Source organism: Ruminococcus sp. AM43-6 (assembly GCF_003461785.1).
GTDB classification, from domain to species: domain Bacteria; phylum Bacillota; class Clostridia; order Oscillospirales; family Ruminococcaceae; genus Hominimerdicola; species Hominimerdicola aceti.
The window spans coordinates 1-57,671 of the sequence record NZ_QTXU01000016.1 but is presented as its reverse complement, the minus strand read 5'-3'; the positions used below and the strand labels follow the sequence as shown (position 1 = coordinate 57,671).

The following is a 57,671-nucleotide window of genomic DNA, read 5'->3' as shown; positions in this document are numbered from 1 at the left end:
TTCCCAAAGCCTATTTTTCAAAGGTGCTGACATTACGCCTGAGAAGTACATAAATTCGCTGCTGGGCAGGATATCCTTTGCATTGCAGATAGACCCTGCGGATGTGAAAATGCATGAGTATTTCAAGGCGGCGAAAAAACTCAAGAGTGAGGTGTGCGGGGGAAAGTAGGGCAATGAAGTTCCAGATAAAACAAAAAGCTCGGAAACAGCGTATTTACACTGTCTCCGAGCTTTTTGCTTTGGTGACCCGTACGGGAATTGAATTAATCCGCACACCTGATGCGGTCTTTAGTAAAATGCGAAAAAGCCCGATTTTGCGGCGTTTTAGAGCAATGCAATTGTAGTGATTTTAAGCCGATTTCGGTGATTTTTAGCACAAATAAGTGGCAAACAAGTGGTTGAAAGTGGCGCATTTCTACCAGGAAGAGTACCGTATGCGTAATGACAGCAGGCTGTCATTTTTTATTAATACTGCTTTTTTGTGAGATCAGAAACCAATTGTTTTCCATCCTCTTCCTCTTCTTTAAATAATTCCATAGCAATAGCTTCACGATCACACTTTAATTTATCAAGTATAAAACTATGTCATAATTCAAAACTTTTAATCACATCATCCCATGTGAATGCATAAACTTCATATGTCGTTTGGATGCGGTGCAGATTTATTCGGCAGATTGTACTAAATTTTCGCAGGTATACTAGCGTATGTCAAGGGAATTTTGGACAATATGACGGATAAAGATTTGCCGCAGACAAGCCAACAGAATTTAGAGATGACCACATATTAAGGAATCACTGAATAAATCACAGTACTATGTTATAAGTTTTAAGTATATCGTCCTTTTTAGCATAAAATGCTTCGATAATACTATGATCCGGTGAAAATATCTCATTATTGCAACATTCTGAATAAACATATTCTTCTTTCATAATCTTGCTCTGTGTTTCATCAAGACACAGCCAGCTTATCTGATAACCGTTTATCCTGTAAACAGTTTTTTCTTTAAAATCAAGAGTCTGCGCAATGATGAGATATTTCTTCCCTGGTACCATAAAATTCATGCCGCCAAAATCTAGCGAGAATAGTTTTTCAGAAGGTGTCTCTATCTCCATGTCCTCAGCATTCATTAACCGCTCTTTGAACTCAGCCTCTGTTTCGTAGTGAAAGCCGCCTTTGATTTCAACATCAATGCTGTCTGTTTTGATATTACCCTTTATGACCTTATCCACATCAAGGGTGCAGAAGGTACTGCCCTTTGAAAAGGAAAAGCTGTCCTGTGGAGTTCCTACAAATATGGCTGTTCCGTAAAGCCCAATGCCGTAGTCTGCATTCTCACTGTCAAACTGAGAAAAGCGATCATACAGTTCCTCTGTATCATGGATCACAGCAATATAGTCACAATTGCTGTTATGTATCTTCTCGATAGTGTCCATGCGGGTTATTCCTACGTCCTCTGACAAGCCCTTTGCATGTAAGCAAAGCAGAAGAGTGACTGCGATCAAAGCCGCCTGTAAGGTCAAAAATACTTTCATATCATTCCTCCCGGACAGCGCCATTGTCAACTCTGAATATCTTATCGCTCAGAAGGGCGATATCCTCCTTGTTGTGACTTGCAACACAGACTATTGCCCCTCGCTTTGCCTGTGCAGAGATCAGCTTTCTGATTTCGTCAACACCGCTGTCATCAAGACCATTTGTAGGTTCATCGAGGAGCAGCACATCGGGTTCCTCCATAATAGCCTGTGCAATAAGTATCCTCTGCCGCATACCGAGGGAATATTTTCTGATTGGGCGCTTATCGTCGGGATCAAGCCCTACCTCCGAGATAGTCTCACGAATTTTGTCTTTGCTTATCTTCTTTTTTATCCCTGCCAGCAGCTTCAGATTTTTATATCCCGACAAGTCCGGAAATAGTCCTGCATTTTCAATAGCAATACCCACACTGGGCAGAGCGTCAATGTCCTTGTGCAGCACCTTGCCGTCTATCTCAATGCTGCCGCTTGTAAGATGTATAAGTCCCGATATTGCACGGAAAAGCATGGTCTTTCCGCTGCCGTTTCGCCCTACAAATCCGTAGATATTTCCGCCCTCCAGTGTAAGAGACACATTGTCGATCACTGTGCTGTTTTTGAATTTTTTAACTGCATTTTTAACTGTTATCGTTGACATTTCTATCTCCTCACACTAATATCTCTTTGTTGTTAAGGCTAACATCAGATCTGTTCACATAGGTGCAGAATATGACACACACCGCAAATAAGATCACTCCCATTACTATTACTGACGTTACAATGCTCCGCCTGTTTTCTGACATATTAAAAATGACAGCCAAAGGGTTTATGTTTTTTATGAGGGTATTCTCAAAGCCGTACCTTGCAGATATAACAAAGGCATAATGTGCTGCCGCTCCGACAGATAATCCGATAGTACTGCCGAACAATGCCGAGAAAAGATTTGTGGTGGTAATAAGTATCCAAATGTACAGTATCATCATCATGGTTATCCCAACTATTTTTCCTATATCCCCGGGCTGATTTGCAACGCCCATTTTGGCAGTCATTAACCATATCACAACCACGTTGACAAGGACTATAACAGCGCTCTGCAAATATATACGAGCCGAGTTTTTGACGAACCATTTTGTTCTCTTGTTCTCTCGGATAAAAACATAAATATCGCTGACGTTCAGGTTATCAGACATGGTATGTCCGAACATAAAAAGATAGACAACAGCCACAGTCAATGTGTACAGCATAAAGGGCAGGCTTGCATCACGAAGTGCTGTAAAACCGAAAGCGTTTCCGATAAACAAAAGATCAAAACTCTCATCGTATTCTCCCAGACTGCGCTCTGCGAGAATGTTGAAAAAATTACGACCGTTGAATATCAGTGACAATGGGACAATAGATGCGATCATTAGAAGCATTTTCTTCATTCTCTCACTCCCTAGATATAGTCTTTTCTGCCACAGAAAAGCAGCAGAGCCGAACTCACGACTATCACCGCACCCATAGCAATGAAAAACGCTAAATAGTTCACTCCACTCCTGCCGTCACAGTAATAGTAAGTAACATATTTGAATGGATCGAGTGCGGTATATTTTTTATCTATATCATCATTCATGCTGTAGTTTTCAAGGAACTGCATTATGTTTATGATAAGAAATCCGACCCCGAAGGTCAGCACTTTGTTCCTTCTGCAAAACACCGAACAGGCAAGAGCAAGCACCCCGAACACTCCCGACATCAGAGAAAACATAAAAGCATGAAGCATACTGTACAGAAAGGGCGAAGCCGCCAGCAGTTCTCCAAAGGGAGCATTGGGGTAATCTGTGGCACGCATAACGCCGAAGCCGTTAAAACGCCAGTTCGGGTTGAATAGATTTGCTCCCATGGAATTATCGAAGATGAGATAATTAAGACAGCTGTTTATCATCAGCGGAACGAAAAATATCAGAAATGAGCCGATAAATGCAGCTGTGATCTTTGATATGATGTACCTTTGTTTACCGCAGTAGGCGCACAACAGAGTATCCGTGTTGGCTGCCTTGTCGGTAAGTATCGAAAAAGAAAAGGGCAGAGCACACAGAAATGGGAACAGCAGCTCAAGATAGCTGAGCAGTCCTGAGGGTACACAGAGGATAAATGCTTCAAAGGAGGTTATGACCGACGATGGGTCGTTCCCGGGAAAGCCGTCTCCTTCCATTCGTAGGGCGGTAACACCGTATGAACTGAAAACAACCTCTAAGAGACATATCATCATCATTGCCGAAAAGCCGAACATAAAGCCCTTTTTGTTAAGCATTATTTTTGTTTGGGTAAGTATACTTTTGATCATATATTTGCCTCCGTAGGTTTATATTAATACATAGAGGAGAAGATTCACTTCTCCTCCGATGTATTATCCTTACATAAACCTGAATTCACCAGACACCTTGCATTTGCAGCCTGAAGTCTTGTTCTTAACATATCCATAATAGGTTTTATTACCTCTGCACATGGATGAATCAAACGAATATAACTGGTTAGTGTTATATACATCAACATAATCGGAATAGCCCCCCGTCTTAACCTTAAATCGGGGTGTTCCTTTGCTATAGCCGCTTACGCTTGAAATTGATGTTGCCCATACACCATACGCATAGTCAATTGAATAGCCTGATGTAGTTGTAATAGGGTTATAGTCGTCAGAATGTGCAAGTTCATTGCTGAACGAAGCTGTACCATAAGCGTTTACACCTATAGCCGACATCGATGCCATCATCATAACAGCAGCACCCATAGCTGCAATTCTCTTAACGATCTTTTTCATATTAAACGTCCTTTCTCAATATAAGTGTAATTTTCTTTAAGTTTTGTTGCAGAGTATTTTAATTTCATCATATCACACAATTATTGCAATGAATAATTGTGCAAAATAAATATTCACATCTTCATTGGATTCACCAAACCTTTCTATTTTTATTACACCAGTTATGTATCAGAAAATCAATGTTCCGCTGTTGACTTCCAGATACTCGTATTTACTTCCGCTGTAAACATATACATGAGCTTCAGTACGATATTTTCTTCCTGATACCGCCGATGAATATGTATCGCTGACGTATGCGCTGCGTCCGTTCACTGCTTTTGTAACAACATCAACATTACTCCAAGCACCGTTTGAATATTCCTGTAGATACAGATAAATGCTTATCTTTGTTGCTGTGGATTTGCCCTTAGCATCACATTTATAAGCTATATTTGAGCCTGAACGATATACACTTGTACTAACATTGTCTGTGTACAGATACATTAATTCTATACCCGGTTCTACATAATCGATTACGCTATTCGCCGAAACACTCATACTAAGCGAACACATCATAATGCATATAGCCATTATCGCAGAAATCATTTTCTTCATAAAAAATGTGCACTCCTTTCCTCAAAATTTTGTTCCCTTTATATACTGAGATACAAGTTTGAGTAAATTTGTACACACTTTTCGTAAAAAATATTTTATTTTGTAGGATTAACCGAATTTGCCATTTCAATTATGTCATTTTTGCACAAATCTCCGTTTATGGAATATACATAATCTCCATCATTCCAAACAATGATAGATGAGTTGTCATCATAGGATAAAAACGCTTCACAGCCTGATACGGTAACATATTCTGTTTTCCTATTTTCAGTATCAATATTATGGGTTGCCGTTAATGGACTTTGAGAATAAAAAATGATTTTATTTTTGAAACGATAATCAATGCCTAAATGTGCGATATCCTCAATTCTGCTTTCTTCTACAAATCCTTTTGGAATAAACGTCGGCTCATAATAGATAAATTCATCGTTCATATCATCTGCGGGAATAGCTCCTTGAACAGCATGCACATCAGCGTTATTTTCATTTTGCGAGACAAACAAACCTACGAACCATTCTCTTAACTGTGGAACAGCGGCAACTGTAATTGTACCCATCATTAAACCTGCCGCTATAATAAAAATAGTCTTCCTCAGAGTTGTTTTTATCAACGGATAATATGGTCTGCTTCTGTCCTTTATGAGCCTGTTTACTTTCTTTTTGTAAGTCTCTGAAAATTTATATTCAACATCTGCGATAGATTCCATTTCTCCTGCACACGGCAGTATGATAGTTTGTTCGATAGCTCTATACAATGCTGTATTTTCATTCACTAATATCACCTCGTAATTTTTCAAACAAAATCTGTTCACCCTTTCTCAGATATTTATATACAGCGTTCCGTGAAACTCCCATAAGTTTGGCGGTTTCATCGGCATTGTGTCCGTAATAATAAAAATATGTAATTGCAACTCTGTATTTTTCTTCCAGTTCGCTGATTGCCTTAGATAAATCGGCAACATTATAATCGTTAAATTCATCGGCGGAAGGAATATCTCTCATTTCTTCATGAATGTCATTGTAGAAATGCTTTTTTTCTTTGTTATAAAGTCTATAAGAAGCGTTTCTAATAGTTATAATCAAGTAAGCTTCCATTTTGTACACGGGTAAATTGTGAATTTTATGAAAATTATCGGCTATTCTATAAAATGTTTCCCATACAGCTTCTTCCGCTAATTCATGTGATCTTAAAATCTTAAACGACTCGGTATATAGCTTTTTTTCAAACTTTTTTACTAGTTGTTCAAAACTTTTTTTATCTTCATCATCGTTTATCAATGTCAGACAAACTGTTAACATAAAATCTCCCCTTTGACTTCATTTGTTAGTATATAACAAGTATATCACTAAAAGTTAAATATTTCAAGCGTAAAGATACAGAAAACTCAGACTTAGCCACATGTAAATTCTTCAGCCAATCGGAATACTCATAACGGGTAATATCCTTGCCCTGCTTGCAGGTGCGTCTATCGTCAGCCTGACCCGATCGGCACAAAGAGTCTTAAATGTATAATTATTATAAAAATGCAGGCATTTTGGCATGAATGGTAAACATTGAACTTCCAATGGTAAAAACAACTCATTTCGTCATATTATCAACCGCCCACCAAGCCTTCTGATATGCCACGCTATCATGCAGACCAGGCTGGAGGTGAGTAATGAAACGGTCTATGCACAGACAGGCGGTGTGGCTCTACCCGGAAGTAAAAGAACTGCTGACCACTCATATGACGGCAGCAAACGCACTAAATCGTAGCAGTGGTTTTTCATCATGATTTGCGACGGAAATATACAGCGTGAGAGTTGATGTCAGTCTGATTGACGTTAGCTTTTGAGTGGGTCGTGTTTCACGTCCTACCCATAAAAATAGCGTTCTGAATTTCTGTTGTAAACTAACGCACTAAATCGGGGCGGCGGTTTCGGGAGTCATCATTTGGGTGACCCCTTGAAGCTGGTGTAACAGCAAAAAAGGAGTGAACGAAACGTTCACCCCTGCGTAAAGACAGACTTACCATTTTGGGAAATCGGTCGTATGATAACTTGCTTGGATTATTCAAAGGTCGGGAAATGCGATTTTTGAAATGTGTGTCAGGCTGATTAAATTGAAAAACAGAAGTTATATCAGACGTACTAATTTACATTGTTCAATTCCATTGCTCCAGAAATCCGATATTTCAAGCTTTCTTATCTGACAAATTATAGCGGAATTCATAGCGCCGTGCCCGACAATAAGTATATCTTTACCTGATTTAATTGTTGGAGTTACAACCTCTGAAATAAAGCTACTGGTACGTGCGAACAATTCGTCAAAAGTCTCGCTTCCACCAACAGATTCAGTGTATGATGCAGGTTCCTTAAAAAGTACGTTTATCGGGCAGTCAGGTATCTGAAAGATATTCGCAAGTCCCTCATAGCAACCAAATGACATCTCGACAAGTCTATCATCTGTTATTATCGGAACATTTCTATCCCTCAAAACAATCTCTGCCGTTTCTTTTGCCCGAATAAGTGGTGATGTGTAGCAAACATCAAAATGCACATCAAGATATTCAGTGTGTGCAGCTTCAGCCATTTTGCGTCCTTCATCATTTAACGGTATATCGGTTCTGCCTTGCAATTTATGTTGTTGATTCCATTCTGTTTTTCCATGACGCATAATATATAACATAATATTTATAATGTCCCCCTTGTCAAGACACAAATGAAAAAAATTATCGTGACAGCGAAAACTTTGTATAGCCATCCAAAAAACGTAAGCAAAATTTATGCAGCATTGCATACAGACTTGGCTTGGTAAACCTGCACAGGCAACTTGTAGCCAAGCGCCTGATGGGGTCTTTCGTTGTTGTAATCCTTGATGTAACTACCAATCTGCTGGCGCAGCTCTCTGGGATTGCTGTATTCATTGATATAAATCAACTCCGTTTTCAAGCTGCGAAACCAGCGTTCAATTACCACATTATCCACCCATCTAGCTTTTCCGTCCATACTCTGGCGGATATTTTTCGCTTTCAGAAATTCAATATAGTCATTGCTTGTAAACTGGCTGCCCTGATCAGAATTGATAATTTCAGGATTGCCGTATTGTTCCATGGCATTTGTGACTGCTGCTAAAACCGGTGCAGTATCCAGCGTATCAGACAATTCATAGCCCACGATAAAACGGCTGTACCAATCAATAATCGCTGTCAGATACATATGGCTACGCCCCATTTTGATATAGGTGATGTCAATTGACCATACCTGATTTGGTCGGTCAATTTTTAGATTTTTCAGCAGATACGGAAATTTTAAACTGTTCTTTGATATTGTCAATAAAACTTGACACATTTTTTGAAAATCACGCAGCGACTCGCAACTCCTCATAATACCTCCTGCGTTTAACTGCCGAAGGCAATCCACCATTTGCGGAACATATCTGATGTAGTATAATAAAACTTGACACAACCAAGCCAAAGGAAATATAATAAAAAAAAGAAAGGTTGTGTTTAGAATGGGAACAGGAAAACAGTACAGTGAGGAATACAAAAAAGAAGCGGTGAAGCTTGCAAAAGAGATAGGAAATAAGGCGGCAGCCGAGGAACTTGGCATACCCAAAGGAACTATCGGGACATGGGTAAGCAAAGCCAAAGCCGGTGAAATAGACACAGGTGCCGGCACACGTACACCCGAAGAATCTCTTAGCCTTGCGCAGCAGCTGAAGGAAGCAAACAAGCGGATAAAAGAGCTTGAAAAGAAAAATCGGCAGCTGGAGGAACTGAATGAATTTCTGGAGGAGGCGTCCGCTTTTTTCGCAGCGAGCCGTCAGAAGCCGGGAAAGAGCAAAGACTGAAATATATCGCAATCCGCACCGATGACGGCAGAGTTAATGGAAAAATCAGCTTTTATTGCATGGCTCTTGAAGTCAGCAGACAGGCATTTTATGACTATCTTGACCGCAAGAATAATCCGTGGAAATATGAGCAGCTTTCAGTGGAAATGCAGAAAATACATAATGAGGATGAATGTAACGATTGTTATGGCAGGAAACGTATGTATATGGCGTTAAAGCTGAAAAAGGAAGCCGGGGAAATTAACATATCAATTCCCAGTGAAGCTACTGTCCGCAAGGTTATGGAGCAGATAGGACTGATTCATAAACCGCGCAGAAAGCCTAATGGTATCACAAAGGCAGACCGTGAAGCAATGAAGTCAGATGACCTTCTGCACCGTAATTTTAAGGCAGATAAGCCCGGTGAAAAGTGCATAACCGACATAACGGAGCTCAAAGGCAAGGACAGCAAGCTGTATGTATCGGCGATTTTTGATTGCTACGATGTAACCGTAGTCGGTCTTGCCATGGATACAAATATGAAAGCAGAGCTTTGCATTGAAACGGTAAAGAACGCCATCAGCTCATATCCTGAATTAAAGGGTGCGATACTTCATTCGGACAGGGGCAGTCAATATACAAGTGAAAAATATCGTGAAGCATTGAAATCGGCAAGGTTAGTACAGAGCATGAACAGTGCTGGAGGAAGGTGTCATGATAATGCAAGATGCGAGAGTATGTGGGCAAGGATGAAGGAGGAGCTTTTTTACAGCAGAAACAGGAAACCGGACAACTATACCGCAGCAGAGTTGAAAACGATGATTTGGCGGTATTATATGAGCTATTGGAATAATAGAAGGATATGTTCCGCAAATGGTGGATTGCCTTCGGCAGTTAAACGCAGGAGGTATTATGAGGAATTGCGAGCCGCTGCGTGATTTTCAAAAAATGTGTCAAGTTTTATTGACAATATCAGGAGGTATTATGAGGAGTTGCGAGTCGCTGCGTGATTTTCAAAAAATGTGTCAAGTTTTATTGACAATATCAAAAAAAGGATTTCATGAGCACGTCAAAGATCATTCGTTAAACAAATACCACTTTGACATAGGGGGTGTGTCACTGTGCAACGTTTTAAATTCACAACTTGCCCCTGTGTCAAATTTCTGATATTTGTCGTACCTTACAAATCTTGCGGCAACCTATTGACAACTGTTTCAATTTGAGATACCATAGAATTGGGGAGTAATAAGCTCACAAAGATTTAAAAGTCTTTGTGGGCTTTTTTGTTTGGATAGATATCTCCAGTGGAAGAAAGAGTAAAACATAGAATCTTGAAAAACAAAAAGAAGACATATAATTTGAAAATTATTAATTCAAATCCGGTTGCAAAATAGCTACTTCTCCCCCTATACATATGAGAGCAAACCATACAAGATTTCTGTTCTGATTTTGTGCAGAGATACAAACTTTAAAATAATTGCTGTCAAAATGGTTGTCAAAACCTCAACTTCTTCCCCTATACAAGCGGAAGAGCATAGTTAAAATGGCCGAAGTCATATGAGCAGACTTGTGCAACCCTACAAATTTTTTTTCACGCACGCATAAAAAGCTTCTTTTCGTCGGCTACAGATTGAGAGGCAAAAAGAATCTTGAAAACTAAATCCCACGCAGGAGAGATACCAAGCGGCGAAGTACAGCGAAGATCGTGCGGGAGGAGCAGGAGCGTACCAAGCTTGTAAAAACGTCCTTAGGTCAAACAAGGCTTTCTGACAGGAACTGTACTGTTGTGGGGAAGAAGAAAAAAAGAAAAGGAGGCTTGATAACTTGAAAAAGTTCAACTCAAAGTCCTGCGAAGAAATTATGACAACCGTGTACAAGCCAATAGAGTTTGTTGTAGACGGCTTGCTTGCACAAGGTCTGTATATCTTAGCAGGCGCACCGAAGGTGGGAAAGTCATGGCTGGCACTTGATATGTGCTTGTCGATAGCGAAAGGAGAAAAAGTTTTAGATCAGGAAACTACACAAGGAACTGCGCTCTATCTGTGTTTAGAGGACAGCTATGTACGAATCCAAAATCGTCTCTATGAAATTACAGACGAGCCGACAGAGCGATTGCATTTTGTAATCATGTCAGAATCAATAGGCAGCGGACTTGAAGAGCAGATCAAGAATTTCAAGAAAGAGCATAGCGATTTAAAAGTTGTGTTCATTGATACTCTGCAAATGATTCGTGAGTCAACCGATAACGGTTATGGTTCGGACTACAAAGAGCTATCTATTCTGAAATGTCTTGCGGACAAGCTTGAAATTGCAATCGTAGCTGTTCATCACACACGAAAGTGTTCCGACAGCGATCCATTCAATATGATATCGGGCAGCACAGGTTTGTCGGGCTGCGTTGACGGAAGCATGGTTCTTGTAGAAACAAAGCGTGGCAGCCGAAACGCAAAACTTTACTGTGTAGGACGTGATATTGAAAACCAAGAAATAAATCTTGTGTTTGAAAATAGTCGCTGGAAAGTTGTTGACGAAGTGACGGCTAAAGAAGCGGACTTTTTCTCTTTCGCTGTGCATGATTTCATGTTGGAACGCAATTATTTTAAAGGCTCTGCAACGGAGCTTGCAATCATGCTAAGCAAAATACTTTGTAAAGAAATTTTCGCAAACCATATCAAAAAAGAACTTATGAAGCACGCTTATGAATTGCAAAGTTACGGTGTGACTTTTAAATCCAGACGCAGCAACGGTCAGCGAGTAATTATTCTGAAATATGATAAAAGCAGTGACACCGGTGACGGTAAAAATCTAATGCCCGAAGCTGTTAAATATACTGACCCTGCTGTCACTGAAATGAGTTCGGAAGGTTCCGAAAAGCCTTTAAATACGTTGTTTGAGGGCGATTATGGAAATCAAAAAGATAAAAATTCTGCTGACCCTGTGCGCAAAGCTACTGTCCCTGTTTGTAATTCTACTGACCCTGTCCAAGGTGAAAAGATATGTGAAGTAAGGTGGACAACGCTTGATGAAATTCTGAATGAATCCGCAAGAAAAATCAGAAGCACACTTGCAAGTCAAGGCATTGAAGTTCCGCCATTTAAGAGTTAGCGAATGTGGGGCGATTTGTGCCCTCCTCATTTGCGGTAGGGTAAACATACCACTCGGGGCATCAGAGGGCAACACACGCCGATTTGTGAGCGGTGTACGAGTAGATAACCGAAGAATTCTGAAATCAGTTTGAAAGCACGTCGAAACCGGATATGTCAGTTATGCACAAATCCCCGATTTGCCGTATAACGAAGAAAGTGAAATATTTCATTGCAAGTTAAAGTTTCGGGGTCACAGCCCCCGAAACACTCACAGCGAACGAGCAAAGCTCGCCGCAAAAGTGCCGAAAATACGCAGTTTCAGCAAAATGATTGTGCATAATTTTTATGGGGTCATAAGTTTGAGTTTTGAATGATTCAGGGGTCGCAAGGGCTGAAAAGTGCGTAAAATCGGCGTGATTACAGGCGTTGTCGATGACGTCTAAGAGAATATCAGGAAAGGACTGTTTAAAATGATCGGAAGAAAAATCAAAGGCAGAACAATCGGAAAGACAACAAGGAGGGGGATAACAGAATGGATAACAACACAAAGATCACAATGCTTACAATCAAGGAGGCGGCAGCGCTTGTCGAAGGACTGACAGAGTATAGAGTCCGCCAGATGTGTATCAACAATCAGATCCCACACATCATGGCAGGAAAAAAGTATCTCATCAATCGGGATAAGTTTTTGAGTTATCTCCGTGGCGAAACTGTGTGAGAAATTTTGTTGATTAGGTAGAATTTAATAACGAAGGCGCATTTCTGTTAGACATTTCCGCAGAGATGTAGTATAATGTCGGTTGCAGAAATGCGCCATAGTTTTGAAACGGAGGTTTATATATGGCGACAATAAGACGGCGTCCCAACGGGACTTACGAAATTAAAGTGTCATGCGGTTACGGCGTGGACGGAAAGCAGCGCAACCAGTACAAAAGCTACAAGCCTGAACCGGGTATGACGAAAAGGCAGATAGAAAAGGAGATGCAAAGGCAGGCTATACTGTTCGAAGAAGACTGCAAGCGTGGACAGATAACTGCGGCAGTAAAGTTTGAAACATTTGCTGAGCAGTGGTTTGAGGAATATGCAAAAGTCAATCTTCGCCCTACATCATACGCACGAATGAAACAGCTTACCAAGCGGGTATATCCTGCGATCGGTCACAAGCGGCTTGATAAGATAACTGCTCGTGATATTCAGAAGTTCGTGACAGATATGCTTGTCAACGGCAAGAATATGAACACAGGTAAGCCGCTGTCGAGGAAAACGGCAGTGCATCATCTAAGCTTCATAAGCGACGTATTCAGCTACGCTGTACGTATGGGAATGCTGTGCGACAACCCTTGCAGGCGAGTATTCGTGCCTAAACAGGAGCAGGAGGAAAAGCAGATCTACACGATCGAGCAAGTAAAGATACTTTATGAAAATCTGAAAAGCGAGCCTATGAAATATCAGGTGTACCTGCTTCTTTCGATATACAGCGGTTATCGCCGCAGCGAGATGCTAGGACTTGAGTGGAAGGATATTGACTTTGAGCATGATCTGATACACGTTCGTCGCACCTCGCAGTACACTGCGGAAAAAGGGATATACACCGACACCACCAAGACAAGAAAATCAAAACGTGTATCCAAAATGCCTGCCTCGATAATGAACTTGCTCAGGCAGTTCAAAGCAGAGCAGGATGAAGAAGCAAGGCGGCTTGGGACGAAATGGGAAGATCACGACAGGCTGTTCACCAAATGGAACGGCGCGCCCATGAATCCGCAGACTCCTTTTGAGTGGCTAAAAGGCTACTGCGAGCGAATAGGAATACCGTTTAGAAATATTCATTCTCTACGTCACTTGCACGCCTCACTTCTGATTTTTGAGGGCGTGGATGTTGTAGCGGTATCAGAAGATATGGGTCATAGCGTCGTCGGAACGACTTTGAACTTGTACAGTCATATGTTCCAAGAGGCTAAAGCAAGAAACTGCGATGCGATAAGCAATGCGCTGAGCTTCACAAACGAGGCAAACACAGAGGAAGAAAAGCCTGCCAAGGATAGCTATGAAGATATATATGTAAATGAGGACGAGCAAGAGGAAGAACAACTCGTACAAGTTTTTGGGACATAAAAATCACCCGCAAGACAGCGTCCTGCGAGTGACACAATAACATATCTTTAAACAGTAATTTTCAAAACAAGTGGCAGATAAGTGGTTGAGAACAATTTCTGAATAAATAAAAACTCGGAAACAACGTATTTACGCTGTTTCCGAGCATATGGTTTGGTGACCCGTACGGGAATTGAACCCATGATTCCGCCGTGAAAGGGCGGCGTCTTAACCTCTTGACCAACGGGCCGATTTTTCGCTATGAGAAATGTGGTAGCGGTAACTGGATTTGAACCGGTGACACCCTGGGTATGAACCAAGTGCTCTAGCCAACTGAGCTATACCGCCATATGCGTTTCTCATAGCGACTTGATTATTATACACTATTTATGCCCCGTTGTCAACCTTTTTTGCACAAAAAGTTTGGACTTTTTTGATTTTTGCCTTTTTGCACAGTATTATGCTTTCACTAAAAAGCAAATGCGTCATTTTGCATAATTTTCGTGTGCAGCTACAATATAGGAAGTGTATAATAAGAATATTTTACATGAATTTTGCTTAAAACTCTTTAACAATTTGCCGTTTTGTGATATAATATATTAAATAAGTATAGATGTTTTGATATCATAATAAAAGGAGTATGGCACAATGAAAAATGTGTTTATGAATAGAGAGCTGTCATGGCTGAAATTTAATGAAAGAGTCCTTGAGGAGGCTGAGCGTGAGTGCGTGCCACTCTGTGAAAGACTTTCTTTTGCTTCTATCTATCAGAGCAATCTGGACGAGTTCTTTATGGTTCGTGTAGGCTCGCTTACTGACCAGATGGAGGTCGATCCAGACAGCAGGGAAAATAAAACAAATATGACCGCTAAGGAACAGCTCAAAGCCGTTATCGCTAGAGTGGGCGAGCTTAACGAGCGTAAAAATAAGATCTACGCTGACCTTATGAAGAAAATAGCCGAGCAGGGCGTTGCTCTTGTTGATTTTTCCAAGCTTACAGCGGAGGAAAATTCTCAGTTGGAACAGTATTTTATTAATCAGATAGCTCCGCTCCTGTCGCCTATGGTGGTGGGCAAAAGACAGCCTTTCCCTTTCCTGAAAAATAAGGATATATATGCCGCAGTTGTCCTTGAAAGCAAAAATTCCAAGGAGAAGCTGGGTGTTATCTCCTGCGGAAGCGAGGTCTTCCCACGCCTTATAAAGGTCGGTTCAACAGGCAAGTATATGCTTTCTGAAGAGCTTATCCTCCACTATGTACCTAAAATTTTCAAGGGATATACTGTGAAGTCAAAGTCACTTATAAGAGTTACAAGGAATGCTGACATCGACGCTGACGCACTTTACGACGAAGATCTTGATTACCGTGAGTTCATGGCTGACCTTATCAAGAAAAGAAAGCGTCTTGCACCTGTCAGACTGGAGCTTTCAAGACAGCTTGATAACAATATCGTTGATCTGCTCTGCAAACAGCTTGAAGTGAATAAAAAATCTGTTTTCAGAAACAGCACTCCTCTTGATCTGTCATTCCTGTTCCAGATACAGGATATACTCAGACAGAAAACTGAGCTTTTCTATAAAAAGAGAGTTCCGCAGAGGTTTACTGCCTTTGACGATAACAAGCCGATCCTGCCGCAGATAAAAAAGAAAGACAGACTGCTTTCTTATCCTTTTGATAGCATAAAGCCTTTTATCAATATGCTTCGTGAGGCGGCTGACGATAAAAATGTTGTGTCTATAAAAATGACATTGTATCGTGTGGCAAAGCACAGTGAGGTGGTCGAAGCTCTTTGTGAAGCCGCAGAGAACGGCAAGGACGTTCTTGTGCTGGTGGAGCTTAAAGCGAGATTTGATGAGGAGAACAATATCGAGTGGTCACGCCGACTTGAAAAGGCTGGCTGTACTGTTATCTATGGTCTGGAGGGCTATAAGGTACATTCAAAGCTTTGCCTTATCACAAAGCGTTCAGGCACAAAGACCGAGTATTATACTCAGATAGGCACTGGAAACTACAACGAGAAAACTTCAAGACTTTATACCGACCTGTCTGTTATGACCTGCGATAAGGACATAGCAAAGGACGCTATAGACGTGTTCAATGCTCTTGCTTCTGACGATACTGTAAAGAGCGTTGACAAGCTTCTTGTTGCGCCGAATTGTCTGCAAAACAAGGTGCTTGATATGATAGACGGGCAGATAGCCATAGCACAATCAGGGGGAGAGGGCTATATTGGCGTGAAGATAAATTCTCTCACTGATAAGAAGATAATCGACAGATTTATCGAAGCTTCAAGAGCAGGCGTTAAGATAGACCTTGTGGTAAGAGGCATATGCTGTCTTATCCCAGGCGTTGAGGGCGAAACCGACAACATCAGGATAATAAGCATTGTAGGACGTTTTCTTGAACATTCCCGTATCTATATGTTTGGCAAGGGCGAGGAAAGGAAGATATATATTGCTTCCGCAGATTTTATGACAAGAAATACTCTCAGACGTGTTGAGGTCGCTGCACCTATTCTTGACGAGGATATCAAGGCTCAGATAAGCATGATGTTCGACAAAATGCTTGCAGATAATTGTCAGGCAAGAGAGCTTGATTCTGACGGGGAATATACCCTTGTTTCAGACGGCAAAGAGCCACTTAATTCTCAGGAACTTTTCTATGACCTTGCCTATGAAAGAGCTTCAAAGGCGGAGGTCGAGGATAAATGACAATATTTGCCCTGAAGGGTTCACTTGAAGAAATAACACCGGCACAGCTAAGCGAGCAAACTTGCTCGGCTGTGTTTATTACCGACTCTGCTCACGCAGAGGAAACCCTCAGAACGGCGAACATAACCTACGAGGGCGTGATATCCCTGCGTGACGTTGTGTTCTGTAAGATAGAATCACAGCCTTTCTGTCTGGCAGGCACGCTTTCTATCCCCAAGCTTCTTGACATAAGGGGAAGCCGACACAGGATACAGTTTTTTATCGACAACAAAAACATGGTGATAATAGACGATGAGGAGTTCTCGCTCAGGTTAGTCCAACGCATACAGAGAAGCAGGCATAATCAGGGAGAGAGCAGGGAGCATTTTATCTACAATTTTTTCAGCGAATTTATGCTCCGTGACACCGAGCTTCTTGCGGAACATGAGCAAAAGCTTATGGAGCTTGAGGAAAACGTAAACGATGGCAAGACGGACGATTTTCTTGAAACCATAACGCCTATCAGAAAAGAGCTTCTTATTTTGAGAAGCTACTATGATGAAATAATGGATCTGGGCAGAGAGCTTGAAGAGGACGAGAACGGCTTCTTTGAGAAAAAGCAGAAAAAATATTTCGGCACTATCTCAGACCGTGCCGACAGGCTCATGGGCAGAACTGTACATCTTCTTGAATATGCAACGCAGGTGCGAGACGCTTATCAGTCCCATGTCAATGCTCAGCAGAACAAGAATATGGAGTTTCTTACGGTCATATCCACTATATTTTTCCCTCTGACCCTTATCACGGGCTGGTATGGCATGAACTTTCAGAATATGCCCGAACTTAAAGAGGGGTATCCGGGTGTTATAGCCCTTAGTATAATAGTAGTGATAGTGTGTATAATCTTTTTCAAACGAAAGAAAATGCTTTAAGGCGGACTTTGTTCCGCCTTTTTTTCGTGCTAAAGGTCAGAAATGGCGGTAAATTCATATTTCACCTCTTGAATTTGGATAATAATTGTGCTATAATAACTTTATATTTGCGAAAAGAGGTGACTTGTCTGAATAAAGAATTACTGCTATTGCTGTTGAAGCTGGCAGCAGGCTGTGTCGTAATAATGACCTTTATCATCATTGCCTGCCTTATCACTCCAAAAATAGCACGATTTATTGAAAAACGTCACCCTGAGCTTGCCGAAAAGGACGATCCCGAAAGGGTGGACGGTGAGAATACAGGGAACGATCCTGAGAACTATAAGGTACAGGGCATATTTGATAAGTCCCATATTGACGGCTGGGATCCCAACTATAAGATATATAACGAGGATATCTATGCTCTTAATTTTAAAAAGAAAAAGAAGAATGTCAGCAGTGAAGCTGTTAAAAAAGACGACGGCAACAAGAATAATGACAATGCCTGAATGATATAAGAAAGAGGTTTTATAAATGGCTAAGGATAAGAAAATGGTTGATGCGATAACCTCCATGGACGAGGATTTCGCGAAGTGGTATACTGATATATGTATGAAGGCTGAGCTTGTTTCATACACAAGCGTAAAGGGCTGTATGGTAATAAGACCTTACGGCTACGCAATATGGGAGAATATCCAACATATACTTGACACAAAGTTCAAGGAGCTTGGTCATGAAAATGTTTGTATGCCTATGTTTATCCCTGAGAGCCTGCTTCAGAAGGAGAAAGACCACGTTGAGGGCTTTGCTCCTGAGGTAGCTTGGGTAACATACGGCGGAAGTGAAAAGCTTGAAGACAGACTTTGCGTAAGACCAACGTCTGAAACGCTTTTCTGCGAGCATTATGCTAATATAGTTCATTCCTACAGAGATCTTCCCAAGCTTTACAATCAGTGGGTATCTGTTGTACGTTGGGAAAAAACAACAAGACCATTTCTTCGTTCAAGAGAGTTCCTGTGGCAGGAGGGTCATACTATCCACGAGACACCTGAGGAGGCTATCGAGGAGACAGAGAGAATGCTCAACGTATACGCTGATTTCTGCGAGCAGCAGCTTGCTATGCCGGTCGTAAAGGGCAGAAAGACAGAGAGCGACAAGTTCGCAGGTGCAGAAGCAACGTACGCTATTGAGGCTCTTATGCACGACGGCAAGGCTTTGCAGGCAGGCACTTCGCATTACTTTGGCGATGGCTTTGCAAAGGCTTTCGATATCACTTATACTGGAAGAGATAATAAGCTTGCACACCCATTCCAGACATCATGGGGCGTTACGACAAGGCTTATCGGTGCAGTTATAATGACACACGGCGACGATAACGGACTTGTTCTGCCACCTGCTGTTGCACCTGTTCAGGTAGTTATCGTACCTATAGCACAGCACAAAGAGGGCGTTCTTGACAAGGCTAACGAGCTTTACAACACGCTTAAAAATGCAGGCATAAGAGTTAAGCTTGACGATTCAGAGCAGTCACCTGGCTGGAAGTTTGCACAGTATGAGATGAAGGGCGTTCCTGTAAGACTTGAAATTGGACCAAAGGATATTGAGAACGATCAGTGTGTGCTTGTTACAAGACACAACAGGGAAAAGGTATTTTGCAAGCTTGGTGAGCTTGTTGAAACAGTAAATGAAAGACTTCAGGCTGTTCATGATGGTCTTTATGCGAAGGCACTTGAAAACAGAGAAAGACGCACCTATGTTTGCAAGACACTTGATGAGATAACGAAGGCTCTTGAGGAAAAGGGCGACGGCTTTGTTAAGGCAATGTGGTGCGGCGACGAAGCTTGCGAGGATAAGGTAAAGGAACTCACAGGAGTAGGTTCAAGATGTATCCCGTTCGAGCAGGAAGAGATAGCAGATACCTGCGTATGCTGTGGAAAGCCTGCGAAGCATATGGTGCTTTGGGGCAAGGCTTATTAATAGGCTTTTTGGATAAAAAAATATCGGGTGGCTGTCAATTTGTTATTGGCAGTCACCCGTTTTTTTGTTTGTGATTTTTAGCTGTTTGCTTGGACAAGACTCTTTATTATCGGTATGATAAGGCAGAGCATATATATTATAGTGGCAGGGTTTGTAAAGACGTATCTGCGGCATTCTTTCGGTGTAAGCACGTTTTCGCTGTCATCAATGATAAGCTTTTTAAGGCTTGTGAAAAGAACCATAAAGCCCACCAGACCTATGACTATCTCAGCAACGCTCATGAAGGTTTCATAGTGTTCAAGTCCTATCGCATCAGATATGGACGAGAAGTTTGCGAGCAGATTGTTTAGACAGTGTATTATAACTGTTGGCAGTATCGAGCCGCACTTTGCGGCGATAATAGCGTAAACAAGTCCTGTGCCGAATGCCGAAGCCGCCTGAGGGATATTTCCGTGCATAAGTCCGAATGCAAGTGCCGAGAAAAGCACCGCCGCACCCCTTCCGTATTGGCTTAGAGCCGTGAGGATCGCTCCACGGTAGATAAATTCCTCCACGATAGGGGCTATTATCACAACGTATGAGAACTGCACTATTACTGCAATGGCAGAGGGCTGATGAATGGAAAAATCGCTTGTGGGAACTGTCACTCCGTTTTGACCAAGTATACCCGTGAGGATAGATGTGAGCTGTGACAGCAGAATGTTTATCACAAAGCAGGCTGAAAACCATTTTAACCCTTTTACTGCCGTGCCTTTTTTAGGCTTTATGAAGCTTGATTCTCGTTTTCGGAAAAGTATAGCAAAAACTATCCCAAAAACAAGCACGCTCATAAGAGTGATAAACAAATTTGCCGTCATGGAAAAAGTAGTTGAGCTTATAAAAGCGGTCTGCTTTTTCAGATAGCTGAGAACTTCCGAGTAGCTAAGAGTGAATTTCCCTGAGTGATAAGTGTATGCAACGTAAAAGAATAACACTGCGAATATCCTGTTTAGCAGGTTGTATAAAATGAGCAGAAGTGAAATTTTCACGCAATCTATAGTAAGAAGTTTCTTTTCCTGCTGTTTTTCAGGGGTCAGCAGAGAAACAGACTTTTTGGTAGTCAAATATTATTCCTCCCTTGTTCGGTCTTATCTATATATTATAGCACACAACATGGTGCTTTTGCAAATGGTATTTTGTCAGGTTTGTGATGAAATGTTATGGATTTGTAAATAAATAAGAGAAATTTTGTGATAACTATTGCATTTTATCAACCTTGTTGTATAATATAATTAGCACTCAAATAGATAGAGTGCTAATTATATGGAACAGTATTCAAAGAAAGTAAAATATTATTAAGGAAAGGTCGAGATTTTATGCAGACAAAAGAATTTAAGGCAGAATCAAAAAGACTGCTCGATATGATGATCAATTCGATCTACACTCATAAGGAGATTTTTCTCAGAGAGATAATCTCAAATGCAAGCGACGCTATTGATAAGCTGTATTTCAAGTCCCTGACAGACACTTCTGTGGGAATGAAAAAGAGCGACTTCGCTATCAATATCGCTATCGACAAGGAAAACAGAACGCTTACAGTTTCTGATAACGGCATCGGTATGACCGAGGAGGATCTTGAAAACAACCTTGGTACTATCGCAAACTCAGGCTCGTTCGCTTTCAAGAAAGACAATGACCTTGGGGACGATGTTGATATCATCGGTCAGTTCGGTGTAGGCTTCTATTCTACTTTTATGGTAGCAAAGGAAGTTACCGTTGTAACAAAGGCTTTTGGCAGCGATCAGGCTTACAAGTGGACATCTGACGGCGTTGAGGGCTACACAATAGAAGAGTGTGACAAGCCTGACGGCGTCGGCACAACTATCACACTGAAACTCAAGGACGATACTGATGACGAGAAGTATTCAACATATCTTGATCAGTATCAGATACAGTCACTTGTAAAGAAATATTCTGACTACATCAGATTCCCTATCAGAATGGAAGTCGAGCATACTCATTATAATGAGGAGGGTAAAGAGCCTGAGGTACACAAGGCTATCGAAACTCTTAACAGCATGACCCCTATCTGGAAGAAGAACAAGAGTGAGCTTAAGGACGAGGATTACAACAACTTCTATATGGAGAAGTTCGGCGACTATGAGCCACCTATTGCACATATCCATTCAAAGAACGAGGGCGTTGCAACATATGACGCACTGCTTTATATACCTGCCCGTGCGCCTTTTGACTATTACTCAAAGGACTATGAAAAGGGACTCCAGCTTTATTCAAGCGGTGTAATGATAATGGAAAAGTGTGCAGACCTGCTTCCTGACTGGTTCAGCTTTGTAAAGGGCGTTGTTGACTCTGAGGATCTCTCGCTGAACATCTCCCGTGAGCTTTTACAGCAGGACAGACAGCTCAAGATAATCGCAAAGAACCTTGAAAAGTCCATAAAGAACGAGCTTGCAAAGCTTCTGAAGAACGACCGTGAGAAGTATGAGAAGTTCTACAGCGTATTCGGACTTCAGTTCAAGTTCGGTATCTATCAGTCATACGGCGCTGCAAACGAAACTCTGAAAGATCTCCTTATGTTCCCGTCCTCATTTGACGGCAAGAACGTTACACTCAAAGAGTATGTTTCAAGAATGAAAGAAGATCAGAAAGAGATCTACTATGCTTGCGGCGAAACAAAGGAAAGGATCGAAATGCTCCCTCAGCTTGAAAAGATCAAGGATAAGGGCTATGAGGTTCTTTACTTTACACAGGACGTTGACGAGTTCGCTATCAAGGTGATGATAAACTATGACGGCAAGCCTTTCAAGTCCATAAGCGACGCTGATCTCGACCTTGACACAGAGGAAGAAAAGGAAGAGGCTAAAAAGCTTGACGAAGAGAACAAGGATATGTTCACTTTCATGCAGGAAGCTATCGCCGATAAGGTAAAGACAGTTCGTCTTTCAAAGAAGCTTAAAACTCACCCTGTTTGTCTTTCATCAGACGGCAGCATAACTATCGAAATGGAGAAAGTCCTCAACGCTATGCCTCAGAATGACGGCAACAAGGTAAAGGCTGAAAAGGCTCTGGAGATAAATCCAAACCATCCTATCTTTGAGAAGCTGAAAGATCTCTATGCTAACGATAAGGACAAGCTGAAAGACTATGCAAAGCTTCTTTACGATCAGGCTTTGCTTATCGAGGGTATGTCTATCGACAACCCTGTTGAGTTTGCAAACCTTGTTTGCGAGCTTATGACAAAGTAATAAAGCTATACAGATACTCTCTTAACATACCGAAAGCCGTGGGAACAACAGTGTTTCCACGGCTTTTTTGTGCTTTTCAGGCTGATAATTGTAGGTTTTATACAAAACAAAATGAGTTTATTTGTTAAAAAAACAGATTTGAAAAACAAATTTTATGTATGCTGTTGACAAATAAATGTAGGTATGTTAATATAATTATAGTGAAATTGATACATAACATCTTTTATTGGAGTGTTACCTTTCATTTATAGACTGGGCATGACCAACTTTGTACGGACATATTGTATGGGTTCGTATTAAGGTTGGTTTTTTTGATTTTATAGGGGGATCTTTAATGAAAATAATCAAGGTGATAAATAATAACACCGTAAGCGTCATTGACGATAAAGGAAAAGAGCAGATAATCTCAGGCAAGGGAATAGGCTTCGGAAAAAAATACGGCGACGAGCCTGACAAGGATAAAATACAGAAAATGTATCTTGTCACAGACTCAGAGCTTAGAAAAAGGCTTATCGAGTGCCTGACCGAGATACCATATGAGCATATAAAGCTTACGGCAGATCTTGTGGACTATATTTCTTCACATATCGACGGAAAGCTAAACGAGTCGCTCATAATAACACTTTCAGACCACATCTCATTCGCCATTGAAAGAAAAAAGCAGGGGCTTGAATTTGAAAACCCGCTTATGGACGCCATAAGCGACTGCTTCCCGAAGGAGCTGGCTCTTGGAAGATATTGCGTGGCGGAGATATATCAGCGTTTGGGAGTTGAGCTGAGTGGCGATGAAGCGGGCTTTATCGCAATGCACATCATAAACGCAAGACTGGGCACAAAAATGGGACAGATACAGGATATCACCAAAATGGTGAACGGCTGTGCTGAGATAGCGGACGCTTGTCTGGCAGGGAAGATAAACAAAACGTCAGTGGCATATGAAAGATTTCTTGTTCATTTGAAATTTCTCGCAAAAAGACTTTTTAAATCTCAAGAACTGCCAAATGTTCTCAGCAGGGACGAGGAATTTGCAGGCATGATAAAAACAAATTTCAAAAAGCAGTATAAATGCGCAAAGCATATGCAGGATCATATTTTGAAGAATTATGCTAAAACTATATCGGAAGATGAAATGATAACTCTTTCGATTCATCTGAAGAAAATAAGCGGATAGGCATTATTGCCACAGCTTATATAATGTATTCGCTGCGGTATTATCATTAACGGTACCATAATGATAATTCAGCTGAGATAAATTGATCATGGAGGATATTATTATTATGAAGGATAAAATTTTCGGCGTATTGCAGCGTGTGGGACGCTCTTTCATGCTCCCTATCGCACTGCTGCCGGTGGCGGGTCTGCTTCTTGGAATAGGCAGCTCTTTCACCAACGCCACAACTATCGAAACCTATCATCTTGGCAAATTCATCTATGAGGGCGGTGTGCTTTACACTATCCTCGACATAATGAGCAAAACGGGAAGCGCCGTTTTCGATAACCTTGCGCTTCTGTTTGCAATGGGCGTTGCTATCGGAATGGCAAAGAAGGAGAAAGAAGTCGCAGCCCTTTCGGGTGCTATCGCCTATATCGTAATGAACACCACTATCAGTGCACTTATCACCGCAAAGGGCGGCGTTGAAGCAATGGCAGAAAACTCCACAACGTCAGTGCTTGGTATCACCACGCTGCAAATGGGCGTTTTCGGCGGTATCATTGTAGGACTTGGCGTTGCGGCACTGCACAACAAGTTCTATAAAACAGAACTTCCGCAGGTGCTCTCATTCTTCGGCGGAACAAGATTTGTTCCTATCATTTCAACTGTCACATACCTTATCGTTGGTATCATAATGTTCTATCTGTGGCCTATCGTACAGCTTGGTATCTCAAAGCTTGGCGTGCTCGTTCTCAACTCAGGCTATGCAGGCACTTGGATATACGGCATACTTGAACGTGCTCTTATCCCATTCGGACTTCATCACGTTTTCTATATGCCTTTCTGGCAGACAGAGCTTGGCGGCTCGATGATGATAGACGGCAACATGGTAGCAGGCGCACAGAACATTTTCTTTGCAGAGCTTGCTTCAAAGTCAACAGAAGTTTTCTCAGTATCGGCAACAAGATTTATGGCAGGAAAGTTCCCGTTCATGATATTTGGTCTTCCTGCTGCAGCATTTGCAATGTACAAAACTGCTCGTCCTGAAAAGAAAAAGATAGTAGGAAGCTTGCTTCTGTCAGCGGCTCTTACTTCAATGATAACAGGTATCACAGAGCCTTTGGAGTTCACATTCCTGTTTGTTGCACCTCTTATGTACGCTGTTCACTGCGTATTGGCAGGACTTTCCTATATGCTTATGCACATTCTTAGCGTTGGCGTTGGAATGACGTTCTCAGGCGGTCTTATAGACATGACCCTTTTCGGAATTTTGCAGGGCAACGCAAAGACCCATTGGATATGGATAGTTGTTGTGGGTCTTATCTATGCAGTAATTTACTACTTCGTGTTCTACTTTATGATAACAAAGATGAATCTTAAAACACCTGGCAGAGAGCCTGATGACGTTGAACCTAAGCTTTATCGCAGAAGCGATGTGAACGAGGCTAAGGCGGCAAAGGCAAAGGGCACAGACAAGAGGGCTTCAGACGTTGTAAGTGCAATGATACTCAAAGGTCTTGGCGGCAAGGAAAATCTTTCAGACGTTGACTGCTGCGCCACAAGACTTAGAGTTACAGTAAATGACGCCTCAAAGGTCATGGACGATATGCTCAAAGCCAGCGGCGCTTCGGGCATTATCCACAAGGGCAACGGCATTCAGGTCATTTACGGACCAAAGGTCTCAGTTATAAAATCAGATCTTGAGGATTTTATAGATTCGCCATACAGTGATGACCCTGACAGCATTATCGGCACTGAGGAAGCTTCTGATAAAACAGAAGAAAAACCGCAGACCGAGGGTGCAGAAAACACAGAAACTAACGGCAAGACAATAACGCTTTACTCTCACATGAACGGCACTGCCGTTAAGCTTGAGGACGTTGAGGACGAGGTGTTCTCACAAAAAATACTGGGCGAGGGCGCAGCCGTTGAGCCGTCAGAGGGCAAGCTTTACGCTCCATGCGATGGAAAGATAGACAGCGTTTTTGACACAAAGCATGCCGTAAATATGGTATCGGACGATGGAGTGGAGATACTTCTCCATATCGGTATCGATACTGTAAAGCTTGGCGGACAGTATTTTGAAGCCCATGTCAGTGACGGTCAGGAAGTTAAAAAAGGCGACCTGCTCATAAGCTTTGATATGGATAAGATAAAAGCCGCAGGCTATAAGGTGACAACACCTATCATAATTGGCAACACGGACGATTATGCGTCTGTTGAACCTGTCGCACAAAACAGCGTTTCGGCAGGAGATATGATCTTGAAGATAAAATAATTATTTGGAGGTATTCATCATGAAAACATTTAGCTACACAATCACAGACGAAGTTGGTATCCACGCAAGACCGGCTGGACTTCTTGCAAAGAAAGCAAAGGAGTTCGAGAGCGTTTGCACTATCGAAAAGGGCGGAAAGAGCGTGAACATCACAAAGCTTATGGCTCTTATGGGCCTTGGCGTTAAGCAGGGCGATACTGTTACTGTTACCTGCGAGGGTGCAGACGAGGACAAGGCTTCTGAAGCACTCAAGGCATTTTTTGAGGAAACACTCTAATTATTATCTGTCAGCTGGGCGGTAAAAGCCGTCCAGCCGACGGGACGTTTCTGCGGAGTGTTCGCAGGTGCGTCCCGTCGGCTGGAAACAGCGTGAAAAATAATAAGATCTATGAGAAAAGGGGCGGATATTTATGACTAAGTATACAGGAAAAGGCGTTTACGGTGCGGTAGCAATGGGTAAGATCTCAGTATTCAAAAAGCAGGATACCGCTATAAAACGTATTCACACAGAAGACAGCGAGGGAGAAAAGAAGCGAGTTGCCAAAGCTAAGCAGGCAGCCACAGAACAGCTCCAGAGCATTTATGATAAGGCACTCAGGGAGGTGGGCGAAACAAACGCTCAGATCTTTGAGATACACATGATGATGCTTGAAGATGATGATTATAACGAGTCTATAGAGAATATCATCGACAGCCAGAAGGTCAACGCAGAATATGCAGTGGCAGTGACGGCAGACAACTTTGCGGAGATGTTTGCTTCTATGGACGATCCTTATATGCAGGCAAGAGCCGCAGATGTAAAGGATATTTCCAACAGGATCATCGCAAACCTCACGGGCAATGTCAGCGACGGCTCAGCAGGTGACGACAAGATGATAGTTTGTGCCGATGATCTTGCACCAAGCGAAACTATATCTCTTGATAAAGACAAGGTGCTTGCCTTCGTTACTGCACACGGCTCATCAAATTCACATACAGCTATCCTTGCAAGAAATATGAACATACCTGCGGTAATAGGCGTAGGAAGCAAATTCCTGTCAGAAATAAAGGACGGCGACTTTGCTATCGTTGACGGATTTACAGGTGAGATATTCGTTGACCCTGATGAAAAGACCACCGCTGAGCTTACCGCAAAGCAAAAAGCAGACGAGGAGAAAAAGCGTCTTTTGCAGACCCTCAAAGGCAAGGAGAATGTCACCAAGGACGGCAAAAAGATAAATATTTATGCCAATATCGGAAGTGTTGACAACATCGGTGCTGTGCTTCTCAATGACGCAGGCGGAATAGGTCTTTTCAGAAGCGAGTTTCTCTATCTTGAAAACTCAGATTTCCCTACAGAGGAACAGCAGTTTCATGCTTATAAGCGTGTTCTTGAGAGCATGGCAGGGAAAAAGGTCATCATAAGAACGCTGGATATCGGCGCTGACAAGCAGGTGGATTACTTTGGTCTGAAAAAAGAGGAAAACCCAGCTTTGGGATACAGAGCAATAAGAATTTGTCTTACAAGACCTGAGATATTCAAAACTCAGCTCAGAGCGCTTTTCAGAGCTTCCGTATACGGCAATCTTGGCATAATGTTCCCTATGATAACAAGCGTTTCAGAGGTGGAAAAAGCCCTTGCTATGTGTGGTGAAGTCAAGGCTGAGCTTAAAGAACAGGGTATAACAGTTTCTGACAGCGTTGAGCTTGGCATCATGATAGAAACCCCTGCGGCGGCTATCATAAGCGATAAGCTTGCAAAGCTTGTGGACTTTTTCAGCGTTGGCACTAATGACCTCACTCAGTATACCCTTGCTTGCGACAGGCAGAACCCTGATATAGAGCAGTTCTGCGACACTCACCATGAGGCTATACTTAGACTTATTGAGATGTCTGCAGAGAATGCCCACAAGAACGGCGCATGGATAGGTATATGCGGTGAGCTTGCGGCTGACACTACTCTCACAGAAACCTTCCTGAGAATGGGCATTGACGAGCTTTCAGTTTCTCCGACCTTTGTTCTTAAGGTAAGGGACGCTGTAAGAAATATTGACCTCTCCAAATAATTTCTCATAGATCTTCACACGAAGAACACATCCTCGTTCATATGGACGGGGGTGTGTTCTTTTATTTGACAGAAGCACTTTAATGTGCTAAAATATCTTATCGGCACAATTGTGTTTGTACATAAGTTTGTTATCAATGCACAAAAAATAAAAGTAAAATTTGTATACTATTTTGCCATAAAATCTCCCGTGCAGAATCGTATATAAGTTATCGAGGGGTGTGAAAGACTTGACCGACACTGAGTTCGATTTCAGGGTGGAGCTGATCCTGAAAAATGACAAAAACGGGCTTAGGGAGATCTATCAATGCTACGGCAAGGTGATATATAACATCATGCTTGACATTGTGAAAAGTCCTCAGGACGCTGAGGACCTCACATCAGATTTTTTCCTAAAGCTATGGGACACCGCAGGTCAGTACCGAAAGGGAACGGGGCATAAGCGATATCTGACTGTAATGGCGAAAAATCTCGCTCTTGATTTTATCAGAAAAAGGCGGCACGAAACGCCGACCCTTGATGATGAAGAAGCAGGGCATAAAGAACAGCAGGACAGTGTGCGGGTAGACGACGATGTGATCGGAAAGCTCTCCTTCGAGGAGGCTTTGAAGCTGCTTTCAGAGGGCGAAAGGGATATCCTGAACATGAGGCTTGGAATGGATATGACATTTCGTGAGATAAGTCGGGCAGTGGGGAAGCCGCTGGGTACTGTCACATGGAAATACCGTCAGGCTGTTTTCAAACTAAAAAAGACCATAAAGGAGGACAGTATCTATGGCTAAGAACATAAAATTTCTTTACAAAAAGCATATTTCTGATACTGCCCCTGACATGGAAAAGCTCTGGGACAGGATAGAGGGACAGCTTGAAAACAAAACGGACAAAGATCAGACACGGATAAAAGTAAGCCGCAGAAATTACAGAAAATTTGCAGCGGCAGCAGCCTCGCTCGTGCTTATTATCGGCGGCGTAAGCCTTTACGCCGATATCCGCTCAGAGTCGGACAGTGTTTCAAAGCATAGCGTAGAAACGGCTGACAAGGCTAGGCTTGAAAACAGAGAAGAAAAGACATACGAACAGCTCAGTTTCAGCCACACAGACACAAAGGCTTATGAGGACAGCTACATTCCAAAGGGCGATGATTATTTCACAGAGGACAGCGTTCTGGAAGATACAGACTTCTTTGCAGATGTGACAGTGCTCTCAGCAAGGCTCGACAGCGACAGCGCACATTACACCCTGAGAATAAACAGCCTTGTATCAAAGACAGGAGAAGAAAGCAAAACAAATATCACCATTGAAAGCTCTACCCCTTATATCATGCAGGAAAACAGAGAATATTTCATACCACTGAGGAAAGAAAACAGCACTTATTCTATGGCCTTTGAAAATGCACCTCAGATAGAAATTTCTCTTGACGGGGATATCGTTTTTCAAAACGGCTGGAAAAGTCTTGACGATGATTCGGGTATTCTTAAAGACTCGCAGAAAAGCAAGAACGATTATTTCTATGACCGAATGAGATATTCCTCGAAAAATGATCTGCAAGACCTGCTTGCTAAGTGGAGGACTATGTAGCTAACAACGCAAGGGCATATCGCCCACGCTATTTTACGGGAGATGACAGCTATGAAAAAGACAACTTCAAACAGCATAAAAAGAAACTTGATCACAGCTCTGTCGCTTATGATGACGGCGACAATGCTTGCTTCATGCGGAAGCGGTTATGACGGCTCGGAGAGCAGAAAGAGCGGCAGCTATAACAATGAAAGAACAACTGCGGAAAACTACAGATACAACAATGTTACAGCCGGAGATACTGACGGCACAGCGAACATAGGAGGCGGTTACAATACCGAGGAGTATAACCACCTGACGGAAAACGGCTATAAGCTCGTTTCAGACGAACCGCTTTCCACCTTTTCCACAGACGTTGACACGGCTTCCTACACAAACGTGAGAAGAATGATAAATGATGGCTGGGAGGTCGACCCTGACGCTGTGAGAACAGAGGAGTTCATAAACTATTTCAAGTATGACTATGAAAAGCCTGCGGAGGGCGCGGTGTCTATAAATACCGAGCTTTCCGATTGTCCTTGGAACAGTGAAGCAAAGCTTATGCTGGTGGGGCTTCAGGCAAGGGAAGCAAAGGTCAAGGACGTTCCTACAAACCTTGTTTTCCTCATAGACGTGAGCGGCTCAATGGAGGACGAGGATAAGCTTCCTCTTGTTCAGCAGGCTTTCTCAATGCTTGCTGAAAACCTTGGGGCTGATGACAGAGTTTCTATCGTCACTTATGCAGGAAGCGACAGCGTTGTTCTTGAGGGCGAAAGTGGCGACAACAGCGAGGAGATAGTTTCAGCACTTAACAGCCTGTCAGCAGGCGGCTCGACAGCAGGTGCGGCAGGAATTACCACAGCTTACAAGCTTGCAGAGGAGTATTTCATAGAGGGCGGCAACAACAGGGTCATTCTTGCAACTGACGGTGATCTGAACGTTGGTCTGTCAAGTGAAGAAGAGCTTACCGACCTTATATCACAAAAGCGTGACTCAGGGGTATATCTCTCAGTGCTTGGCTTCGGCTCAGGAAACTATAAGGATAACAGGCTTGAAGCCCTTGCTGATAACGGCAACGGAAACTATGCTTATATTGACAGCGTTGACGAAGCAAAAAGAGTGCTTGTAACAGAAATGAGCGGAACGCTTTTCACTGTCGCAAAGGACGCAAAGGTGCAGATAGAGTTTAATCCCGAAAATGTTTCAGCATACAGGCTGGTGGGCTATGAAAACAGACTTCTCAATGATGAGGATTTTGAGGACGATACAAAGGACGCAGGCGATATCGGCTCGGGTCAGCAGGTCACGGTTTTGTATGAGATAGTGCCAAATAACGGCAATGAAAAGTCGCTGAAATATCAGGATAACGAGAGCAAGGCTGAAACCAACGAGCTCAGCGGAGAAATGCTCACAGTTTCAGTGAGGTATAAAGACCCGGAGGCGAGCGAAAGCAAGCTTATAGACAAGTCTGTTATGTGTTCTGACTATACAGAGGCTGTGTCACAGAATTTTGCAAAGGCTTGCTCTGCTGCAGAGTTTGCAATGGTGCTTAGAAAAAGCGACTATGCAAGCGGTCTTACCGCTCAGGGCGTTGTGGATTATATGGAACAAAACAATGTTGACAACAGCGAGCTTTTTGAACTCATATACAAATATATGCAAAACGGCACAGGCAGCGAGGCAAGCTACTGGTAAAAAACTAAATCAAGGGGGTGTTGCATGGTCAGCACCCCTTTGGACCATAAAATTTACCTCTTACATAGAAATCTGCACCTGTCAGCCAAAAGGGGTTTACATGAAAAGAAAAATAGATTATAATAAGGCTGTCAGATAAAACTGGGGGTGAAAGCGTGAAGGTCAGGATAGAGATAGACGAGAATATGTCTGAGGACGAGATAGTCATAAGGTGCGCCCAGCCCGATGAACGTGTGCTTAAAATGAAAAGGGCGGCGGAGTCGACAGAGGGCGATCCTGAGATAGCTTTTTTCAAAGACGCAGTTCAGTTCTATCCTCCCCTTGATTCCATACTGTTTTTTGAAACAGGGGAACATAATCTTAACGCTCATACCTCCGACGACGTTTTTCAGGTGAAAATGAAGCTTTTCGAGCTTGAAGAGATACTTCCACGAAAGTTCGTGCGGGCGTCAAAATCAGCAATCGTGAATGTAAAGCACATCTATTCCGTTGAGCGAAACATAACCTCTGCAAGCCTTATAAGCTTTGCAGGCACTCACAAACAGCTTTACGCCTCACGAAGCTATTACAAGCTTTTGAAGCTCAGACTTGGAGAAAGGAGATTTCTATGAAAAACAAAAATCTTATATGGGGCTTGTTCTTTATCCTTGCAGGCGTTGCGCTTATCCTTGACCGCATAGGTCTGCTTGGAAGTGTAAGCGTGTGGAGCGTTGTGATCTCACTGCTCCTCGTTCCTGTTATCGTAACGAGCGTCAGACACCTTAACTTCTGGGGAATATTCTTCCCTATGGCTATCATGGCGATACTCTTTGACGAAACTCTCGGTATCGAGAAGTTCACACCATGGCCTGTTTTGGGTGCGGCACTGCTTCTCAGCGTGGGATTTTCATTTATTTTCCCTTACCGCTACAGGTTTACCCAAAGCAAGTGGACCACCCACACTACCGATAATCCTGCATGGGATAAATCCTCAGACAACGGGGAATATGTGCGTATCGACGCAAAATTTTCAGGCTGCACAAAGTATATAACCTCAAAGGTGCTGAAAAGAGTTGACATAAGCTGCCGCTACAGCGGTATGGAGGTGTACTTTGATTCTGCTGATATGGCAGGAAACGAAGTCGAGCTGAATGTTGACGTCCTCTGCGGTGGAGTGGAGCTTTATATCCCGAAAAACTGGGGCATAAAAGTGGAGGCCGGTTGCGTTCTCGGCGGAATAGAGCAGCCTAACGGGTCCTTTGAAGAGAAAGAAAAGACCCTTGTCATAAAGGGCAGAGCAAGGATCGCAGGAATAGATATAGAATATGTTTAGCATTGTGTGAAAGAACAAAAGTAAAAGCTGCGGAGTTTTCGCTCCGCAGCTTTTTGTATGCCTAATTATTCTTGCAGTATCATCTTGTCTGACAGTGCGTCCTCGGCGGTGTCGGAATAAAGTTTCATAAGCTTTTCCACCGTCATGTTTGCTCTCTGCTCGCCCTCGATTGTAAGAAGCAGTTTGCCTTGGCTCATTACGATAGTCTTGTTGCCGTATTCAATGGCATTTGAAATGTTGTGTGTTATCATAAGAGTAGTCAGTGCGTTTTCTTTTACTATCTTTTCGGTTATCCTCATGACCTTTTCTGCGGTCTTAGGGTCAAGTGCCGCAGTGTGTTCGTCAAGAAGCAGAAGCTTTGGTGTAACGATAGTCGCCATAAGCAATGTGAGCGCCTGTCGCTGTCCGCCTGAGAGCAAGCCCACAGGCATTTTCATTCTGTCCTCAAGACCAAGGTCAAGTTCTTTGAGCCTTTCTCTGAATACTGAAACGTCCTTTTTCCTGATACCGATAGTCAGCGAACGACGCTTTCCACGGCTGTAGGCAAGGCCGAGGTTTTCCTCTATGGTCATGTTAGGTGCAGTTCCTCTCAGCGGATCCTGGAAAAGCCTGCCTATAGTTCTTGCACGTTGATGCTCTTTTAGGTGAGTGATGTTCTTTCCGTCAAGGAATATCTTGCCGGTGTCAGCCTCGTAGCTGCCACTGATAACGTTCATAAGTGTGGATTTTCCTGCACCGTTTGAACCTATTACAGTAACGAAATCTCCGTCAGCCACATCAAGGTCTATGTGCTGGAGCGCCTTACGCTCGTTGGCAGTGTTCTTGTTGAAGGTTATGTTTATATTTTCAAGCTTAAGCATTTTAAACCTCCTATTTGTCACTGCATACACGCTTGTATGCCTTTGTAATATACTTCTTGATAGCAGGCAGAGAGATAGCAAGGGCAACTATGCAGGCTGAGAAAAGCTTTGTGTAGTTGCTGTCCATACCGAGATTCATTGCAAAAGCAAGAACAAATCTGTATGCTATCGCACCGAATATCGCCGCAAGTATTCCGCAGAGGATCGAGTGCTTGCTGAAGAATATCTCACCGATAATGATAGAAGCAAGGCCTACCACCAGCATACCTGTACCGCTGTTTGAGTCGCCTGCCGAGGAATATTGAGCGTACATTGCGCCTGAAAGGGATACCAAAGCGTTTGCAATGGCAAAGCCCATTATCTTCATTCTGTCTGAGTTTATTGAAGAAGCCCTTACCATGTATTCGTTGTCGCCTGTGGCTCTAAGTGACATTCCTGCCTGAGTTTTAAGAAACCAGAAAAGTAGTGCCGCCGCAATAATAAGCACGATACCTGCCGCCGCAAGCTTGTAATAGTCGCCGAAATATTTCTGAGCCATTGTAAATATAGTATCTTTCTTATAGAGTGAAATATTAGGCCTGTCCATGATTTTCAGGTTTATGGAGTAAAGAGCCGTCATTGTGATTATTCCCGCAAGTATAGGCTGAACGTTGAGTTTTGTGATAAGTATTCCCGTCACGCTTCCTGCGATAGCTCCTGCAACTATTGACAGCAGTATGCCCTTGATAGGGTCGCCGTTGAAAGCCTGCATAACTGATACTGCAACGCCAAGAGTGAAAGTTCCGTCTACTGACAGGTCAGGGATATCAAGTATCCTGAATGAGATGAATATTCCCAAAGCGAGGATAGCAAAAACAAGACCTTTTTCAAATGTTCCCGTAACAACGCTTTCCGTGAGCTGAGTGTTTATTATCACAAGAAGTAAGATCAAAAGCACAGCTTTCGGTATAAGCGAGATAACTGTTTTCTTATTCAGTTTCATATAATTTTCCTTTCAATAAAAAATAGCAGGGAGCGAAAGTCCCGCTCCCTGCTATTATACTATGTTTGATTTGATTTTGCAATAGTTTAATTAAAGTAAACTGTCTTTTCTCCGTTTGCAATATCGTCAGGAATAGTGATACCGATCGTGTCAGCAGTGGTCTTGTTGATATAAGTGCTGAGGTCTTCGTTGAATACCTTTATTGGTATCTCTGAGGCCTTCTTTTCACCGCTGAGTATCTGAGCTGCCATGTTTGCAGTTTCCTTTCCAAGGTCGGAATACTCGATACCAACAGTGCCAAGACCGCCGTCCATTACCATTGAGTCAGCGCCAACGAACATTGGAACTTTAGCCTTGTTCATAACTTCTGTAACTGTACCCATAGCGCCTGCGATAGTGTTGTCGTTAGGTGAGAATACAGCGTCGCACTTTGCGGCAAGGTTCTGAGCAGCTTCCTGAACCTCAGATGTGTTTGAAGCAGCGCCTTCGATTACAGTGATGCCCTTTTCCTCACAGTAAGCCTTTACTTCTTTAAGGGTAGAAACTGAGTTGTCCTCGCCTGTGTTGTAAAGATAACCGAGAGTTTTTATTTCAGGCTTCATTTCAAGCGCAAAGTCAAGTATCTTTGTGATAGCGAGCTTGTCAGATGTGCCTGTGATGTTTGCCCCTGTGCTTTCAAGTGAGTCGCAAAGACCTGCACCGATAGGGTCTGTTACTGCGGAGAATACTACAGGTATCTCCTCAGAGTATGGAGCTGCGAGCTGTGCGCATGGTGTTGTGATAGCGATGATGATATCGTCACCGTCAGCCTTGAACTGGTCGAGTATCTGCTGAACAGTTGTTGACTCGTTGTTAGCCTGCTGAGCATCGATAGTGCAGTTTTTGCCGTCAACATAGCCAAGCTCCGCAAGTCTGTCAATAACAGCATCTCTGATAGTGTTGAGAGATGTATGCTCCATTATCTGAACAATGCCTATCTTATAGTGCTTTTCTGATGAGCCGCCTGCCTTTGAATCGTTTGAGGAGTCCTCCTTAACGCCGCATGACGCAAGAGCAGCCACAGCCATTACCGCTGCAGCGGCAAGTGCCAGAACTTTTCTTAACTTCATATATGTACCATTCCTTTCGTATTTACGGGGATTTTACCCTACTACTCTATTAAAGCACAGCCGTAAAAGTTTGTCAAGTAAAAGTTAAAAGGATTGTAGAAATAGTAAAAGCCACAGAGAAAATTCCCATGGATTTTGTATGTTTTGCAGTCGGTTGACAGAAATGTGAAAAAAGGCTATAATGATATTTGTAATATTGCAGAGCGGGAGGTTTCGTATTGGGACTGAAAAGGGTTTCCGTGATAGGGCTTTGTCTTGCGGCGGTGGCAGCGGTTGTAATGCTTGCTGCGGTGATAATAAGACCGCCGAAAATATATATAAGCGAGATATGCCCCTCAAACAGTGAAACATCTGAGAAAACAGCTATGCAGGACAAAAACGGAGAACCAAGCGATTGGATAGAGATATATAATCCCACGAATAAAGATATTTCTCTTACGGGATTTTCGCTTTCAAAAAATGGCGGTGGAGATCAGCCTTTGGGCGGATATGTTGTTAAAGCCCATGACTATATAATAGTATACTGCTCGTCAGCAGGCTTTGAAAATGCTGATTTTCCTCACGCTGATTTCAGCATAGGCAAGGTCAGCGAAGCGGAAATAATATTGAAATATGACTCGCTTCAGTGTGAGAGCATAAAAATGCCTAAGCTTAACAAGGGCGTGAGCTATTCTAAAAATGCCAAGGGTGAAATGTACGTTTCAGAGCCTACACCACTTGCGGCGAATGCAGAGAAAACTATCGGAGATACACCTGTGTTTTCTCAGGCGGCAGGCAGCTATGAAAAGGCTTTTGACCTTGAGATAACCGCAGGAGAGAGTCAGACGGTGTATTATACCACCGACGGCACCGACCCTGCCACGTCGGACACAAGAAAGGTCTATGAAAATGCCCTGAGAATTGACGACAGGTCAGATGATGAAAATGTCCTTTCGGCTTATGACCCTATGAAGATACAACTTGATTATCGTGACAGCATAAAACTGCCTGACAAAAGCGCAGTTGATAAAGGCACTGTCATTAGAGCCTGCGCAGAGGGCACAAGCGGAAAGTGCGGAAAAACTGTTACTGCCACTTATTTTGTGGACGTTTCAAGTGCAGATCATAACGATCTGCCTATAGTATCCATTACCACCGATCCTGATGGGCTTTTCAACGAAAAAACGGGCATTTACTGTCTTGGGGACGTATACAAAGAATATGACGAAGAAAACCCCGACCACCCTTGGAACGGCTCTATCCCTGCAAACTATAATCAGCGTGGCAGAGAGTGGGAAAAAGAATGTTATGTTGAGTATTTCGACAGTGAGGGCAACAGCCTTATTTCTCAGGATTGCGGCATAAGGATACAAGGCGGCTGGTCTAGGGCGGATTATCAAAAGTCGTTCAGGCTTTATGCTCGAAACGATTACGGCAAAAGCTCTTTTGATACAGTTTTCTGGGATAGCTTTACAGATGTAAACGGCGAGGCTATCACTTCATGCAAGACCTTTGTGCTTAGAAACGGCGGAAATGACGCCAATTATTCAAAGTTCAAGGACATGATGATACAAAATATGGTGTCAGGCAGAGATGTTGAAACTCAGCAGGGAACAGCCTGCGTGCTGTTTATAGACGGTGAATACTGGGGACTTTATACCTTGCAGTCGGATTACAGCGACAGATATTTTGCGGATAGATATAATGTTGCAAAAAGCAACGTTGTCATGTATAAAAATGATGAGCTGAGCGAGGGTGAGGCTGAGGACGAAAAGCTTTTCAATGATATGTATAAGTTTATCACAGAAAACGATATGTCAATTGAGGAGAATTATCGCAAAGCCTGCGCAATGATAGATATGGATAACCTTGTGGAGTATGCCGCCACAGAAATGTATATCTTCAATGACGATTGGCCGCAGAACAACTATGCTTGCTGGCGCACAAGAACCATAGAGCAGGGCAATAGCTATGCAGATGGCAGATGGCGCTTTGTGCTTTTCGACACGGAATCGTCATGCTCGCATTATAACGAGAAGGATCTGGAAACAAATATGTTCTCGTATCTTAGAAGCCAAAGCTATACAACGTTTGGCGGAATACTTTGCAGCCTTATGGATAACGAGGAATTCGATTTGAAGCTCACCTCGGCAATGTGTCAGCTTGGAAGCGTGAACTTTACTGCGGAGCGGTTCGGGGAGTATCTCGAATATTATAAGAATATCTATTACGGCGAGCTTGATAATTATTTCGACCGTTTTCCAACATGGGCAAACCTTGCGAAAGCTACAGACCCTATGATAATACGTTGGCAGAATTTTATTGAGGGAAGATATGATAAAGTGCTCGGCTATCTTGAAAGAGAGTTTGACTATTATGAGCGCAGAACAGTGAAGATATCAGCGGATAACGAGCAGGGAAGCGTTCTGATAGGGGGCGTTGAAATAGAAAGTGATTATAGCGGCACATATTTTGACGGCTGTGAGATAAAATTGAACGCACAAGCAAAATCAGGCTGGCATTTTGACCATTGGGAGGGCGTAAAGGGCGATAATACCCAATCGGAGATAAAGGCTAAAGTGAACGGGGATATGAATATTAAAGCCGTTTTTGAAAAAGATATTGTGTAGCATAAAAAAGGTCTGTCACCAAAATCAAGTGACAGACCTTTTACTATATAACTTAACCTGCAAAATCAATATCTACAGAGCATATCTCAGCGTCAGTTCCTACCCTCATGAAAGTGCCGTATACACCAACACCAGAGGTGACAATGGAGTACATATTATCTTTCTTTATCATGCCACATGGGTTTTCCCAGAAAAGACCTATTGTCAGATTGCCTGGGAAAAGCTGCCCGTCATGTGTGTGACCTGAGAAATCTATGTCTGCACCTGCGTCAGCGGTCTTTTGAAGCTCGTCAGGCTCGTGGGAAAGCACAAATATCGGCTTGGTCTTGTCAAGATCTTTAGTAAGCTCTGATATCTCTGCACGAGTGCCGTCCTCAGTGCCGGGCTTGTCAGTGTCACGCCTGCCCACAAGATAAAATTCATCGTTTATCAAAACAGACTCATCATTGATAAGCTTTATGTTACACTCTTTTATAAAGTTTGTCATTTTTTCACTATGAAGCTGCTTGCCACCCCAATCGAATGTGAAGCCCATTAGTATTTTTTCGTCAATGTCATGATTGCCATAGACCGCATAAACGCCGTATTTGCTCTTTATGGACTTGAGCTGTGCCTTTATCCCTTCGGGATCGTCCATGCCGTCATAACTGTTGTCAAAAATATCTCCTGCTATTATAACAATGTCAGCGTTCTGCTCATTTATTTTCTTAACCATATTTGTGATGTGGTCTACACCGATAGCGTAACCCATGTGCAAGTCAGCCACAAGCACAGCTTTTAAATGCTTGTCACTGCCGCATGACTTGTTGACAGTTACGCTGTATTCATTCACCTTGATGTTTCGTGCATTGAAAATGCCGTAAAGACAGGTCGCCACCGCACAAGCCACAACCACCGAACCTATGGAAATAACGCTTCCACGGGAAAAAAGCAGCGTGTTTTTGAGCTTCGTGTGCTTTGCGATAAGTCTTAGCAGGTCAAAAAGCACCACATACAAAAGCGAGTAGAGCATAATGCCTATCCAGTATGTAGAAATTCGCCTTATGACGATAGCAACGGCGGATTTCGGGAGCAGAAAAGCTATAACAGGCGAAAGCGCCATGAAAAGATAGACCACTGCAAAAGGCACTTTGAAACGCAGCCAGTTAAATCTGTGGTTGCAGTGCTTCATCCAGTAGAAAAATCGGAACATCATGTATGATGATACGCCCAGATAAAAGGGCAGAAGAAATAGAAATATCATTATTATGCCACCTTATAGATAAGTGAGGAATGAGGAATTAAGGTATCGCCTGCGGCGATGATTTTTTATTCCTCTTTGAATCTCTCCAAAAAGCTGTGTCTGCCCTCGTCATCTTTGTATGCAATGACCTGATTGAGCATAACATTCTCCACACTCTTGAAAATGTTGTATTCCACCTGCGGATTAACAAGCTTTAGCTTTGCAATAAGCTGTTTTATCTCCATACGCTTTGATACTGTCCTGCTGTCAGGTGCGCAGGTGGTGCAGGTGTCGGTGAACTTGCAGGCACACTGTATGAAACGTAGCCCGTTATAGTCACGCCACCTTTTTATGTCGTCCTCTCTTACCATATAGAGAGGTCTTATAAGCTGCATACCCTCAAAATTCGTGCTGTTGAGCTTTGGCATCATGGTCTGTATCTGTCCGCCGTAAAGCATCGACATAAGTATGGTCTCAATAACATCATCATAGTGATGTCCAAGTGCGATCTTGTTACAACCAAGCTCCTGTGCTTTGCTGTATAAATGACCTCTTCTCATTCGTGCGCACAGATAGCATGGATTTTTCTCCACATTGTATACAGAGTCGAAAATATCAGACTCGAACACTGTTATTGGTATGCCCAGCCTTTTTGCGTTGCGCTCGATTATCTCACGGTTTGCAGGGCTGTAGCCCGGATCCATAACAAGATATTTTACCTCGAAAGGGAACTTGCTGTGGCGGTGAAGCATTTGTATGAGCTTCGCCATGAGCATTGAATCCTTGCCACCCGATATGCACACCGCTATCCTGTCATTAGGCTTTATAAGCTCATATTCGTTCACAGATTGTGTGAATCTGTTCCATATCTCCTTGCGGAATTTCTTTTGTATGCTCCGCTCAGCGTCCTGTGAGATATCCTCTACGACCTCTTTGGAAAGCTTTTCTCTCAGCCAGCCATAGTAGCCACCCTCTAGGTTTTCAGCGTCATAGCCAAGCTCTCGAAGCTTTTCGGCCTCAGTGTCGCTTATAAGTCCGCTTTTACAGCAGATAAGAAGCTTTTTGTCCTTTGGCAGGTCGCTTTTATCAAGCTTTTCGGCAGGGATGTTCACTGCTCCGTCAATGTGACCATACTCAAAAGAAAGCTCGTCCCTTATATCTATTATCAGCGTGTTGCCGCTTGCATTTATCATTTGTCAGTTGACCTCCGCAAAATTAATCACTATTCTTTATGATAGCATAAAAATCAACTTTTTTCAAGCTTTATGCAAAAATAAAACGGCAAAGCCTGATACTTTGCCGTTTTGTTTTATGTCTTGTGTCTGTTTCTTATATAGAATATTATGGATATTGCCGCTACGATAAATTCCGTGACAGGATAAGCAAGCCATACGCCGGATAATCCTGCTGCCTTGGACATAATGAAAGCCATTGGCACGATAAGAGCAAATCCCCTTAGTACGGTGATGGTCTGGGCTGGTATGATCTTTTCAGAAGCCGCAAAAAATGCAGATATTATTATATTGAAGCCTGAGAAAAACAATCCGGTAAAGTATATTTTCATGCCGTCCTCTGCCATGCGCTGAAGAGAGTCGATGTGCTCGCTGTTGAATATAGCGGCGATAGGCGTTGTGAAAAATGCGATAGCAAGGTAAACCATAAGCGCTATTACAAGCTGTGATATAATAGAATATCTCAGCACTGCTCTAAGACGGTCTTTGTCGCCAATGCCGTGAGCAGCACTGATAAGCGGCTGACCGCCTTGTGCGATACCGGTGAATATGGATACCGCCACAATGGAAGTATTCGCTATCACTGCATAAGCTGCAACTCCTGTGTTGCCTGCAAGACCAAGTATTATTATATTGAACGCAAGCACTACGATGCCTGATGAAAGCTCAGTTATAAGCGACTGCACGCCTATGGACAATATGCCGCCAAAAGTTCTCCCTTCGTGCCTTGCCTTGATGATATGGAAGCTGTTCTTTTTGCGGAATTTGTATATGCTCAGTATGCAAAGGCTTATAACAGGCGAAAGTCCTGTTGCAAGGATAGCTCCGAAAATGCCCATATCCAGCGGGAAAATGAACACATAGTCAAGGATTATATTTGAAAAGCTTCCCGTGAGCATTGCTGCCATTGAAAGCTTTGGGTTTCCGTCATTTCTTATAAAGCAGTTGAAAGTGTCGTTAAGCAAAAAGAATGGTCCGAACATCATAAGCACTTTTAGGTAGGTATTAGTCATGCCCATAACACTGCCCTTTGCACCAAGAAGCTTTGCAAGTGGCATTGAGAAAAACGCTCCGCCCAAAAAGTATATCGCTCCGAGCACCAGAGCCATAAGCAGCGCACAGGTGAAAACTCTGCTTCCTGCCTCGTCACGTTTCTGACTTTTGTATATTGCAAACTTTGTCGCTCCGCCCATGCCGATCATAAGTCCGGTGCCGTGGATAAGGCTGTATATCGGAATGGCGATATTCAGTGCAGTAACACCGTCTGCACCCATGCCCTTTGCGACAAAGAACGTATCCGCAAGGATATAGCACGATACGCCTATCATTCCTAAAACGTTCAGAGAAGCATATCTGGCAAAATCCCTAAGATGTGAATTTTTCTTCATTTTTACCCTCCGTTTATCCCACAAAAAAACGCCGAACACCGCTGTCTTTTAAAGCCTAACGACAGCAGGTCCGACGCAAAACTTCTACCCGGCGGCAGAAGTAAGCATTAAACATATAAGATTATAACAGAGTATATCGGCATTGTCAAGAGGTAAATGCCTTCGCTTTATGTTAAATAAATGTTAAAAAACGCTCTCTGCGGTTGACAAGTTTTTAACAAAGCTTTATAATGAAATTGACAGAAAGCATATATAATATTATATGACATCCTTATTATTTTATATACCGATAACAAAGAAGGGGAAACTATGAATTTAACTCATCTCAGATATATGGTAGAGGTCGAAAGACTTGGTTCTATCACAAAAGCAGCTTCGGCGCTTTATATGGGTCAGCCTAACCTTTCAAAAGCCATAAAGGAAATGGAAAGAGAAGTTGGCATACCGATTTTTAAAAGAAGTGCAAAGGGTGTTGTTGCCACAGAAAAGGGCAAACAGTTCCTGCAGTATGCAAAGGCCATACTTGTGCAAATGGATAAAATGGAGAGCCTTTATAAGGATAATGGTGAAAACGCTGTGAACTTCTCTCTGCTTTTGCCAAGGGCAAGCTATATAACCCACGCTTTCACTTGCTTTGTGAACAAGTTAGGCACGAATGTGGAGCTTGACGCAAAAATAAGGGAAACAAACTCCATGGAAGCCATAAACGCAGTGGTGGAATGCGAATATAACATGGGTATAATCCGTTATCCTGTGGCGTATGAGAGCTTTTTCATGTCTATGATAGAAGAGAAAAATCTGAAATATCATAACGTGTGGGAGTTTGATTATGTACTTATCACAAGCGAAAACAGCCAGCTTGCTAAAGAAAAAGAGATAAACGAAACTGTCCTTGATAAATACATAGAGGTATTGCACGGCGATAATATCGTGCCGAACATCTCAGCGACTTATCAGAAGAAAAACGCTGAGCTTAATAATCACAGCAGGCATATTTACGTCTATGAGAGAGGAAGTCAGTTCGATATCCTCTCGGCTTGTCCAGACTCATTCATGTGGGTAAGTCCTCTGCCAAAGGAGATATTGAAGCGTTATGGCCTTGTGCAGAGAGTTTGTCATAGCTTCAAAAAGACCAATAAGGACGTTCTTATCTATCAGAGTAATTACCGCCTTAGCCATGCGGATCAGATGTTCCTTGATGAACTTGAAAGGGTAAGAAAAGAGATATCAGAATAATTTTCAGCATAAAAATGCGGGCGAACATGAAAGGTGTTCGTCCGCTTTTTGTTTAACAAGATCTAAGCTCTGAGCATATTATAGGTCAACGTGACTACAGAATATGCCACCGTCCTTTGTAATGTCAATATAGGCATAGCTTGCAGGCTTGCCGTCTCTCGGCTGACCTGCACTGCCGGGGTTTAAAATGTGGATACCCTCCTCATAGGCGTAGTAGCGACAGTGTGTGTGTCCGAAAAGTGCTATCTGTGCGCCTATTTCCTTGGCTTTGTAAAAAAGTCTGTCGGTAGAGTATTTCACGCCCCACTTGTGGCCATGTGTGAAAAATATCTTTATACCGTCATCGGTCATGTATATGTCGTTTTCGGGAGTGAGCGAAGCAAAGTCGCAGTTTCCTGATACGTTTACTATCTTTTTGTCAAGATACTGCACTCTCAGGCTGTCAAGGTCACGTTCGCCGTCACCAAGAAAAATAAACAGGTCGGCGTCGCCGTTTCTCTTGAATATTTTGTGCATTGCAGAATAATTTCCATGAGTATCCGAAAAAACGATTATTCTCATAGTTACACCCCTTTACCAGTTATAACAAGCAATATTATAACATAAATATTTATAAATACTATAGAAAAAAGGAGAATTTTTTATGAGCGCAAAAAACAGCTTCAATTCCATGGATCCAAAAGCCATGCAGGCGCTTCTTGCAGTGGCTTCCAAAAAGCTAGGCACCACCCCTGATGTGCTGAAAGGTCAGCTTGAAAGCGGCGTTTATGACAGGGCGCTTCAGGGTATGCCACAAAACGAGGCTATGATGCTTCAAAAAGCATTGTCTGACCCGAAAACTGCCGAGAAAATATTGTCCTCACCACAGGCAAGGGCGATATTCAAAAAGCTTCAGGGGAAATAGTATTTTACAGGGCAAAAGCTTGAACAGGCGGTGAAATAATTGGACGATCTGATGAATAAAATACAGAATGTGCTTAATGACGAGGAAAGCATGAAGCAGATAAAGGAGCTTGCGGATATGCTCACGGCGGATAACGGCGGACAGGGAGAACAGGGCGGTCAGAGCGAAGCTCCACAAAGCCCTCAGAACATGGACTTTTCTCAGCTTCTTCAAAGCCTGGGGGGCATTTCTCCGCCTGCGGAAAGCAAGCCTGCGCAAGCGACACAGACAGGGGGTCTTGATATCGCAAAGCTTATGAAGATACAAAGCATTATGCAGTCGGCTTCAAAGCCCGATAAAAATATCCAGCTTCTTCTTGCTCTGCGACCGCTTTTGAAAGAAGAAAATCAGGCGAAAATAGACAGGCTCATAAAAATATTCAAGCTTTTTGCAGTGTATCCTGCACTGAAAGAAAGCGGACTTCTGGGAGGTGATCTGCTTGGCATATTCTGATGACAATAATTTCACCACCATGCAGGAGGAAGCCATTCGCCGTGTGAGAGAAATGCAAAGGCGTTCACGAAGCATTGTGGGCGCAAGCCCTAATAGCGAGCCTGCACCACCTAAAGCAGAGGAAACCCCTCGCACTCAGAATGCTCATAGCTCACAAAAAGCCCCTCAGAGCAGTTCGCTTTTGAGCGGTCTGCTTGGGGGGAATTTAGGCGATATAAAGATAGACGAGGAAAAAGCCCTTATCGGTCTGCTTATTTACATATTATACAAGCAGGGCGCAGACATAAAGCTTCTTCTGGCGCTTGGTTACCTTCTTCTCTAAAGCGTCCATTCAAGAAGTGCAAGCATAGAAATATCGGAGAAAATATCGGAAAGATAGCTGTCGTCATATATCCTGTCCATGTTGTCACCTGAGTATTCTATCTCCTTGCAAAGCTCCTTGACGGTTTCAAAGCGTGCGGGAGCGTCCTGCTCACGACTGAGGTTTATGACCTCTGCGGCAAAAATGAACACTATCATAGCCTTTATTTTTGACAGCAGGTCGAAATCTCTCACAGCTTTAAGAAAATATCTGTATACAAAATATACCGCAAGCTTTTCGTACTCACCGCTCGTCTGAGCCTTTAAGGGTGCGGAAAGCTTTTTCACAAAGCGGCTTGCGTCCTTTATCTGCTGTGGGAGAATGTCGCCTATAAAGTCAAGACGTTCAAGATACAAAAGCATATTTCCGGCATTTTCCAAAGGCTTTTCAGGAAAAGCCTTTTTTAAGCTCTCCACACGCTCTGCAATTATCTCAGGGTGGGAAAGCTCCTGGGCAATGGCTTTTATCTCCTCTGTATCCTCTTCGTCAAGAGCATATTGTATCTCCGCTGTTGCTGAAAGAACGTTCACAAGCCTGTCATGGAGAGAATATTCCCTGTTTTGAAGCAGGTCAATGAAAGCCGTTCGTGCAAAAAGCATGGTTTCAAGAAGCTTGGGATCAAACTCAAGGTCGTCAGGCTCTTCATCTATCTCTTTGGTAAAAAATCTCACAGGCTCATCGTCAGAAAGATACATTCTCACAGCTTCTTCGCAGGCAAGTCCCACGCCTGCCTCCTTGTAATCTCCAAACCACTCGTAAAACCTCGGGTGTTCACGGCATATGTCTGAGATGTTTTCCTCACCGTAAGCAAGCTGAACAGAGCAAAGCCCCTTTTCGTTGAGCATAGGGCATTTGCCGTCGCAGTGGACAAGATATTTCACGCCCTCGTCTTCTGTAACTGAGTTCACAAACTTCCTGCCTATATCATTGTCAAGCTTTTTGTAAAAGCCGTAGGTGTCCTCGTCTATCTCGATATCCCAATCGGTCATACAGCAGTTGTCAGAACATTGCGTGCCTGTGCAGACGAATTTTTCAAATATCTCAGGGTAAAAAAGCTTCATATAAATATCTCCTTATGAGGTGTTGACCTTATTATAATACTAATGCTTTTATCTGTCAACTTTCAGAATAAAAAAAGGCAGACACCTTGTCCGCCTTTTGTCACTCTTGTGTGAAAACTATCCATTTTATGTTTTTGGGGCTTATCTCGTCAAGATACTCTGACGGCACTGTGACAGTTATCTGCCGTTTTGAAGTCGCCCCTGCCTTGTTCTCGGGTATCTCTTTAGCCACATATATGAAAAGGGAATCCTTGTCTTTGACCGCCCTTACTACTTCATAGTCGATATGCTCATATCCAGAAAGCTCTCCTTTTAGAAAAATAACATGGTTGTTGAAGCCGCCTTCGTTTTCAAAAGCTTCCATATCCTTTTTCATTTCCTGAATTTGCAGTTCACCATTGTATTTCAAATAATATTCACTGAAATCATCATAATTTGAAAACATTTTTTGATAGGGGAATGTCATGTTGGCTTCACTGCTGCACTTGTATATCTTTTGCTCAAAAGGAACGTCTGTAAGCTCACTTGTTACATTCTCTGTCTGATAAAGCTTGTTGCTTCCTGCATAATATATCGTCAAGCCGTTTTCACAAACGCTGTAAAGGCTGTCGGCAGAAAGTTTTTTTGAGAAAAGCTTCATACTGCCCTCAGAAAAGTCCTCAGATTCTATGTTAATAACTCCGCTGTCCCCCTCCAAAGAGCTTTCAGCATGTATCACCTGCGTGCTTGTGCATACTGTTATCTCAGCCTCAGTGCCGCTTTTTACGCACTCACAGAACTCAGCCCAGCGCATATCACTTTCTTCCGAAGAGTCCATGAAAAGCATACCATGCTCTCTAGCCGTGTCAGCGGTTATCTCACTGCCGTTCCATGCTGAGAAAAATATCTTTGCAGGGCTGTCAACGACTTCCTCTTGTTCGATAAACGAGGAGTTTTCAGTATTGACCACGCTCTCTTCAGATCGACCGCAGGCTGAAAAAAGGGTCAGGAACATTGCAGCAGACAATGCACCGCAGATAATTTTTTTATGCAATTTCCTGCCCCCTTGCTTTTATACTGTAGGGGCAACGCCTCCCAAGGCACGCCCTTAAAATTCATTATATCACATTTTGCTGATTCTGTTAATATGTATTTTAATCAAATTAGCAAACGCCTATTTGGCTATAATGTCAAAATATCAGCGTAAATATGGCAAATATCTCAAGAAGAGGGCTTGAAGAGTGAAATGTGACAATATTGTAATTAAACTGTCATTGACATTGATGATAAAAAATATTATAATATGTTTATGTACCTGTGCTTTGTTTGCAGGTGTGCAGGTGTGTTCCTGCAAAAGGAGGCGAAATGTGACGGCTTGTGCCGTGCAATATATGGATAATAACAAGAATAACGTTTCCCGCAAGGCTTCGGGAAATACGGCGAGCGTTGTCGCAATAATAGTTGTGGGCATATTTGTGCTGTGCGTGATACTTCTGCTTGCCAAGGGGCTTTTTGCAAGCAATAGTTCAGAAGTGCCAAAGGGTATAAATACTGCCACCATAAATACAAATGAGTCTGTGGCTGAGCCAGTGAACAGTACCGCCCCTGCGGATACGTCCGTTACTGATAACAGCAGTGTGGACGAAAGCGGTGCGGTAACAGATGTGTCCAGCGATGAGTCTAGCCAGACAGATGTGCTTGAAGTAATGTATGTCACAGAGTATGCTTATCTTCATGTGGCACCTGATAATGACGCTGAGAATATCGTTTGTATGTCACCGGGCGTTCAGGTAAACGTTCTTGAATATGAGGATAACGGATATGTGAAGATAAATTTCATGAACATAGACGGTCCACTCACAGGATATATTTATAAGGATTATCTTACAACAGACAGCTCTATAGCAGTACAGTGGTAAAAAATACAGCGCCGCACAAAAGAATGTGCGGCGTTTTTGGATATGGGGGCTTTGAAGTGCCGAAATATAATACTTTTATCCAGGATAAAAACGGAGAGCGCATAGACTTTATCCTTGACGTTGCCAAAAGAAGTCGCCTTAATATGGGTATGCGTGACGGCACTTTGACAGTGCGAGTGCCTTACGGCTGTTCAAAGCAGCAGCTTGAAAGCTTTATTAATAACAATCTGGGCTGGATAAAGGAGCAAAAAGACAAGGCGGCGGTGGGTCTGCCGAAAGATTTCTGCCATGGCGAAAGGCTCAGACTTTTGGGGAACGAGCTTACCCTGACCCTTGTTCAAGCTGATAAGTATTTTTCTCCCAAGATAGAGGACGGCAAGCTTCTCATTGCCGTGAACAAAACCAGCGATCAGACCTATGTAAAAGAGCAGACCACCAAGTTCATAAACGATCTCACAGTGGCGGAGATAACAAAAAGTATGCAGAAAATGTCTGCCTCCACAGGGCTTGTGCCTGAAAAGGTCACAATAAAACCGCTGACAGCAAGCTGGGGAAGATGTATCTCAAACAGGCATATTTCCATAAACTCAAAGCTTATCGTTTTCCGCAGAGAGTGCATAGATTACGTCTGCCTCCACGAGCTTTGCCACTTGGTCTTTATGGATCACAGCAAGGATTTCTGGGCTTTGGTGGGCAAGTTCTGTCCCGATTGGCGAGGCATAAGAGAAGAAATGAAAGGCTGACCATGCAGGCATACCCTACAAAATATACTCATGTGCTTTGTAGGTATTAACTATTGACAAATACAAGATATTGTGGTATCCTTTTATTGTGGCAACAATATGTATAACAAAGAAAAATGGAGGTAATGTAAAATGGTAAATGTGAACGTAACAGGCGGGGAGATGTCCCAGGCAGAGATAAATTCATATATTGACAGGGCGCAGAAGCTTTACCCTGAAAAGACTATCCAGACTATCGACCTTAAAATAGACGGCGACTTTGTTGACGTTGATTATCACTTTGCAGACGTGCCTTTTCAGCGTATAAGAAGAATAACAGGCTATCTTGTTGGAACTCTCGACAGATTTAACGACGCAAAGAGAGCGGAGGTCCGTGACCGAGTAAAGCATGGTCTTGCAAGCCCCAGCGTATCAGAACAGTAAAAATGAAACACGGCATATGTCACCGAAAAAGTGGCATATGCCGTATTTTTTATGGAAGTGTATTGGTGTAGCTTTTTAGACCTTGTTTCCGCAAACGCTGCAAAATTTGGCTCCGCTCTTCAGCTCTGAGCCACAGTGAGGACACTTTTCAGGTGCGGTCTGCCAGGCAGGCTGTTCAGCCGTTTCTGTAGGTGGTTCTATAGGCTCTGTCTGTTGTGGTATCTCAGGCTCAACTACGCTCTGTGACATAACAGGCTCGGCATTGTCGGGCTTTCTGAACTGTGACATATCAGGCTGAGCAAAACTCTGTTCTTGCGGTGTAGTCATTGGGATAGGCGCAGGGGCATTGTCAGGCGTCTTTGCGGCAACAGGTATCTCAACGGCGAAATCTTCGCCCATAAGTCTGCCTGCAATAACAAGTCCACCGATAAAAAGCAGGAAAGCCGCAATAAATGGCAGAACATCATCAGCAAGTGAAAGGGCTACCCTGAACTTGTCATTGTCATAACCCATTGTTATAGCGTTTGAGAAGTGACCTTTTACCGTAACATAGTATATCATTATGCCCTTTGTTATCATCACAACAAGCGGGAAAAGGATAAGAAAGCCTGCGAATGCACCATCAAGCTTTTTCTTGCCCTTTGCTCTTGCAGATGTGAAAAACGCCACAAGGCTGAATATGGCGAGTGCGCATGAAAGACCATAGGTGTTCACATAAGCGAAAATGTCGGGGGTGAACAAAAAGTCTATCTTGTTTGTGAAAACGTTGTTGTAAACGAGTTTTCCCACAGGGTCAGCCAGTGCGCCTGCTGCCGAGAGAATGAATGCGAAAAAACTCAGCAGACACAGGGACATTCCTGCATATGTAAGCTTCTTTGTGTAGATCTTTTTTGCCATTTTGATTAGTCCTTTCATTTGTGAAGTCTTTATCCGCTGTCCGAAAAAATAGGGGCGGATAGAATTTCCGTCCCTATTATAATACTATTTTATAAAAGCCTTGTCAATAGATTTTTTTCGCAGCTTTCGTCGCTATTTATCGTTTTTGCCGCTATCCTCGTCCTCACCGAGAATATTTTTCATCATCTCGTTTATGTGCCGAAGCTTTTCGTCATCATCATTGTCAGGTCGGTATATCCTCAGCGGCTCGTCAGTTGTATCTGTTGTGTCATTTATCACAGGGGTTGTGGCTTTCTCACTGTTCTCAGCCGTAAAGTTAGCTTTTGCAAGCACCTTTTTCATGACTTTTCCACGCTTATATTCAAACAGGAATATAAGCACCAGCAGGGCAACACCAAAGCCCGTTATGATAAGAGATACTTTCCAATAGTCAGGTGAGAACTTCATTGTTATCTTGTTTTCACCCTGCTCCAAAGGGATAGTTATAAGGCTGTCAAGAGATTTTTCAGCCGTCACCTTTTTGCCGTTCACAGTGATAGTCCAGCCGTTTTCGTATGGTATGGTTGTGAACAGTACAGAGCCGTCATTTTCAGCATTAACAGTGCCCTCAAGATAAGTGTCCTTAAAGCTTGTGACCTCAAGCACATTTTTCTGCATATCAGCGCAGGTCTGTGCAAAGCTGTCATAATCAAAGGTGTAGAAAAGCTGGTCTTTCCAGTAAGCTTCGTTATCGTCATTTGCCACCGTTATGCGTATGCGAAGCTCCTGCCCCTCATAGAATTTGCCAAGATTCATAATGGAATAATTGTCGCCCACAAAGAACTGACCTGCATATTCCATAGGCTCAGAGCCGTCCATATAATCGTCCTCGTCCTGTATCCACACGTTGCAGGAACGCTCATATTTGGTTGGAAGATACATATAAAGATATGAGTCCTTATCCATTTTCACAACATAGTCAATGTGACATTCTGCAATGGAAGTGTCTGTAGGGAAGTATTTCGTGTGTCCGTCAGTGAGCTGAGATGTAGAAACGTTCTCCATTTCGCTGTTTATAACAGGTATCTTTGTGAAATAGTCCTTTGTTGTGCTTGCGAGGGCGTTGAATACCATGTTCTGGTTTTCAAAAGGATTATCTTCAGAAAGTGACACGTCCTCAATACTAGGCGAAGATACCATGCCAAGACCAAGAGCGTTAGGGTTGTTGTAGAATTTATATGTTGCGTCGCCCTCAGTGTATTCTGTAGTGAGCTTGTATTCCTCAGGGACTTTAACTCTTGTGCCTACAAAAGAGGTGTTGCCCGTTTTGTCCATAAGATATTTTATGTCAAACAAAGCGTCGGTCATGAACGTTGTGCCGTCATATTTTGTGTAGTGTCCGCCGTAGGCATAGCCAAGCTTGTGGAGCATCATAAGGGCAGGTGCGTTCATTGTTGAGCTTGAATGTGAAATGCCCTTGTAGCCTGTTCCGATAGGGTCGTTTACAGTTCTGTGGAAAGTTGCCTCCATGCGGTAGAAAAGCGACGGGTCATATTCCTTCATCATTGACACAGCGTTTCTCGTCTGCGTCATGTAAGGTTCATAAGAGGTGTATTTGCTGTATGCAACGTCAGTGTCTATCTTGTCGATAGTGTCAGCGCTGTTTGCAAAAAGCTCAACCGCAAGAACGCCTACCATTACGATACAAACAGCCTTTGATTTTGGATATTTCTTGATAAGGTAGATAAGTGCGAAATATGCCGCCAAAGCTATCATGGATACCCATATGCCTTGTATAACGTTTGTGGTGTCGCCTGTTTCACTTGTCTTTGTTTCAAAAAGCTGGAAGTGAGAGTAGTTCTCACGCTCACACCAAAATAGGAATACCATAAGCCCGAAGAAAATTCCGCCGATGTTCTTTGCAGTTATGCCCTCGAGGTTTTCAAACGCCCTGAATGCCATTACTATCATCAGGAATGAGAATATGAAAGAATATCTGTAAGGCAGCCAGTTCGGCACTTGAAAGCCGTGCATTGCCATATCAGCAGGCTTTATATACATTAGTATAACAAGCAGGAAAGTGAGCAGACCTGTGGAGGTCTTTTCTTTCATTGTTATCCTGTCGTTCATAAAGAACAGCGGAACAAGTATCAATACAGCCGTTCCGCAGTATATCATAGGCATACCCTCAGGGTAAACAGTGTCATATGACATTGGGAAAAGCTTTGTTATGAACGTAAGGAAATCAAATTGCGTTGCAAGTGAGAAATCAGGGTCAGTGAACTCAAATTTGCCGAGCTTCAAAGAATTGTAAACGGTTATAAGAACGAACGCCGCACACATAAGCGCAACAAGCGTGCCGATACCAAAAGCCACACAGCGTGAGAAGAACTTTTTTGGCAATATCCTGCCCTCTCTTGAAAGGCAGTACCAGCAGAAGTAGAAAAACGTGAAAATTCCCACCATATAGCCGATGTAGAAATGTGCAATGAACATAAGCGCCAGCGGCACTATATAAGGCACAAGCTTGCCCTCATCAACGAGCCTGTGAACGCCCCAGCATATAAGCGGCAGATAGATAAGTCCGTCAAGCCACATAGGGTCCATAAGCTGTACCACCATGTATGACATAAGAGCATACATGGTAGGGAATATGATAAGTGAGATAGTCTTAGGTTTCTGCACTGATATCTTTTTTAAGAAGAACATGAACGTCACAGCCGCCGTGCCTATCTTTGCAAGCTGTAAAATAAGGATAGAAGTCGCCATCATCGTTCTCGGCAGCAGCACAAGTATCAGCATAAAAGGGCTTGCAAGATAATATGCAAACACACCGAACATTTCTCCGCTGAGGTTTCGTGACCAGTTGTAGATAAAACTGCCATTGCCATGGAAAGCGTCACGGAACTGCTCGTAGTAGTAAACATACTGACCGTTCAAATCAAGCACAAGCACCGAGCTGTCACCGATAGGGTGTATCTTGAAAAACGCATAGGCAGAAAACATTATTGCCACAGGCAGAAAGAACACTAAAAAGTACAGCCGCTTATCATAGCACCATTTTTTTATAAATGAAAGGGGAGATGTTTTAGTCTTTTCCATTCTTTTTCTCCTCGTCGTCTTTTCTTATGATATCACGGATTATGTATCTAGGCCGCTGTTTTATCTCCTCGTATATCTTTGAGAGATAAAAGCCTATTATTCCAAGACTGAACATTATTATACTCGATGTGAGAAGCTGTAGGATTATGACAGTTGAAAATCCTACCGCCGACGCACCGATAAGCTTTTTGATAAGGGTATGAAGTCCTAATATCACAGAGAATATGAAGGTTATAACACCGCATACAGTCACTATCTGCAAAGGCGCAGAGGTAAAAGAGGTTATGCTGTTTATGGCGAATTTGAAAAGCCCCTTTACAGACCACTTTGATTCGCCCACCTCTCTGTCAGCAACGTCAAAATATACACGCTCCGTCTTGTAGCCTACCCAGCTTGACATTGCTCTGAAAAACGTCAGTCTTTCAGGCATTGCATTCAGTGAATCTACCACAGCCCTGTCAAGAAGCTTGAAATCGGAAGCCGCTTCCATGTCAAGTCCGCTTGACTTGTTTATCATCTTGTAAAACCACAGAGAGAAAAATTTGTATACAGGGTTTTCCTTTCCACGGGAATTTTTTCTGCCCTCAACAATGTCAACGTCATTGTTTTTCCAGATGTTGTACATCTCGATTATGACCTCAGGCGGGAACTGCAAATCACAGTCCAGCAGAACGCAAGCGTCACCCTTTGCAGTTTCAAGTCCTGCGAAAATTGCGCTCTCCTTGCCGAAATTTCTTGAAAAATTCACGCCCACGATATGCTCGTCATTGCGTGCAAGGTTTGAGATTATATCCCATGTTCTGTCCTTTGAGCCGTCGTTTACAAAAACAAGCTCATAGTCTATACCGTTTTCGCTGAGAAGCTTTGAAACAACAGAAGCACATTTTGCAACGTTGCCTTCCTCGTTATAGCTTGGTATTATTATTGATAGCATTTTTCGTTCTCCTATTCTTTGTTGCCTTTATACACAAAACAGAACGCCATTTGTGAACATGACGTTCTTGAAATATCCTTATTTGTTTTCTCTTTCACGGCGTTTTTCATAATCTGTCCTCAGCTTGTTGAAGTTGTAAAGCATGATGAGCAGGAAAATATACACAAGTATCTTTGCTATTGCCGCAATAACGCCTGCAAGGGTGGTGACGAACTCTATTGGTATTAGCCTGTTTAGCAGGTCGCCCCCAAAGTAAATAAACGTCATAAGAGCAAGCTTGTTGAAACTGCCCTGAAGCCTTACAATGTTTGAAACGTCTTCCACAAGCTCTCTGTGGCTGTCAAGCGCCACGAGGAACATTCTCATAAGGTTCAGTGACATATAGACAGTTGCCGCCGACAGCAAAATGCTTATAACGTTCGCCGCCATTGCCGCAGGGGAGAGAAGCTTCAATAGAAGCTGACATACCACCGCAAGAGCGCACATAGCGGAAGAAGTGTAAGCAGGCTTTTTAAGATGTGCGAAAGCGTCAGTGCGTTCTTCCGCCTCAGCCGTTCCCACCGCGAAAAATAAAAAGCCTACAAGCTTTATAACGTAATTAGAAGTCCAGCCTGCGTTTAGCATGAAAAGCATGAAAAACGAGCCGACCATAAAGAAATTCATTGTTTAAGACCCTTTCGTAGCTGATTATACCTATTTATTATATCTCATTTATATACCCTTGTCAACCGAAAACGCCTTGTTTTCACCTTTTGTACACAAAGCGTCAGCCCTGTATTCCGTAGGTGACACACCCTTTGTCTTGTGGAATATCCTTGAAAAATAAAGGCTGTCATTATACCCTACCGACCTTGCCACAGCCGACACAGGAAGCTCAGTTTCTTCCAGCAAACGGCAGGCGGCGTTCACACGGAAATCAGTTATATACTGTGCAGGAGAAAGCCCCTCGTATTCCATAAAAGCTCGATATAGCGTGGCACGGCTCACGCCAACGAAATCGGTGGCATTCTCGACCCCTATCCCAAGGGTGTAGTTGTGTGCAATGTAGTTTTTCGCCTTTGTGACATATCCCTTTGCGGTGCTCCCTGAACGGCTTTGACTTCCCGAGCGTTCCATAAGAATGCCCAGTGTGATGTAAAGCTGACCTGTCATTTTCACAAGGTCTGAGCTTCTGTTTCCGCTAAGACGATAAATGCGTTCAAGACTGTCTTTAAGCTCGCTTCCAAAGTCTGCGGAGATAACGGGACACTCTCTTGTGAAGCCTGCACGATCAAGGATAAATTCAGCGTCAGAGCCGTTGAAGCCTGCCCAGTAGTATTCCCATGGGTCGTTCTTGTCGGCAGTGTATGTTATAACAGTGTATGGGTAAATGAGAAAAGTGTCCCCTGCGCTAAGGTGATACTCTCCCTGCGGCGTTTTGTATACGCCCTTGCCGCTTATGATGTGGTGGATAAGATAATGGTCACGAACACCGCTTCCCCAACTGTGAAGCCCCTGACATTTTTCATAGCCCACGTTGTATACTGACAGCGAAAGTGCGTCCGTCTGGTCTGATTTAAAGGAATGGCGGTCTGTATTCATTCTGTGTGTTCCTTTCTGTGAGATGGTCTGTTATAGATATAATAGCATATTTTTATTCTCTTTGCAACAAAAATCCATGTGTTTGAAACAAAAATGGTATTGCAAAAACGTGAAAATATGGTATAATGTAAGTGTAAGAAAAAACCTGACATATTTGGGAGGTAAAGAATATGGCAAAAATACTCGTTACAGGCGGAGCAGGATTTATTGGCAGCCACACCTGCGTTGAGCTTCTTGAAGCAGGCTATGAAGTAGTTATAGTTGATAACTTTTCAAACTCAAAGCCGGAGGCTCTTAACAGAATAAAGAAGATAACAGGCAAGGACTTTGTTTTTTATGAGGCAGATCTTCTTGACCTTGCGGCGCTCGAAAAGATATTTGAAGAAAACAAGATCGACGCTGTTATACATTTTGCAGGTCTTAAAGCAGTTGGCGAATCTGTTCAGAAGCCTGTTGAATATTACCATAACAACATTACAGGCACTCTCATGCTTATCAAGGCAATGAGAAAATACGGCTGTAAGAAGATAGTTTTCTCATCTTCCGCAACAGTTTACGGCCCTGTAAACAAAGCTCCATATACGGAGGATATGCCTACATCAGCAACAAACCCTTATGGCTATACAAAGGTAATGATAGAGCAGATACTGAGAGATGTTTATGTTTCCGACAACGATTGGTCAGTTTCGCTTCTGAGATACTTCAACCCTATCGGCGCACATAGGAGTGGACTTATCGGAGAAGACCCTAACGGTATACCAAACAATCTGCTTCCTTACATCTGTCAGGTAGCAGTAGGAAAGCTTGAAAAGCTCGGTGTGTTTGGTGACGATTACGATACTCCTGACGGAACAGGTGTAAGAGATTATATCCACGTTGTTGACCTTGCTAAGGGTCACCTTTGCGCAGTCAAGTATGTAATGGAAAACAAGGGCGTTGAAGCTGTAAACCTCGGCACAGGAAAAGGTTCAAGCGTTTATGACGTTCTTCACAGCTTTGAAAAAGCCTGCGGAAAGAAGCTCCCATATGTGGTAAAACCAAGACGTGCAGGCGATATCGCAACCTGCTATGCTGATACAGCAAAGGCTAAGAAGGTCTTTGGCTGGGAAGCACAGTATGGTCTTGATGAAATGACAGCAGACAGCTGGAACTTCATTAAGAATAATCCTAACGGACTTTAATACATAAGCATAGAACATAATAATTTTCCTAGGCAGGGACACACTAATGTGTGTCTCTGTTTTTTATCCATTGACAAAATTATAATTTTGTGCTACAATGTAATACAAGAGGAGGTGCTTACAATGAATGTATCAGTAAGACTTAACGATGAGGACACAAAGCTTATAAAAGCCTATGCAGATATGTACGGAATAACTGTTTCTGAGCTAATAAGAAAGTCTGTATTGGAACGTATAGAGGACGAGTTTGACTTGAAACTCTATAATGAAGCCATAGAGGAATACAAGAAAAATCCTGTAAGCTATTCCCTTGACGAGGTTGAGAAAGAGCTTGGCTTATGAAATACAGGGTAGAACTTACGGAAAGAGCCAAAAAGACTATCAAGAAGCTTGATAAATACACGGCGAAAATGATATTGAGTTGGCTCAGAAAAAATCTTGAGGGTTGTGAAGACCCCAGAAGTCACGGCAAAGGGCTTACCGCCAATAGGAGTGGTCAGTGGCGATATCGAATAGGCGATTACCGCCTTATTGCAGATATCCAAGACGATAAAGTTCTGATATTGGTACTGGAGATAGGTCACAGGCGTGATATCTATGAAAGATAATGATGTCAAAGGCGGCGTTGTAAAAAAAACAGCGCTCAAAGAGCCGAGATTTTCTGCTTTTGGGAAATCTCGACTCTTTTTTATGCCAGATCGCAAAAATAACTATTTTGGC

56 protein-coding genes and 2 tRNA genes (1 of these 58 running past the window's edge) are annotated in these 57,671 nt (G+C 42.8%); 31 read left to right on the top strand and 27 right to left on the bottom strand.

What is annotated here, in order from left to right:
• Positions 1–169, top strand: the final stretch of a protein-coding gene (locus DW938_RS09615; protein ID WP_118124626.1) for a reverse transcriptase family protein. 809 nt of this gene lie to the left of the window's left edge; 169 of the gene's 978 nt are visible here — the last part of the coding sequence; its start codon lies beyond the left edge, outside the window; it ends in the stop codon at positions 167–169.
• Positions 170–804: 635 nt separating this feature from the next.
• Here DW938_RS09615 and DW938_RS09610 read toward each other — a convergent pair.
• The 10 genes from DW938_RS09610 to DW938_RS09565 all read right to left on the bottom strand — a co-directional run bounded on the left by DW938_RS09610 (position 805) and on the right by DW938_RS09565 (position 8,272).
• Positions 805–1,533: a hypothetical protein gene (locus DW938_RS09610; protein WP_117859548.1), complete on the bottom strand. Its 729-nt coding sequence runs from the start codon at positions 1,531–1,533 to the stop codon at positions 805–807.
• 1 nt (position 1,534) lies between these two features.
• Positions 1,535–2,170 (bottom strand): ABC transporter ATP-binding protein, encoded by a 636-nt coding sequence (locus tag DW938_RS09605; RefSeq protein ID WP_022127450.1) that lies wholly within the window; start codon positions 2,168–2,170, stop codon positions 1,535–1,537.
• Between the two features lie 10 nt (positions 2,171–2,180).
• Positions 2,181–2,936 (bottom strand): DUF2705 family protein, encoded by a 756-nt coding sequence (locus DW938_RS09600; protein WP_022127449.1) that lies wholly within the window; start codon positions 2,934–2,936, stop codon positions 2,181–2,183.
• Between the two features lie 11 nt (positions 2,937–2,947).
• A complete protein-coding gene (locus tag DW938_RS09595) occupies positions 2,948–3,838 on the bottom strand; it encodes a hypothetical protein (RefSeq protein ID WP_118124625.1) in 891 nt (296 codons plus the stop codon).
• A 69-nt stretch (positions 3,839–3,907) separates the two neighbouring features.
• Positions 3,908–4,312, bottom strand: a complete 405-nt coding sequence (locus DW938_RS09590; RefSeq protein WP_022127447.1) for a hypothetical protein — start codon at positions 4,310–4,312, stop codon at positions 3,908–3,910.
• A gap of 168 nt (positions 4,313–4,480) precedes the next feature.
• The gene (locus DW938_RS09585) at positions 4,481–4,906 is read right to left on the bottom strand and encodes a hypothetical protein (RefSeq protein ID WP_022127446.1); all 426 of its coding nucleotides are present in this window, start codon (positions 4,904–4,906) and stop codon (positions 4,481–4,483) included.
• 95 nt (positions 4,907–5,001) lie between these two features.
• Complete coding sequence (locus DW938_RS09580; protein ID WP_117957790.1) at positions 5,002–5,679, bottom strand: DUF4367 domain-containing protein; 678 nt, start codon at positions 5,677–5,679, stop codon at positions 5,002–5,004.
• Complete coding sequence (locus tag DW938_RS09575; protein WP_118124624.1) at positions 5,672–6,205, bottom strand: sigma-70 family RNA polymerase sigma factor; 534 nt, start codon at positions 6,203–6,205, stop codon at positions 5,672–5,674. The genes DW938_RS09580 and DW938_RS09575 overlap by 8 nt, the downstream gene beginning before the upstream one ends.
• An 817-nt stretch (positions 6,206–7,022) precedes the next feature.
• Positions 7,023–7,562, bottom strand: coding sequence for a histidine phosphatase family protein (locus DW938_RS09570; RefSeq protein WP_347517415.1), 540 nt, complete (start codon positions 7,560–7,562; stop codon positions 7,023–7,025).
• A gap of 107 nt (positions 7,563–7,669) precedes the next feature.
• The gene (locus DW938_RS09565) at positions 7,670–8,272 is read right to left on the bottom strand and encodes an IS3 family transposase (RefSeq protein WP_181984407.1); all 603 of its coding nucleotides are present in this window, start codon (positions 8,270–8,272) and stop codon (positions 7,670–7,672) included.
• A 127-nt stretch (positions 8,273–8,399) separates the two neighbouring features.
• Between DW938_RS09565 and DW938_RS09560 the strand changes: the two genes are divergently transcribed.
• The 5 genes from DW938_RS09560 to DW938_RS09540 all read left to right on the top strand — a co-directional run bounded on the left by DW938_RS09560 (position 8,400) and on the right by DW938_RS09540 (position 13,918).
• Positions 8,400–8,738: a transposase gene (locus DW938_RS09560; RefSeq protein WP_118124621.1), complete on the top strand. Its 339-nt coding sequence runs from the start codon at positions 8,400–8,402 to the stop codon at positions 8,736–8,738.
• Positions 8,735–9,655: an IS3 family transposase gene (locus DW938_RS09555; protein WP_118124620.1), complete on the top strand. Its 921-nt coding sequence runs from the start codon at positions 8,735–8,737 to the stop codon at positions 9,653–9,655. The genes DW938_RS09560 and DW938_RS09555 overlap by 4 nt, the downstream gene beginning before the upstream one ends.
• Before the next feature lie 886 nt (positions 9,656–10,541).
• The gene (locus DW938_RS09550; protein WP_242992477.1) at positions 10,542–11,822 is read left to right on the top strand and encodes an AAA family ATPase; all 1,281 of its coding nucleotides are present in this window, start codon (positions 10,542–10,544) and stop codon (positions 11,820–11,822) included.
• 513 nt (positions 11,823–12,335) lie between these two features.
• Positions 12,336–12,521, top strand: coding sequence for an excisionase family DNA-binding protein (locus DW938_RS09545; RefSeq protein WP_038670583.1), 186 nt, complete (start codon positions 12,336–12,338; stop codon positions 12,519–12,521).
• A 122-nt stretch (positions 12,522–12,643) separates the two neighbouring features.
• Positions 12,644–13,918 carry a site-specific integrase gene (locus tag DW938_RS09540; RefSeq protein WP_118124619.1) on the top strand — a complete coding sequence of 425 codons (1,275 nt, stop codon included), beginning with the start codon at positions 12,644–12,646 and terminating at the stop codon, positions 13,916–13,918.
• Between the two features lie 154 nt (positions 13,919–14,072).
• Here the strand turns inward: DW938_RS09540 and DW938_RS09535 are convergent.
• Both DW938_RS09535 and DW938_RS09530 read right to left on the bottom strand, forming a co-directional pair.
• Positions 14,073–14,147 (bottom strand) — tRNA-Glu (locus tag DW938_RS09535).
• Between the two features lie 21 nt (positions 14,148–14,168).
• Positions 14,169–14,245, bottom strand: a tRNA-Met gene (locus tag DW938_RS09530).
• A 300-nt stretch (positions 14,246–14,545) separates the two neighbouring features.
• Between DW938_RS09530 and ppk1 the strand changes: the two genes are divergently transcribed.
• The 4 genes from ppk1 to proS all read left to right on the top strand — a co-directional run bounded on the left by ppk1 (position 14,546) and on the right by proS (position 19,473).
• Entirely contained in the window at positions 14,546–16,606 is a 2,061-nt protein-coding gene (ppk1, locus tag DW938_RS09525) for a polyphosphate kinase 1 (RefSeq protein WP_118124618.1), read from the top strand.
• Positions 16,603–17,517, top strand: a complete 915-nt coding sequence (locus DW938_RS09520; protein WP_046440278.1) for a CorA family divalent cation transporter — start codon at positions 16,603–16,605, stop codon at positions 17,515–17,517. The genes ppk1 and DW938_RS09520 overlap by 4 nt, the downstream gene beginning before the upstream one ends.
• Positions 17,518–17,666: 149 nt before the next feature.
• Positions 17,667–18,005, top strand: coding sequence for a hypothetical protein (locus DW938_RS09515; protein WP_242992475.1), 339 nt, complete (start codon positions 17,667–17,669; stop codon positions 18,003–18,005).
• A gap of 25 nt (positions 18,006–18,030) precedes the next feature.
• Positions 18,031–19,473, top strand: coding sequence for a proline--tRNA ligase (proS, locus tag DW938_RS09510; protein WP_038670602.1), 1,443 nt, complete (start codon positions 18,031–18,033; stop codon positions 19,471–19,473).
• Positions 19,474–19,550: 77 nt separating this feature from the next.
• Here the strand turns inward: proS and DW938_RS09505 are convergent, their stop codons facing one another.
• Positions 19,551–20,576, bottom strand: a complete 1,026-nt coding sequence (locus tag DW938_RS09505) for a type II CAAX endopeptidase family protein (RefSeq protein WP_118124617.1) — start codon at positions 20,574–20,576, stop codon at positions 19,551–19,553.
• A 252-nt stretch (positions 20,577–20,828) separates the two neighbouring features.
• Here DW938_RS09505 and htpG point away from each other — a divergent pair, with 252 nt between their 5' ends.
• From htpG to DW938_RS09455, 10 genes are all read left to right on the top strand, one after another.
• Entirely contained in the window at positions 20,829–22,718 is a 1,890-nt protein-coding gene (htpG, locus tag DW938_RS09500; RefSeq protein WP_117896764.1) for a molecular chaperone HtpG, read from the top strand.
• A gap of 334 nt (positions 22,719–23,052) precedes the next feature.
• Complete coding sequence (locus DW938_RS09495; protein WP_118124616.1) at positions 23,053–23,889, top strand: PRD domain-containing protein; 837 nt, start codon at positions 23,053–23,055, stop codon at positions 23,887–23,889.
• 106 nt (positions 23,890–23,995) lie between these two features.
• Positions 23,996–26,149, top strand: coding sequence for a PTS transporter subunit IIABC (locus DW938_RS09490; RefSeq protein ID WP_118124615.1), 2,154 nt, complete (start codon positions 23,996–23,998; stop codon positions 26,147–26,149).
• A gap of 19 nt (positions 26,150–26,168) precedes the next feature.
• Positions 26,169–26,426: an HPr family phosphocarrier protein gene (locus DW938_RS09485; protein ID WP_022286557.1), complete on the top strand. Its 258-nt coding sequence runs from the start codon at positions 26,169–26,171 to the stop codon at positions 26,424–26,426.
• A 133-nt stretch (positions 26,427–26,559) separates the two neighbouring features.
• Entirely contained in the window at positions 26,560–28,194 is a 1,635-nt protein-coding gene (gene ptsP / locus DW938_RS09480) for a phosphoenolpyruvate--protein phosphotransferase (protein WP_022286556.1), read from the top strand.
• Positions 28,195–28,414: 220 nt separating this feature from the next.
• On the top strand, positions 28,415–28,975 hold the full coding sequence (locus DW938_RS09475) for a sigma-70 family RNA polymerase sigma factor (RefSeq protein ID WP_118124614.1): 561 nt from the start codon (positions 28,415–28,417) through the stop codon (positions 28,973–28,975).
• On the top strand, positions 28,968–29,771 hold the full coding sequence (locus tag DW938_RS09470; RefSeq protein WP_118124613.1) for a hypothetical protein: 804 nt from the start codon (positions 28,968–28,970) through the stop codon (positions 29,769–29,771). The genes DW938_RS09475 and DW938_RS09470 overlap by 8 nt, the downstream gene beginning before the upstream one ends.
• Before the next feature lie 51 nt (positions 29,772–29,822).
• Positions 29,823–31,445 carry a von Willebrand factor type A domain-containing protein gene (locus tag DW938_RS09465; protein WP_118124612.1) on the top strand — a complete coding sequence of 541 codons (1,623 nt, stop codon included), beginning with the start codon at positions 29,823–29,825 and terminating at the stop codon, positions 31,443–31,445.
• A gap of 155 nt (positions 31,446–31,600) precedes the next feature.
• The gene (locus DW938_RS09460; RefSeq protein ID WP_118124611.1) at positions 31,601–32,056 is read left to right on the top strand and encodes a LytTR family DNA-binding domain-containing protein; all 456 of its coding nucleotides are present in this window, start codon (positions 31,601–31,603) and stop codon (positions 32,054–32,056) included.
• The gene (locus DW938_RS09455) at positions 32,053–32,757 is read left to right on the top strand and encodes a hypothetical protein (protein WP_118124610.1); all 705 of its coding nucleotides are present in this window, start codon (positions 32,053–32,055) and stop codon (positions 32,755–32,757) included. Before DW938_RS09460 ends, DW938_RS09455 begins: the two co-directional genes overlap by 4 nt.
• 65 nt (positions 32,758–32,822) lie before the next feature.
• Here DW938_RS09455 and DW938_RS09450 read toward each other — a convergent pair whose 3' ends face one another.
• The 3 genes from DW938_RS09450 to DW938_RS09440 all read right to left on the bottom strand — a co-directional run bounded on the left by DW938_RS09450 (position 32,823) and on the right by DW938_RS09440 (position 35,708).
• Positions 32,823–33,617 carry an ATP-binding cassette domain-containing protein gene (locus DW938_RS09450; protein ID WP_118124609.1) on the bottom strand — a complete coding sequence of 265 codons (795 nt, stop codon included), beginning with the start codon at positions 33,615–33,617 and terminating at the stop codon, positions 32,823–32,825.
• Positions 33,618–33,627: 10 nt separating this feature from the next.
• Complete coding sequence (locus DW938_RS09445) at positions 33,628–34,599, bottom strand: ABC transporter permease (protein WP_117896771.1); 972 nt, start codon at positions 34,597–34,599, stop codon at positions 33,628–33,630.
• 86 nt (positions 34,600–34,685) lie between these two features.
• Positions 34,686–35,708 carry an ABC transporter substrate-binding protein gene (locus DW938_RS09440; RefSeq protein WP_022286548.1) on the bottom strand — a complete coding sequence of 341 codons (1,023 nt, stop codon included), beginning with the start codon at positions 35,706–35,708 and terminating at the stop codon, positions 34,686–34,688.
• A 218-nt stretch (positions 35,709–35,926) separates the two neighbouring features.
• Between DW938_RS09440 and DW938_RS09435 the strand changes: the two genes are divergently transcribed.
• Positions 35,927–38,317, top strand: a complete 2,391-nt coding sequence (locus DW938_RS09435; protein WP_118124608.1) for a CotH kinase family protein — start codon at positions 35,927–35,929, stop codon at positions 38,315–38,317.
• A 52-nt stretch (positions 38,318–38,369) separates the two neighbouring features.
• On the opposite strand, the gene DW938_RS09430 is transcribed toward DW938_RS09435, so the two are convergent.
• The 3 genes from DW938_RS09430 to DW938_RS09420 all read right to left on the bottom strand — a co-directional run bounded on the left by DW938_RS09430 (position 38,370) and on the right by DW938_RS09420 (position 42,159).
• Complete coding sequence (locus DW938_RS09430) at positions 38,370–39,560, bottom strand: metallophosphoesterase (RefSeq protein WP_118124607.1); 1,191 nt, start codon at positions 39,558–39,560, stop codon at positions 38,370–38,372.
• Positions 39,561–39,625: 65 nt separating this feature from the next.
• The gene (locus DW938_RS09425) at positions 39,626–40,732 is read right to left on the bottom strand and encodes an ATP-binding protein (protein ID WP_117876339.1); all 1,107 of its coding nucleotides are present in this window, start codon (positions 40,730–40,732) and stop codon (positions 39,626–39,628) included.
• A gap of 116 nt (positions 40,733–40,848) precedes the next feature.
• Positions 40,849–42,159, bottom strand: a complete 1,311-nt coding sequence (locus DW938_RS09420; RefSeq protein ID WP_118124606.1) for an MATE family efflux transporter — start codon at positions 42,157–42,159, stop codon at positions 40,849–40,851.
• Between the two features lie 309 nt (positions 42,160–42,468).
• Here DW938_RS09420 and DW938_RS09415 point away from each other — a divergent pair, with 309 nt between their 5' ends.
• Entirely contained in the window at positions 42,469–43,395 is a 927-nt protein-coding gene (locus DW938_RS09415; RefSeq protein WP_022286543.1) for a LysR family transcriptional regulator, read from the top strand.
• A 78-nt stretch (positions 43,396–43,473) separates the two neighbouring features.
• Here the strand turns inward: DW938_RS09415 and DW938_RS09410 are convergent, their stop codons facing one another.
• Positions 43,474–43,956 carry a metallophosphoesterase gene (locus tag DW938_RS09410; protein ID WP_022286542.1) on the bottom strand — a complete coding sequence of 161 codons (483 nt, stop codon included), beginning with the start codon at positions 43,954–43,956 and terminating at the stop codon, positions 43,474–43,476.
• A gap of 82 nt (positions 43,957–44,038) precedes the next feature.
• Between DW938_RS09410 and DW938_RS09405 the strand changes: the two genes are divergently transcribed.
• Genes DW938_RS09405 through DW938_RS09395 form a run of 3 tightly spaced genes read left to right on the top strand, consistent with a single transcriptional unit; the run spans position 44,039 to position 45,113 of the window.
• Positions 44,039–44,299 carry a hypothetical protein gene (locus DW938_RS09405; RefSeq protein ID WP_117896777.1) on the top strand — a complete coding sequence of 87 codons (261 nt, stop codon included), beginning with the start codon at positions 44,039–44,041 and terminating at the stop codon, positions 44,297–44,299.
• A 39-nt stretch (positions 44,300–44,338) separates the two neighbouring features.
• On the top strand, positions 44,339–44,791 hold the full coding sequence (locus tag DW938_RS09400) for a hypothetical protein (protein ID WP_242992474.1): 453 nt from the start codon (positions 44,339–44,341) through the stop codon (positions 44,789–44,791).
• The gene (locus DW938_RS09395) at positions 44,778–45,113 is read left to right on the top strand and encodes a hypothetical protein (protein WP_118124605.1); all 336 of its coding nucleotides are present in this window, start codon (positions 44,778–44,780) and stop codon (positions 45,111–45,113) included. The genes DW938_RS09400 and DW938_RS09395 overlap by 14 nt, the downstream gene beginning before the upstream one ends.
• On the opposite strand, the gene fliB is transcribed toward DW938_RS09395, so the two are convergent.
• Both fliB and DW938_RS09385 read right to left on the bottom strand, forming a co-directional pair.
• Positions 45,110–46,213, bottom strand: a complete 1,104-nt coding sequence (gene fliB / locus DW938_RS09390) for a flagellin lysine-N-methylase (RefSeq protein ID WP_118124604.1) — start codon at positions 46,211–46,213, stop codon at positions 45,110–45,112. The genes DW938_RS09395 and fliB overlap by 4 nt on opposite strands.
• Before the next feature lie 100 nt (positions 46,214–46,313).
• Positions 46,314–47,246, bottom strand: coding sequence for a hypothetical protein (locus DW938_RS09385; protein WP_118124603.1), 933 nt, complete (start codon positions 47,244–47,246; stop codon positions 46,314–46,316).
• 313 nt (positions 47,247–47,559) lie between these two features.
• On the opposite strand from DW938_RS09385, the gene DW938_RS09380 reads away from it, so the two are divergent.
• The 3 genes from DW938_RS09380 to nrdD all read left to right on the top strand — a co-directional run bounded on the left by DW938_RS09380 (position 47,560) and on the right by nrdD (position 49,277).
• Positions 47,560–48,111: an SH3 domain-containing protein gene (locus DW938_RS09380; RefSeq protein WP_022286536.1), complete on the top strand. Its 552-nt coding sequence runs from the start codon at positions 47,560–47,562 to the stop codon at positions 48,109–48,111.
• Between the two features lie 56 nt (positions 48,112–48,167).
• Positions 48,168–48,854: a SprT family zinc-dependent metalloprotease gene (locus tag DW938_RS09375; RefSeq protein ID WP_181984406.1), complete on the top strand. Its 687-nt coding sequence runs from the start codon at positions 48,168–48,170 to the stop codon at positions 48,852–48,854.
• A 132-nt stretch (positions 48,855–48,986) separates the two neighbouring features.
• Positions 48,987–49,277 carry an anaerobic ribonucleoside-triphosphate reductase gene (nrdD, locus tag DW938_RS09370; protein WP_117857504.1) on the top strand — a complete coding sequence of 97 codons (291 nt, stop codon included), beginning with the start codon at positions 48,987–48,989 and terminating at the stop codon, positions 49,275–49,277.
• 75 nt (positions 49,278–49,352) lie between these two features.
• Here the strand turns inward: nrdD and DW938_RS09365 are convergent, their stop codons facing one another.
• The 5 genes from DW938_RS09365 to DW938_RS09345 form a co-directional block, all read right to left on the bottom strand.
• The gene (locus tag DW938_RS09365) at positions 49,353–50,174 is read right to left on the bottom strand and encodes a zinc ribbon domain-containing protein (RefSeq protein WP_181979693.1); all 822 of its coding nucleotides are present in this window, start codon (positions 50,172–50,174) and stop codon (positions 49,353–49,355) included.
• A 132-nt stretch (positions 50,175–50,306) separates the two neighbouring features.
• Positions 50,307–53,255 (bottom strand): YfhO family protein, encoded by a 2,949-nt coding sequence (locus DW938_RS09360; RefSeq protein ID WP_118124601.1) that lies wholly within the window; start codon positions 53,253–53,255, stop codon positions 50,307–50,309.
• Positions 53,242–54,189: a glycosyltransferase family 2 protein gene (locus DW938_RS09355; protein ID WP_118124600.1), complete on the bottom strand. Its 948-nt coding sequence runs from the start codon at positions 54,187–54,189 to the stop codon at positions 53,242–53,244. Before DW938_RS09355 ends, DW938_RS09360 begins: the two co-directional genes overlap by 14 nt.
• A gap of 78 nt (positions 54,190–54,267) precedes the next feature.
• A complete protein-coding gene (locus tag DW938_RS09350) occupies positions 54,268–54,852 on the bottom strand; it encodes a hypothetical protein (protein WP_038670641.1) in 585 nt (194 codons plus the stop codon).
• Positions 54,853–54,900: 48 nt separating this feature from the next.
• The gene (locus DW938_RS09345) at positions 54,901–55,770 is read right to left on the bottom strand and encodes an AraC family transcriptional regulator (protein WP_022286529.1); all 870 of its coding nucleotides are present in this window, start codon (positions 55,768–55,770) and stop codon (positions 54,901–54,903) included.
• Positions 55,771–55,940: 170 nt separating this feature from the next.
• Between DW938_RS09345 and galE the strand changes: the two genes are divergently transcribed.
• The 3 genes from galE (at position 55,941) to DW938_RS09330 (ending at position 57,559) form a co-directional block, all read left to right on the top strand.
• Positions 55,941–56,951 (top strand): UDP-glucose 4-epimerase GalE, encoded by a 1,011-nt coding sequence (gene galE, locus DW938_RS09340; protein ID WP_118124599.1) that lies wholly within the window; start codon positions 55,941–55,943, stop codon positions 56,949–56,951.
• A gap of 123 nt (positions 56,952–57,074) precedes the next feature.
• A complete protein-coding gene (locus tag DW938_RS09335) occupies positions 57,075–57,293 on the top strand; it encodes a DUF6290 family protein (protein WP_118124598.1) in 219 nt (72 codons plus the stop codon).
• A complete protein-coding gene (locus DW938_RS09330) occupies positions 57,290–57,559 on the top strand; it encodes a type II toxin-antitoxin system RelE/ParE family toxin (protein WP_118124597.1) in 270 nt (89 codons plus the stop codon). Before DW938_RS09335 ends, DW938_RS09330 begins: the two co-directional genes overlap by 4 nt.
• Positions 57,560–57,671 lie beyond the last annotated feature (112 nt).

Excerpts from the sequence above, each read along its gene's own strand:
- DW938_RS09600 (WP_022127449.1), bottom strand. The coding sequence starts at position 2,936 with ATGAAGAAAATGCTTCTAATGATCGCATCTATTGTCCCATTGTCACTG.
- DW938_RS09570 (WP_347517415.1), bottom strand. The coding sequence starts at position 7,562 with ATGCGTCATGGAAAAACAGAATGGAATCAACAACATAAATTGCAAGGC.
- DW938_RS09405 (WP_117896777.1), top strand. The coding sequence starts at position 44,039 with ATGAGCGCAAAAAACAGCTTCAATTCCATGGATCCAAAAGCCATGCAG.
- proS (WP_038670602.1), top strand. The coding sequence starts at position 18,031 with ATGGCTAAGGATAAGAAAATGGTTGATGCGATAACCTCCATGGACGAG.
- DW938_RS09465 (WP_118124612.1), top strand. The coding sequence starts at position 29,823 with ATGAAAAAGACAACTTCAAACAGCATAAAAAGAAACTTGATCACAGCT.
- nrdD (WP_117857504.1), top strand. The coding sequence starts at position 48,987 with ATGGTAAATGTGAACGTAACAGGCGGGGAGATGTCCCAGGCAGAGATA.
- DW938_RS09445 (WP_117896771.1), bottom strand. The coding sequence starts at position 34,599 with ATGAAACTGAATAAGAAAACAGTTATCTCGCTTATACCGAAAGCTGTG.
- galE (WP_118124599.1), top strand. The coding sequence starts at position 55,941 with ATGGCAAAAATACTCGTTACAGGCGGAGCAGGATTTATTGGCAGCCAC.
- DW938_RS09610 (WP_117859548.1), bottom strand. The coding sequence starts at position 1,533 with ATGAAAGTATTTTTGACCTTACAGGCGGCTTTGATCGCAGTCACTCTT.
- DW938_RS09585 (WP_022127446.1), bottom strand. The coding sequence starts at position 4,906 with ATGAAGAAAATGATTTCTGCGATAATGGCTATATGCATTATGATGTGT.
- ptsP (WP_022286556.1), top strand. The coding sequence starts at position 26,560 with ATGACTAAGTATACAGGAAAAGGCGTTTACGGTGCGGTAGCAATGGGT.
- DW938_RS09485 (WP_022286557.1), top strand. The coding sequence starts at position 26,169 with ATGAAAACATTTAGCTACACAATCACAGACGAAGTTGGTATCCACGCA.
- DW938_RS09355 (WP_118124600.1), bottom strand. The coding sequence starts at position 54,189 with ATGCTATCAATAATAATACCAAGCTATAACGAGGAAGGCAACGTTGCA.
- DW938_RS09590 (WP_022127447.1), bottom strand. The coding sequence starts at position 4,312 with ATGAAAAAGATCGTTAAGAGAATTGCAGCTATGGGTGCTGCTGTTATG.
- DW938_RS09425 (WP_117876339.1), bottom strand. The coding sequence starts at position 40,732 with ATGATAAATGCAAGCGGCAACACGCTGATAATAGATATAAGGGACGAG.
- DW938_RS09440 (WP_022286548.1), bottom strand. The coding sequence starts at position 35,708 with ATGAAGTTAAGAAAAGTTCTGGCACTTGCCGCTGCAGCGGTAATGGCT.
- DW938_RS09345 (WP_022286529.1), bottom strand. The coding sequence starts at position 55,770 with ATGAATACAGACCGCCATTCCTTTAAATCAGACCAGACGGACGCACTT.
- DW938_RS09420 (WP_118124606.1), bottom strand. The coding sequence starts at position 42,159 with ATGAAGAAAAATTCACATCTTAGGGATTTTGCCAGATATGCTTCTCTG.
- DW938_RS09415 (WP_022286543.1), top strand. The coding sequence starts at position 42,469 with ATGAATTTAACTCATCTCAGATATATGGTAGAGGTCGAAAGACTTGGT.
- DW938_RS09350 (WP_038670641.1), bottom strand. The coding sequence starts at position 54,852 with ATGAATTTCTTTATGGTCGGCTCGTTTTTCATGCTTTTCATGCTAAAC.
- DW938_RS09575 (WP_118124624.1), bottom strand. The coding sequence starts at position 6,205 with ATGTTAACAGTTTGTCTGACATTGATAAACGATGATGAAGATAAAAAA.
- DW938_RS09495 (WP_118124616.1), top strand. The coding sequence starts at position 23,053 with ATGAAAATAATCAAGGTGATAAATAATAACACCGTAAGCGTCATTGAC.
- DW938_RS09470 (WP_118124613.1), top strand. The coding sequence starts at position 28,968 with ATGGCTAAGAACATAAAATTTCTTTACAAAAAGCATATTTCTGATACT.
- DW938_RS09595 (WP_118124625.1), bottom strand. The coding sequence starts at position 3,838 with ATGATCAAAAGTATACTTACCCAAACAAAAATAATGCTTAACAAAAAG.
- DW938_RS09430 (WP_118124607.1), bottom strand. The coding sequence starts at position 39,560 with ATGATATTTCTATTTCTTCTGCCCTTTTATCTGGGCGTATCATCATAC.
- DW938_RS09365 (WP_181979693.1), bottom strand. The coding sequence starts at position 50,174 with ATGGCAAAAAAGATCTACACAAAGAAGCTTACATATGCAGGAATGTCC.
- htpG (WP_117896764.1), top strand. The coding sequence starts at position 20,829 with ATGCAGACAAAAGAATTTAAGGCAGAATCAAAAAGACTGCTCGATATG.
- fliB (WP_118124604.1), bottom strand. The coding sequence starts at position 46,213 with ATGAAGCTTTTTTACCCTGAGATATTTGAAAAATTCGTCTGCACAGGC.
- DW938_RS09540 (WP_118124619.1), top strand. The coding sequence starts at position 12,644 with ATGGCGACAATAAGACGGCGTCCCAACGGGACTTACGAAATTAAAGTG.
- DW938_RS09565 (WP_181984407.1), bottom strand. The coding sequence starts at position 8,272 with ATGAGGAGTTGCGAGTCGCTGCGTGATTTTCAAAAAATGTGTCAAGTT.
- DW938_RS09560 (WP_118124621.1), top strand. The coding sequence starts at position 8,400 with ATGGGAACAGGAAAACAGTACAGTGAGGAATACAAAAAAGAAGCGGTG.
- DW938_RS09605 (WP_022127450.1), bottom strand. The coding sequence starts at position 2,170 with ATGTCAACGATAACAGTTAAAAATGCAGTTAAAAAATTCAAAAACAGC.
- DW938_RS09360 (WP_118124601.1), bottom strand. The coding sequence starts at position 53,255 with ATGGAAAAGACTAAAACATCTCCCCTTTCATTTATAAAAAAATGGTGC.
- DW938_RS09545 (WP_038670583.1), top strand. The coding sequence starts at position 12,336 with ATGGATAACAACACAAAGATCACAATGCTTACAATCAAGGAGGCGGCA.
- DW938_RS09455 (WP_118124610.1), top strand. The coding sequence starts at position 32,053 with ATGAAAAACAAAAATCTTATATGGGGCTTGTTCTTTATCCTTGCAGGC.
- ppk1 (WP_118124618.1), top strand. The coding sequence starts at position 14,546 with ATGAAAAATGTGTTTATGAATAGAGAGCTGTCATGGCTGAAATTTAAT.
- DW938_RS09335 (WP_118124598.1), top strand. The coding sequence starts at position 57,075 with ATGAATGTATCAGTAAGACTTAACGATGAGGACACAAAGCTTATAAAA.
- DW938_RS09410 (WP_022286542.1), bottom strand. The coding sequence starts at position 43,956 with ATGAGAATAATCGTTTTTTCGGATACTCATGGAAATTATTCTGCAATG.
- DW938_RS09450 (WP_118124609.1), bottom strand. The coding sequence starts at position 33,617 with ATGCTTAAGCTTGAAAATATAAACATAACCTTCAACAAGAACACTGCC.
- DW938_RS09330 (WP_118124597.1), top strand. The coding sequence starts at position 57,290 with ATGAAATACAGGGTAGAACTTACGGAAAGAGCCAAAAAGACTATCAAG.
- DW938_RS09490 (WP_118124615.1), top strand. The coding sequence starts at position 23,996 with ATGAAGGATAAAATTTTCGGCGTATTGCAGCGTGTGGGACGCTCTTTC.
- DW938_RS09520 (WP_046440278.1), top strand. The coding sequence starts at position 16,603 with ATGACAATATTTGCCCTGAAGGGTTCACTTGAAGAAATAACACCGGCA.